This is a genomic window from Streptomyces sp. NPDC002623 (assembly GCF_053592635.1).
The window spans coordinates 53,728-109,194 of sequence record NZ_JBSFWB010000007.1 but is presented as its reverse complement, the minus strand read 5'-3'; the positions used below and the strand labels follow the sequence as shown (position 1 = coordinate 109,194).

Annotated in this window: 55 protein-coding genes and 2 tRNA genes (2 of these 57 cut by a window edge); 31 read left to right on the top strand and 26 right to left on the bottom strand. The window is 70.7% G+C overall.

All coding sequences use genetic code 11. From position 1 onward, the window contains the following. Positions 1–207: the 5' end (the start) of a M1 family metallopeptidase gene (locus ACWD4O_RS14830; RefSeq protein WP_451280083.1), read on the bottom strand. Its footprint begins 1,251 nt before the window's first position; only the first 207 of its 1,458 coding nucleotides appear in the window; it begins with the start codon at positions 205–207; the stop codon falls past the left edge of the window. Between the two features lie 6 nt (positions 208–213). On the opposite strand from ACWD4O_RS14830, the gene ACWD4O_RS14825 reads away from it, so the two are divergent. Next, positions 214–714, top strand: a complete 501-nt coding sequence (locus tag ACWD4O_RS14825; protein WP_363173346.1) for a hypothetical protein — start codon at positions 214–216, stop codon at positions 712–714. Between the two features lie 15 nt (positions 715–729). Here ACWD4O_RS14825 and ACWD4O_RS14820 read toward each other — a convergent pair whose 3' ends face one another. Beyond that, positions 730–1,437: a pentapeptide repeat-containing protein gene (locus ACWD4O_RS14820; protein WP_451280082.1), complete on the bottom strand. Its 708-nt coding sequence runs from the start codon at positions 1,435–1,437 to the stop codon at positions 730–732. 89 nt (positions 1,438–1,526) lie between these two features. Here ACWD4O_RS14820 and ACWD4O_RS14815 point away from each other — a divergent pair, with 89 nt between their 5' ends. After that, positions 1,527–2,513 carry a zinc-binding dehydrogenase gene (locus ACWD4O_RS14815; RefSeq protein ID WP_451280081.1) on the top strand — a complete coding sequence of 329 codons (987 nt, stop codon included), beginning with the start codon at positions 1,527–1,529 and terminating at the stop codon, positions 2,511–2,513. Positions 2,514–2,571: 58 nt separating this feature from the next. Here ACWD4O_RS14815 and ACWD4O_RS14810 read toward each other — a convergent pair whose 3' ends face one another. From ACWD4O_RS14810 to ACWD4O_RS14760, 11 genes are all read right to left on the bottom strand, one after another. Continuing rightward, a complete protein-coding gene (locus tag ACWD4O_RS14810) occupies positions 2,572–5,811 on the bottom strand; it encodes a Tat pathway signal protein (RefSeq protein WP_451280080.1) in 3,240 nt (1,079 codons plus the stop codon). 166 nt (positions 5,812–5,977) lie between these two features. After that, positions 5,978–7,372, bottom strand: a complete 1,395-nt coding sequence (locus tag ACWD4O_RS14805) for an NAD(P)/FAD-dependent oxidoreductase (RefSeq protein WP_451280079.1) — start codon at positions 7,370–7,372, stop codon at positions 5,978–5,980. After that, the gene (locus ACWD4O_RS14800; RefSeq protein WP_451280078.1) at positions 7,369–8,013 is read right to left on the bottom strand and encodes a rhomboid-like protein; all 645 of its coding nucleotides are present in this window, start codon (positions 8,011–8,013) and stop codon (positions 7,369–7,371) included. The genes ACWD4O_RS14805 and ACWD4O_RS14800 overlap by 4 nt, the downstream gene beginning before the upstream one ends. Before the next feature lie 97 nt (positions 8,014–8,110). Beyond that, positions 8,111–8,467, bottom strand: coding sequence for a putative quinol monooxygenase (locus tag ACWD4O_RS14795; protein ID WP_451280077.1), 357 nt, complete (start codon positions 8,465–8,467; stop codon positions 8,111–8,113). Further along, complete coding sequence (locus ACWD4O_RS14790) at positions 8,464–9,642, bottom strand: ferritin-like domain-containing protein (protein WP_451280076.1); 1,179 nt, start codon at positions 9,640–9,642, stop codon at positions 8,464–8,466. Before ACWD4O_RS14790 ends, ACWD4O_RS14795 begins: the two co-directional genes overlap by 4 nt. Then, entirely contained in the window at positions 9,639–11,639 is a 2,001-nt protein-coding gene (locus ACWD4O_RS14785) for a GMC family oxidoreductase (protein ID WP_451280075.1), read from the bottom strand. The genes ACWD4O_RS14790 and ACWD4O_RS14785 overlap by 4 nt, the downstream gene beginning before the upstream one ends. A gap of 16 nt (positions 11,640–11,655) precedes the next feature. After that, positions 11,656–12,138 (bottom strand): hypothetical protein, encoded by a 483-nt coding sequence (locus ACWD4O_RS14780; protein ID WP_351904373.1) that lies wholly within the window; start codon positions 12,136–12,138, stop codon positions 11,656–11,658. Between the two features lie 14 nt (positions 12,139–12,152). Further along, positions 12,153–13,622 (bottom strand): FAD-binding oxidoreductase, encoded by a 1,470-nt coding sequence (locus ACWD4O_RS14775; protein WP_451280074.1) that lies wholly within the window; start codon positions 13,620–13,622, stop codon positions 12,153–12,155. Between the two features lie 2 nt (positions 13,623–13,624). Beyond that, positions 13,625–15,223, bottom strand: coding sequence for a Dyp-type peroxidase (locus tag ACWD4O_RS14770; protein WP_451280073.1), 1,599 nt, complete (start codon positions 15,221–15,223; stop codon positions 13,625–13,627). Between the two features lie 264 nt (positions 15,224–15,487). Beyond that, a tRNA-OTHER gene (locus ACWD4O_RS14765) sits at positions 15,488–15,576 on the bottom strand. A 54-nt stretch (positions 15,577–15,630) separates the two neighbouring features. Next, positions 15,631–16,464 carry a class I SAM-dependent methyltransferase gene (locus ACWD4O_RS14760; protein WP_451280072.1) on the bottom strand — a complete coding sequence of 278 codons (834 nt, stop codon included), beginning with the start codon at positions 16,462–16,464 and terminating at the stop codon, positions 15,631–15,633. 63 nt (positions 16,465–16,527) lie between these two features. Between ACWD4O_RS14760 and ACWD4O_RS14755 the strand changes: the two genes are divergently transcribed. The 14 genes from ACWD4O_RS14755 (at position 16,528) to ACWD4O_RS14690 (ending at position 28,185) form a co-directional block, all read left to right on the top strand. After that, a complete protein-coding gene (locus tag ACWD4O_RS14755) occupies positions 16,528–17,244 on the top strand; it encodes a GntR family transcriptional regulator (RefSeq protein ID WP_451280071.1) in 717 nt (238 codons plus the stop codon). A 648-nt stretch (positions 17,245–17,892) separates the two neighbouring features. After that, entirely contained in the window at positions 17,893–18,189 is a 297-nt protein-coding gene (locus ACWD4O_RS14750; protein WP_451280070.1) for a DUF6284 family protein, read from the top strand. Then, positions 18,186–18,632 (top strand): Pycsar system effector family protein, encoded by a 447-nt coding sequence (locus ACWD4O_RS14745; RefSeq protein WP_451280069.1) that lies wholly within the window; start codon positions 18,186–18,188, stop codon positions 18,630–18,632. The genes ACWD4O_RS14750 and ACWD4O_RS14745 overlap by 4 nt, the downstream gene beginning before the upstream one ends. Continuing rightward, the gene (locus ACWD4O_RS14740) at positions 18,629–19,483 is read left to right on the top strand and encodes a protein spdB (protein WP_451280068.1); all 855 of its coding nucleotides are present in this window, start codon (positions 18,629–18,631) and stop codon (positions 19,481–19,483) included. The genes ACWD4O_RS14745 and ACWD4O_RS14740 overlap by 4 nt, the downstream gene beginning before the upstream one ends. A gap of 303 nt (positions 19,484–19,786) precedes the next feature. Then, positions 19,787–20,104 (top strand): hypothetical protein, encoded by a 318-nt coding sequence (locus ACWD4O_RS14735; protein ID WP_451280067.1) that lies wholly within the window; start codon positions 19,787–19,789, stop codon positions 20,102–20,104. Positions 20,105–20,106: 2 nt separating this feature from the next. After that, on the top strand, positions 20,107–20,277 hold the full coding sequence (locus ACWD4O_RS14730; RefSeq protein WP_451280066.1) for a pRL2-8: 171 nt from the start codon (positions 20,107–20,109) through the stop codon (positions 20,275–20,277). Between the two features lie 117 nt (positions 20,278–20,394). Beyond that, positions 20,395–22,527 (top strand): ATP-binding protein, encoded by a 2,133-nt coding sequence (locus tag ACWD4O_RS14725; protein ID WP_451280065.1) that lies wholly within the window; start codon positions 20,395–20,397, stop codon positions 22,525–22,527. Between the two features lie 204 nt (positions 22,528–22,731). Continuing rightward, positions 22,732–23,199: a hypothetical protein gene (locus ACWD4O_RS14720; protein WP_451280064.1), complete on the top strand. Its 468-nt coding sequence runs from the start codon at positions 22,732–22,734 to the stop codon at positions 23,197–23,199. A gap of 17 nt (positions 23,200–23,216) precedes the next feature. Further along, entirely contained in the window at positions 23,217–23,504 is a 288-nt protein-coding gene (locus ACWD4O_RS14715) for a hypothetical protein (RefSeq protein ID WP_451280063.1), read from the top strand. Between the two features lie 17 nt (positions 23,505–23,521). Then, a complete protein-coding gene (locus ACWD4O_RS14710; protein WP_451280062.1) occupies positions 23,522–23,971 on the top strand; it encodes a hypothetical protein in 450 nt (149 codons plus the stop codon). A 91-nt stretch (positions 23,972–24,062) separates the two neighbouring features. Beyond that, the gene (locus ACWD4O_RS14705) at positions 24,063–24,941 is read left to right on the top strand and encodes a bifunctional DNA primase/polymerase (RefSeq protein ID WP_451280061.1); all 879 of its coding nucleotides are present in this window, start codon (positions 24,063–24,065) and stop codon (positions 24,939–24,941) included. A 2-nt stretch (positions 24,942–24,943) separates the two neighbouring features. Next, positions 24,944–26,416 (top strand): ATP-binding protein, encoded by a 1,473-nt coding sequence (locus ACWD4O_RS14700; RefSeq protein ID WP_451280313.1) that lies wholly within the window; start codon positions 24,944–24,946, stop codon positions 26,414–26,416. A gap of 429 nt (positions 26,417–26,845) precedes the next feature. Then, on the top strand, positions 26,846–27,046 hold the full coding sequence (locus ACWD4O_RS14695; protein WP_451280060.1) for a helix-turn-helix domain-containing protein: 201 nt from the start codon (positions 26,846–26,848) through the stop codon (positions 27,044–27,046). After that, the gene (locus tag ACWD4O_RS14690; RefSeq protein ID WP_451280059.1) at positions 27,046–28,185 is read left to right on the top strand and encodes a site-specific integrase; all 1,140 of its coding nucleotides are present in this window, start codon (positions 27,046–27,048) and stop codon (positions 28,183–28,185) included. The genes ACWD4O_RS14695 and ACWD4O_RS14690 overlap by 1 nt, the downstream gene beginning before the upstream one ends. A gap of 78 nt (positions 28,186–28,263) precedes the next feature. Here the strand turns inward: ACWD4O_RS14690 and ACWD4O_RS14685 are convergent. Next, positions 28,264–28,336, bottom strand: a tRNA-Thr gene (locus ACWD4O_RS14685). 219 nt (positions 28,337–28,555) lie between these two features. Between ACWD4O_RS14685 and ACWD4O_RS14680 the strand changes: the two genes are divergently transcribed. From ACWD4O_RS14680 to ACWD4O_RS14670, 3 genes are all read left to right on the top strand, one after another. Then, the gene (locus ACWD4O_RS14680) at positions 28,556–29,641 is read left to right on the top strand and encodes an ABC transporter ATP-binding protein (protein WP_451280058.1); all 1,086 of its coding nucleotides are present in this window, start codon (positions 28,556–28,558) and stop codon (positions 29,639–29,641) included. A gap of 245 nt (positions 29,642–29,886) precedes the next feature. Next, on the top strand, positions 29,887–30,357 hold the full coding sequence (locus ACWD4O_RS14675; RefSeq protein WP_451280057.1) for a hypothetical protein: 471 nt from the start codon (positions 29,887–29,889) through the stop codon (positions 30,355–30,357). A 234-nt stretch (positions 30,358–30,591) separates the two neighbouring features. Beyond that, on the top strand, positions 30,592–31,323 hold the full coding sequence (locus ACWD4O_RS14670; RefSeq protein WP_358803652.1) for a nucleotidyltransferase family protein: 732 nt from the start codon (positions 30,592–30,594) through the stop codon (positions 31,321–31,323). 98 nt (positions 31,324–31,421) lie between these two features. On the opposite strand, the gene ACWD4O_RS14665 is transcribed toward ACWD4O_RS14670, so the two are convergent. From ACWD4O_RS14665 to ACWD4O_RS14640, 6 genes are all read right to left on the bottom strand, one after another. Next, the gene (locus ACWD4O_RS14665) at positions 31,422–33,125 is read right to left on the bottom strand and encodes a DoxX family membrane protein (protein ID WP_451280056.1); all 1,704 of its coding nucleotides are present in this window, start codon (positions 33,123–33,125) and stop codon (positions 31,422–31,424) included. Between the two features lie 165 nt (positions 33,126–33,290). Continuing rightward, a complete protein-coding gene (gene rlmB / locus ACWD4O_RS14660; protein WP_451280055.1) occupies positions 33,291–34,232 on the bottom strand; it encodes a 23S rRNA (guanosine(2251)-2'-O)-methyltransferase RlmB in 942 nt (313 codons plus the stop codon). Positions 34,233–34,356: 124 nt separating this feature from the next. Next, positions 34,357–35,757, bottom strand: coding sequence for a cysteine--tRNA ligase (gene cysS / locus ACWD4O_RS14655; protein ID WP_358803654.1), 1,401 nt, complete (start codon positions 35,755–35,757; stop codon positions 34,357–34,359). Positions 35,758–35,897: 140 nt separating this feature from the next. Beyond that, positions 35,898–36,389 (bottom strand): 2-C-methyl-D-erythritol 2,4-cyclodiphosphate synthase, encoded by a 492-nt coding sequence (gene ispF / locus ACWD4O_RS14650; protein ID WP_451280054.1) that lies wholly within the window; start codon positions 36,387–36,389, stop codon positions 35,898–35,900. After that, the gene (ispD, locus tag ACWD4O_RS14645; RefSeq protein ID WP_451280053.1) at positions 36,379–37,131 is read right to left on the bottom strand and encodes a 2-C-methyl-D-erythritol 4-phosphate cytidylyltransferase; all 753 of its coding nucleotides are present in this window, start codon (positions 37,129–37,131) and stop codon (positions 36,379–36,381) included. Before ispD ends, ispF begins: the two co-directional genes overlap by 11 nt. Positions 37,132–37,475: 344 nt before the next feature. Next, the gene (locus ACWD4O_RS14640; protein ID WP_003953493.1) at positions 37,476–37,958 is read right to left on the bottom strand and encodes a CarD family transcriptional regulator; all 483 of its coding nucleotides are present in this window, start codon (positions 37,956–37,958) and stop codon (positions 37,476–37,478) included. Positions 37,959–38,610: 652 nt separating this feature from the next. Here ACWD4O_RS14640 and ACWD4O_RS14635 point away from each other — a divergent pair. After that, on the top strand, positions 38,611–39,279 hold the full coding sequence (locus tag ACWD4O_RS14635) for a DUF461 domain-containing protein (RefSeq protein ID WP_451280052.1): 669 nt from the start codon (positions 38,611–38,613) through the stop codon (positions 39,277–39,279). Between the two features lie 94 nt (positions 39,280–39,373). Here the strand turns inward: ACWD4O_RS14635 and ACWD4O_RS14630 are convergent, their stop codons facing one another. Beyond that, on the bottom strand, positions 39,374–40,054 hold the full coding sequence (locus ACWD4O_RS14630; RefSeq protein WP_009340348.1) for a response regulator transcription factor: 681 nt from the start codon (positions 40,052–40,054) through the stop codon (positions 39,374–39,376). After that, positions 40,051–41,376 carry a sensor histidine kinase gene (locus tag ACWD4O_RS14625; RefSeq protein WP_451280051.1) on the bottom strand — a complete coding sequence of 442 codons (1,326 nt, stop codon included), beginning with the start codon at positions 41,374–41,376 and terminating at the stop codon, positions 40,051–40,053. Before ACWD4O_RS14625 ends, ACWD4O_RS14630 begins: the two co-directional genes overlap by 4 nt. 303 nt (positions 41,377–41,679) lie before the next feature. Here ACWD4O_RS14625 and phoU point away from each other — a divergent pair, with 303 nt between their 5' ends. The 6 genes from phoU (at position 41,680) to ACWD4O_RS14595 (ending at position 47,245) form a co-directional block, all read left to right on the top strand. Next, positions 41,680–42,393 carry a phosphate signaling complex protein PhoU gene (phoU, locus tag ACWD4O_RS14620; RefSeq protein WP_451280050.1) on the top strand — a complete coding sequence of 238 codons (714 nt, stop codon included), beginning with the start codon at positions 41,680–41,682 and terminating at the stop codon, positions 42,391–42,393. Between the two features lie 100 nt (positions 42,394–42,493). After that, positions 42,494–42,652 carry a hypothetical protein gene (locus tag ACWD4O_RS14615; protein WP_450948406.1) on the top strand — a complete coding sequence of 53 codons (159 nt, stop codon included), beginning with the start codon at positions 42,494–42,496 and terminating at the stop codon, positions 42,650–42,652. Between the two features lie 172 nt (positions 42,653–42,824). Next, positions 42,825–43,676 carry a hypothetical protein gene (locus ACWD4O_RS14610; protein ID WP_451280049.1) on the top strand — a complete coding sequence of 284 codons (852 nt, stop codon included), beginning with the start codon at positions 42,825–42,827 and terminating at the stop codon, positions 43,674–43,676. Further along, entirely contained in the window at positions 43,673–44,020 is a 348-nt protein-coding gene (locus ACWD4O_RS14605) for a winged helix-turn-helix domain-containing protein (protein WP_451280048.1), read from the top strand. The genes ACWD4O_RS14610 and ACWD4O_RS14605 overlap by 4 nt, the downstream gene beginning before the upstream one ends. Before the next feature lie 110 nt (positions 44,021–44,130). Further along, a complete protein-coding gene (locus ACWD4O_RS14600; RefSeq protein WP_451280047.1) occupies positions 44,131–45,822 on the top strand; it encodes an FAD-dependent monooxygenase in 1,692 nt (563 codons plus the stop codon). 136 nt (positions 45,823–45,958) lie between these two features. Beyond that, on the top strand, positions 45,959–47,245 hold the full coding sequence (locus ACWD4O_RS14595; RefSeq protein WP_451280046.1) for a hypothetical protein: 1,287 nt from the start codon (positions 45,959–45,961) through the stop codon (positions 47,243–47,245). Between the two features lie 126 nt (positions 47,246–47,371). On the opposite strand, the gene ACWD4O_RS14590 is transcribed toward ACWD4O_RS14595, so the two are convergent. Next, a complete protein-coding gene (locus ACWD4O_RS14590; protein WP_451280045.1) occupies positions 47,372–48,133 on the bottom strand; it encodes a phosphoglyceromutase in 762 nt (253 codons plus the stop codon). Between the two features lie 175 nt (positions 48,134–48,308). Between ACWD4O_RS14590 and ACWD4O_RS14585 the strand changes: the two genes are divergently transcribed. Next, positions 48,309–49,646, top strand: coding sequence for an MDR family MFS transporter (locus ACWD4O_RS14585; protein WP_451280044.1), 1,338 nt, complete (start codon positions 48,309–48,311; stop codon positions 49,644–49,646). 36 nt (positions 49,647–49,682) lie between these two features. Here the strand turns inward: ACWD4O_RS14585 and ACWD4O_RS14580 are convergent, their stop codons facing one another. Next, the gene (locus ACWD4O_RS14580; RefSeq protein WP_451280043.1) at positions 49,683–50,114 is read right to left on the bottom strand and encodes a DUF2000 family protein; all 432 of its coding nucleotides are present in this window, start codon (positions 50,112–50,114) and stop codon (positions 49,683–49,685) included. A gap of 49 nt (positions 50,115–50,163) precedes the next feature. Between ACWD4O_RS14580 and ACWD4O_RS14575 the strand changes: the two genes are divergently transcribed. Together ACWD4O_RS14575 and ACWD4O_RS14570 are read left to right on the top strand one after the other, a co-directional pair. Next, on the top strand, positions 50,164–50,997 hold the full coding sequence (locus tag ACWD4O_RS14575; RefSeq protein WP_451280042.1) for an AraC family transcriptional regulator: 834 nt from the start codon (positions 50,164–50,166) through the stop codon (positions 50,995–50,997). A 24-nt stretch (positions 50,998–51,021) separates the two neighbouring features. Further along, on the top strand, positions 51,022–51,522 hold the full coding sequence (locus ACWD4O_RS14570; protein WP_451280041.1) for a hypothetical protein: 501 nt from the start codon (positions 51,022–51,024) through the stop codon (positions 51,520–51,522). A 126-nt stretch (positions 51,523–51,648) separates the two neighbouring features. On the opposite strand, the gene ACWD4O_RS14565 is transcribed toward ACWD4O_RS14570, so the two are convergent. Beyond that, positions 51,649–52,152 carry a YbjN domain-containing protein gene (locus ACWD4O_RS14565; protein ID WP_451280040.1) on the bottom strand — a complete coding sequence of 168 codons (504 nt, stop codon included), beginning with the start codon at positions 52,150–52,152 and terminating at the stop codon, positions 51,649–51,651. Next, positions 52,145–53,482: a D-inositol-3-phosphate glycosyltransferase gene (gene mshA, locus ACWD4O_RS14560; RefSeq protein ID WP_451280039.1), complete on the bottom strand. Its 1,338-nt coding sequence runs from the start codon at positions 53,480–53,482 to the stop codon at positions 52,145–52,147. Before mshA ends, ACWD4O_RS14565 begins: the two co-directional genes overlap by 8 nt. 242 nt (positions 53,483–53,724) lie before the next feature. Here mshA and ACWD4O_RS14555 point away from each other — a divergent pair, with 242 nt between their 5' ends. Next, a complete protein-coding gene (locus ACWD4O_RS14555; protein WP_451280038.1) occupies positions 53,725–54,555 on the top strand; it encodes a class I SAM-dependent methyltransferase in 831 nt (276 codons plus the stop codon). Between the two features lie 220 nt (positions 54,556–54,775). Continuing rightward, positions 54,776–55,467 carry the 5' portion of an NlpC/P60 family protein gene (locus ACWD4O_RS14550; RefSeq protein WP_451280037.1) on the top strand. 406 nt of this gene lie beyond the right edge of the window, so the window shows 692 of its 1,098 coding nt (coding positions 1–692); its start codon is at positions 54,776–54,778; the stop codon falls past the right edge of the window.

Sequence of the window (55,467 nt, the reverse complement as noted above, 5' to 3'; positions counted from 1 at the left end):
GGCGAGGGTGAGGCCGTAGTGGGAGACGTCATAGCCGCCGTTGCCGGACTTCGGGAAGTAAGGGTCGCCGACGCCCGATGCCCCTCCGGTCGCGTGATCGCCACCCCCCGAGCAGGCCGTGAGGAGAAGGGCCAGACAGACGGCGGCGGCCGGGACGGAGCGCACGGATCGGGACACATCAGCGATCCTACGAGGGCATGACACCATCACCTCGTGCTCGACATCGGCTACGCCCTCTCCAACCGTTTCCCGGACCCGCCGCAGATGGACTACCGGCGCGCGGACGTCCACACCCTGCGTCACGACCTGTTCTGCGGCGACGTCTATCTCGCCGACACCAAGGCGGACCGTGAGGTGTCCACAGCCTGGGGATGGGTGCCGGTGCTGGACTTCGCGTGGGCGCTGTGCGACATCGTGGAGCAGGTCGACCAGGATCCCGCGGGCTCCCGCGCCTCCCGCCCGCAGCACGCGGAGCTGGACTTCACCGAGTCCACCGACCGCATGCTCTTCGAGCGCCGCTTCGGCTGGGTGGACATCGAGGCCGACTGGATGCCGCCGGAGGAGCCCCCGCTCACCTTCTCCCACGCCGAACTCCGCCGCGAGGCCCGCGACTTCCTCCACGACCTCCTCGCCGACCTGACCGACCTCCACGAGGACCTGGCCGAGAACCCGGCGATCTGGACCCTCCAGGCCCGCTTCCCCCGAATCGGCTAGCCCCCCACCCTCACCTCACGCCTCCACCCTGATCCCCAGCTGACCCGCCAGCACCGGTGCCAGATCCAGCAGCTGAGCCGTGCTGATCACCGCCCCCGCCAGCCGGTCGACGCCGGCCGCGATGCCGAGTTCCACGGCTCCGCGCAGGTCGACGTCGGTCAGGGTCGCCGCGGTGAAGTCCGCCGCCTTCAGCGCGCAGTCCACGAACTCGACCCGCTCCAGCCGGGCCCCGCCGAAGTCCGGCTCGACGAGCACGCAGCCCTGGAACACGACGTCCCGCAGCCGCGCCTGCCGCAGGTTCAGGAAGTCGATCTTTCCGCCGCGGATCAGCACCCGCTCCAGCACGGCGCCGTACATCTGGGTGCCGCCCAGGCGGGCGTCCACGATCTCGACGTCCCGCAGGCTCGCGCCCGCCAGGTCCGTGCCGACGCCCCGGACGCCGGTGAGCACCGAGTCGAGGACGCGGGCGCTCTTGAGGCCCGTGCCGTCCAGCACGCACTCCGTCAGCGCGCAGTCCATGAAGCGGGCCCCCGCGCCGTCCTGCCCGGCGAGGTCCGTCTCGCCGAACTCCACCCCGTCGTAGTCCCCGTCCGGTTCCAGCACTCCGCCGTCATACGGCTCCAGTGTCGGCAGTCGCACTTCCGGCCGCCGCGCCCCCTTCACGCCCGACCCGCCGCCACTGCCCCGTTCGCCCGCCGCCCGCGCACTCGCTCGCCTCGCCATGCCCCCATCCTGCACCCCACCACTGACAATCCCGTGGCCTTGGCCACGACCTTGACCTCAAGCGAGCTTGAGGTTGAAGAGTGCTCCGCATGTACGCCATCCGCCTCCATGCCTTCGGACCCGCCGAGAACCTCAGCCACGAGGAGGTCGAGGACCCGCTCCCCGCCCCCGGCCAGGTCCGAGTCGCCGTCCGCGCCGCCGGGGTCCACCTCATGGACACCGCCCTGCGCGAGGGCTTCCAGGGTCCGGTCCCCACCCCGACGCGCCTGCCCACGATCCCCGGCCGCGAGGTCGCCGGGGTCGTCGAGGCGCTCGGCGAGGGCGTCCCGTCCTCCTGGCTCGGCAGGCGCGTCGTCGCCCACCTCGGTTTCGCGCCGGGCGGCTACGCCGAACTCGCCGTCACCGACCTCGAACGCGCGCACGAGATCCCGGCGGACCTGGACGACGCCCAGGCCGTCGCGATGATCGGCACCGGCCGTACGGCACTGGGGATCCTGCAGTTCGCCGAGCTCGGGCCGGACTCCGTCGCCGTGGTGCCCGCGGCCGCCGGCGGTATCGGCACGCTGCTCGTGCAGTACGCCAGAAACGCGGGCGCGACGGTCGTCGGGCTGGCCGGGGGACCCGCCAAGACGGCGCGGGTCCGGGCCGACGGCGCCGATCTCGCCGTCGACTACACGGACACCGGCTGGCCCGCGAAGGTCCGCGCCCACTTGGACGGCCGGGCCGCCACGGTCGTCTTCGACGGGGTGGGCGGGCAGGTCGCCCGTGAGGCCGTCGCTCTCCTCGGCCCGGGTGGGAGTCACCTCGTCTTCGGCTGGTCCGCGGAGGGCATCCGCGAGGGAAAGGGCTACTTCGTCGAGGGCGTCTCCCGGTCCGTCCTCGGCCCGGTGATGATCGAGAAGGCGGGCGGCCTCCGCGCCCTCGAACTGCGGGCCCTCGCCGAGGCCGCCGCGGGCCGGCTGACCCCGGCCGTGCAGACGTTCCCGCTCGCCGAGGCCGCCGCCGCGCACCGCGCGCTGGAGACGCGCGCAACGATCGGCAAGGTGGTGCTGACGACGGCTCCGCAGCCGGCCTGAACAGCACAGAGGGGACGGCACCCGGCCGCCCCCTCCGTACCTCGTCCGGTCGGGTCGGTCAGCGGGCGACCGCCTTCGTCGCCCTGCTCAGCGCCGACCCGTCCAGGTGACCGGTCCGGCGGGCCGTCACCTTCACGGTGATCTTCTTGCCCTTCTGCGCGGCCTTCAGCACGAGCGACGACTTCGTCGCCCCGCTGATCGCCCTGCCGTTCGCGTACCACTGATACGCGTACGAGGTCGCCGCCGGACTCCAGGTCCCGCTGGTCGTCTTCAGCGTCCGCCCGACCTTCGCGGTGCCGCTGATCAGCGGCGCCTTGGTCGCCCGGGGCGCGTCGCCCTTGACGACGGTCACGGCGGCCGAGGTCGCGGCCGCCCCCGTCCAGCCGCTTCTGCCCGCGGTGACGGTCACGGTGAGCTTCTTGCCGAGCAGCGCGGCGGGAAGCGTGTACGAGGACCCGGTCGCCCCGGCGATCGCCTTGCCGTCGGCCTTCCACTGGTACGTGTAGGAGGAGGGAGCCGCCGACCAACTGCCCGGGGCGGCGGTGACCTTGGCGGCCACCTTGGCGGCGCCGGTCACCTTGGGGACGACCGTGTTCCTCAGTTCCGGCTGGGTGACGGTGAAGGTGCCGCGCAGGTACTGGCAGCAGGCCGTGACGACGCTGACGTTCCAGACGCCGGCCGACTCGCCCGTCAGATCCAGGGTCGCGGTCAGGGTCCGGTGGTCGGCCGAGACCGAGTCCGCCGGGGCGGTGAGGGTCCGGCCGCCCTGGGTCAGCCGTACCGTCGCGTTCGCGGGCAGCGCGGTGCCGGTCACCGTGAGCGTGACCTTGCCGCCGGCGACCCCGGTCGAGGGGCTCACCGAGGCGATGCTCACCTTGTCCGGGCCGCAGAGGGCCGAGGAACAGCTCAGCCTGGCGCTGTAGGAGGTGCCGGACGCCTTCTCGGGCAGGCCGAGCAGGAACAGCGAAGGCGCGGAGCCGCTGGTGGAGCCGCCCGCCGCGCACTGGGCGCCGGAGGTCGACAGCAGGCAGCCGTTGCTCCACTTCGCGTTGTAGAGCGCGGGCACCGCCGTGGTCGTCGCGCCGGTGGTGTCCGTGACCGCCACGTCGAAGCGGTCGTACCCGGCCGTGGGCAGTACCGCGCACACCGCGCTGTGCGTCTCGTCGAGGGCGCCGGTGATCGGCCCGTAGCCGTAGGAGACCGACGGGACCCGGGTGCACTCGGGCGACGGACCGTCCGCGGTCGCCACCCGCAGCGCGTCCAGCCGGTACTCGGGCGCGGCCTTCAGCGTGACCGGGGTCCCCACGAGCACCTGGTGGCTGGTGGAGCCGGTGACCGCGCAGGAGACGTTGCGCCAGGCGCACTCCACGACTCCGTCGCCGTCGACGACGGCGGAGTTGGCGGTGCCCAGCGCGTCGCGCACATTGACGTGCAGCACGTCGGTGGCCGCGGCGGTGGTGACCTGATGGCAGGTCAGGGTGCCCGGGGCGCCTGCGACGCCCTTCACGGAGGCGCCGCCGACCTCGGCCGCCGCGGTCCGCGCGCAACCCGCCGAGGAGGCGGTGGCGGTGACGTCGCGCCGGGTGAGGGTGTACGTGCCCGCCTGGTCGCGGCCGGTCACCAGCACGGTGTGGGCCTTGCCCGGGGTCAGCGGGCAGATCGTCCAGCCGTTGGTGGTGGCGGCACGTTCGCAGACCTTCCGGCCGGTGGAGTCCAGCACCGAGAACGTGGCGCTCGCGGTCCCGGAGGCGGCGACCAGCTGGACGACCTCGGCGGCCGAGTGGGCGTCCGCCGGGATGCTCAGGCACTGCGAGAAGACGCCGTCGCCCGTGCCGAACTCGGCCTTCGCGCCGTCGGCGGTGAAGCTGCCGGCGGGCAGCACGGGGCAGTCGTCGGCGATGTCGGTGCGGTGGAAGGCCACGGCGTACCTGCCCGTCGCCTCGTCGAGGCCGTCCTCGGTGTGCACCAGCGCCCGGTAGGGGGCGGTGCCGGTGAGCGCGCAGTCGCCGCCGGCGAGCCGACCCGAGCCGCACTGCCAGTTGCCGTCCCGATCGACGACCTCCAGCTCGGCGTCCACGCCGGGCGCGGAGAGCGGGGTGAGGGCGGCGATCCGCGCGCCCTGCGGATACGGCAGCGTCAGGCAGTCGTACTGCCCCGCCGCGGTCAGCTCGCCCTGGTGCAGGCTCGTCGACAGGGCCACGCAACCGGCGTCCGAGCCGCGGTCGAGGACGACGAGGCCGTCCCGGAGGTCACGGAAGGGGTAGGAGCCGTCGAGCACGGCCGTGTAGGCGCCCGCGGCCGGGAGGACGCAGGGTTCGATGCCGGCCCGGCACACCGTCAGCCCGGCGGAGTCGTACACGCGGACCGGGCCGGTGTACTGGTGCTCGTCCACATAGTCGACGGTGTGCGTGCCGGCCCGGTCGGCGGTGAAGACGAAGCAGGGGTTGACGGTGGCCTCCTGCGCGGCCAGCGGCCCGAAGGGGCGGACCGGCGCGGGGGTGCAGCCCTGCGGGTCGTCGAGCCGACGGACCTTCACCCCGTACTCGGCGGGGAAGCCGTTCTCCGTGTAGGAGACACGGGAGACGACCCGGTAGGGGCCGTCGCCGGGCAGCGCGCAGCTGTTCTCGTCGTTCTCCGGGAAGTGCGGGCAGATCCGGGCGCCGGACTCGTCGGTGATCCACGCGATGGAATCGCCGGACACCCTGGAGCCGTCGGTGAGCCTGATCCGCTCGCCGGGCTCCGCCTCGAAGGGCTGGCAGTCGACCTCCACGGGGCTGACCGTCGTACGGGCCAGGTCGGGCAGGTCCCAGCGGGTGCCCACCGGGTCCGCGCAGCCCTCGGCGGAGGCGAGCGACACGAAGGTGACAGCGGTGTCGCGGGGGTCCCAGCCGTCGTTGTGGACGCGCAGCGTGTAGGCGCCCGCGGCGGGGACCGTGCACATCTCCCACGTGGTCCAGAGGTCGCCGTCGCAGTCCACCGGGGTGCCGTCGGCGGCTTGGAGGGTCGTGAACCCCGGATAGCTGCTGTCGTTCAGCGACAGCTGGTAGAGGCCCGGCGCGTCGGCCGTGACGGTGTAGCAGGTGTTCGCGTTGCCCGCGACGGTCGCCTTCCCCACGGCGTCCCCCGGGTCGCCGAAGGGAGCGGTCGCGAGCGGCGCGCACGCCGGGTCGGCGGGGTCGTCGGCCTGCGCTGTGCCCGCCGCCGTGAGGCTCAGCAGCGAGGCGAGCAACGGGACGGCGGCGAGTAGTGCCCCTGCCCGCCGCCGTCTCGCAGGCGGACAGGAATCCGCGTCGGTCATCTGAATCCCCCCTGGGTCCATGCTCGTCGAGCCGATGGTCGCACACAGGTACGACACAGGACCCGCGGGTTTCCAGGGCCGGGCGTCGAGGACCGGAACGGGCCCGGCAGCGCCTCAGAGTCGTGGGAGTCGCCGGCGCCTCAGAGTCGCGGGGGCAGGCAGCGCCTCAGTGCCGTCCCGCCACCCGGTCCGCCGCCCGCGCCAGTCGCGACGACCCCGTCGCGTGGCGTTCCGTCTCCCGTCGGTCCGCCGCCCGATAGGTCGCGTACATGCCCTGCACGCCGAGCCACCGGAACGGCTCGGGCTCCCACCGCCGCACCTTGTGCCCGACCCACGGCAGTTCGGTCAGTTCGGTCCGCCCGCCCTCCCCGGCGTCCTGCCGGACCAGGTCCCGCAGGGTGCGCGCCGCCAGGTTCGCCGTGGCCACGCCCGAGCCGACGTAGCCGCCCGCCCAGCCGAGCCCCGTGGCCCGGTCCAGCGTGACCGTCGCGCACCAGTCGCGCGGCACGCCCAGCACACCCGACCAGGCGTGTTCGACCCGCACCCCGGCCAAGGCCGGGAAGAAGCCGACCAGGATCTCCCGCAACGCCCGCACGGTCGCCGCCTGCGTCCGCCCGTCGTTGTCCGTGCGCGAGCCGAAGCGGTACGGCACCCCGCGGCCGCCGAGCGCGATCCGGCCGTCGGCCGTGCGCTGCGCGTACATATAGGCGTGCGCCATGTCGCCGAGCGCCTCGCGCCCCGTCCACCCCACGGCCGCCCACTGCTCCTCGGTCAGCGGCTCGGTGGCGATCATCGAGGAGTTCATGGGCAGCCAGGTCCGCTTCTCGCCCTTCAGCGCGGCCGTGAACCCCTCCGTGCAGCGCAGCAGGTAGCGCGCCCGCACGGTCCCGTACGGCGTCACGGCGCGCCCCGGGAGGATCTCGGTCACCGGCGTCGACTCGTACACTTCGACCCCCAGCGCCTCGACCGCCGCCGCCAGCCCCTTCACCAGCTTCACCGGATGCACCCGCGCCCCGTGCGGGGTCCAGCTCGACCCCACGGCCCCCGCGACCCGCACCCGCTCGGCGGTCTCCCGGGCGCCGTACAGCTCACGGTCGTCCTCCCCGTACGACAGCTCGTGCGCGTGGAACTCCTTCAGCCGGGCCAGCTGCGCGGGCGTCCGGGCCACCTCCAGCACACCGCCCCGGTGGACGTCCGCGTCGAAGCCCTCCGCCGCCACCGCCCGGACGATTTCGTCCACCGTCTCGTTCATCGCCCGCTGGAGGCGTACGGCGGCCTCCCGCCCGTGCAGCCTCGCGTAGCGGTCGCGGCCCGCGATGCCGTTGTAGAGCCAGCCCCCGTTGCGCCCGGAGGCGCCGTATCCGCAGAACCGCTGCTCCAGGACGACGATCCGCAGCGCGGGATCCGCCTGCTTCAGGTAGTACGCCGTCCACAGCCCCGTGTACCCGCCGCCGACGATCACCACGTCGGCGGACGCGTCACCGCCCAGCGGCTCCCGCGCCGCGGGCAGACCGTCGTCCGCGTACCAGAAGGAGACCCCGCCGTTCACGAAACCGTTCATGGACGGACGGTAACCCGCTCTCTGACCAGGGGACAGCAGCCCAGCCCGATGAGGACGGCGACGAAGTGCCCGAAGTCGGTGAAGGTCGGCCCGACCGCCAGCGGGACGGTGTAGACGGCGAGGACGACCGCGAGATACGCGTACCGCCAGGGCGGGCGGATCTGGTACACGAGCACCGCCACCACGCCCGCCAGGGCGTAACTCACGCCCACGTCCAGGGTGTTGACCGAGGACTTCGGCGCGAGTCCGTCGTGGACGGCCCGCGCCAGCGCGCCCTCGCTGATCAGCGTCGCCAGCACATGCGCGGCGGCGCAGACCGCCAGCCACCGCGCGGTCCCCAGCCGGCGCTCGACCTGGGCGTGGAAGACGGAGTACAGCGCCACGTACGGCAGCCAGTGGCCGCCGTCGATCCACATCGCGCTCGCGACCAGCACCCGCACCGGATGCCGGGAGAGCTCATGGATGTTGGTGGACCGCTGCCGCAGGAACTCCTGTTCGAACTCCGGTGACATGTGGTGCAGGGCGACCGTGGTGAAGAACAGGATCGTCAGCCACACATACGTGCCGGGCGCGCTGCGGACGTAAGCCCCCACCGCCCGCACCGCCCGCCGGACCCCGGAAACTCCCCTGAGCCGTCTCACGCAGCCCAGTATCGTCCGGAAGATCGAGGACGGCCGCCGGAGGCGGAGCGACCGGAGTCGCCCGCCTCCCGCGCATCCCCGAGGCCGTCAGCCGCCGTCAGCCGCCGATGGCCTCCTGCCGCACGAAGCCGGCGAAGCGGTCGGCGAACTCCGCGCTGACGTAGAGCTTGCCGCCGTTCAGCACGAAGAGGTCGAGGTGCTGCGCCAGCCAGTTCGTGAAGACCGGCCCGACGCGGTGGTCGTCGAAGGCCTGACGGTCCTTCCACGCGCCGAGGAAGATGATCTCGTTCTCGGAGGGCGGCGGCAGCGAGCCCTCCACGATCGAGGTGTGCAGGCAGTACATGTAGGTGTCGGGCTCGTACTTCTCGGTCTGCAGGACGAGTTCCTTCAGCGCGGTGATGGCCTCCTCCCGCCTGCCCTCGACATGCCACCACTTCGTGACGATGGAGATCACCGGCTCTGCTCCCTCAGCTCCTGGGCGTGCTCGCGCAGCTTCTGCCGTTCGTCGATCGGCACATAGGAGAACCGGGGGCACAGCGTGTACCCCGGCTTGGCCGGGTTCGGGGTCCGCATCAGGGCGACGGCGCTGCGCTTCAGCTCGAACATGGTGTGGACGGCCAGCGGCAGCGCGGGTTTGGACGCAGACGCGTCGGCGCCGTCGCCGAGCCCGCCCCGGACCTTCTTCGGCCGCCCCGAGAAGGCCAGGTAGAGGTCGTCGACCAGCTCCGAGTACGACAGGTCGAACTCGATCAGCGCCCTGTCCTCGGCGTCGCCCGCGCTGTCGCCGTTGCGCGGAACGTGCAGCGCCGGGTGGACGGCGTCGTAGTCGACGAGCAGCAACGCGCCCTCGGGCTCGGCGGCGGCCTTCTGGGTGCTGCGGAAGCGGCGCCCGGTCTGGAGCTCACGGAAGCGGGCGTAGTGGGAGTACATCTCCCAGCCGTTGATGAGCTTGTCCTTGTCGGTGACCGTCTTGGCCTGCTCCCCCAGCCGCTTCTCGGGGAGCCCCTCGCCCTCGTCGACGATCTTCTGGATCGCCGCCACCGCGGACGCGCGGTCCGTCACCTCGACGACCGAGCCGGCGCCCCCGTAGTACTGGTCGGCCGACACCTGGTCGCCGTGCTTGAAGGCGTGGTCGTCCTCGCAGATCCTCGGGTCCTCCAGCGCCTTCTTGATCGCTTCGTAGAACTCGCCGATGGTCCGGTAGCTGCACTCGCCGACGTCGATCGCCTGCAGGCTGGCCGCGCCGTGCAGCGGGTGCTCGATCTTGACGAAGCTCGCGACGGCCTGCGGGGTGAGCGGCAGCAGGTCCAGCGTCCCGATCTTCGAGATCAGCGGACTCATGAACGGGTAGCCGGGGATCGGGCTGAGGTTCTTGCGCTTCTGGAAATCGACGGGGTCGATGCTCGGCGTCTCCCCGATGGCGTTGAGGACGTTCGCCGCGAGGGTCATGTGGAGCATCTCCTCCATGACCACGCTGCGGATCGTCTGCGCCGCGTCGGTGTTGGTGCCCTCCTTGATGGAGTAGAGCGCGGTGAGATAGACCGGGATGGTGCTGAGCTCCAGGCCGATGGCCAGCTGCAGGGCGGCCTGCAGGTCCTTGAGGTTGTCGATCGCCTTCGGTCGGCTCACGTGTGCTTCACCTTCTTCAGCTCCTCGGCGATCCGGTCGCCCGTGCGGATGGCCAGCGCGGTCATGGTGAGCGTCGGGTTGGACGTGCCGAGCGTCGGCATGCTGCCGCAGCCGACGATGTAGAGGTTCGCCAGGTCGTGGCTGCGCTGGTCGCGGTCGACGACCGACTTCGCCGGGTCGACGCCCATCCGGTGCGTGCCCACGACATGCCCGGCGCCGCGCACCCAGTAGGTCTCGCCGGCGTACTCCACCGCCATGGCGTCGCTCGGGTCGTAGTGGGTGTAGTCGCCGGGCTCGTAGTCGGGACGCCTGGCGTGGTTGGCGATGCCCAGCTGCGCGAACAGCTGCCTGCTCGCGTCCGCCGCCCAGGGCAGCGCGGCCTTCACATAGTCCGAGAGGTCGTAGTGGATGACCGGACGGTGCTGCCCCAGCGGGCCCTTGTAGCGGTCGTCCACGGTGACGCGGTTGGTCGCCTCGGGGTCCTGCTCCAGCTCCCAGGCGATCCGGAACTGGCGGGGCAGGATCTCGCCGAGCCTCTCGCGCAGTTTCGTGCCGTAGAGCAGCACGTCCCCGTCCTTGCCGCCGCCGACCAGGTCGTGGACGGTGTCGTACGGGGCGTTCTCCGGGAAGTTCCAGCCCCAGTTGCCGATCTCGACCCGGAAGGCGGTGCGCTCCTTGCGGAAGTCGCCGTCCCGGAAGGCGGGGATGCCCGAGGTGGACCCGGGTCCCCGGTAGGCGCCGACGCTGTCCCTGAACATGCCCCAGGTGAGCAGCAGCGGATGGTCCATCAGGTTCCGGCCGACCTGGCCGCTGTTGTTGGCGGCCTTGGAGCCGAGCAGCAGGGTGGCGTTCTCGATGGCGTTGGCGGCCAGGACGTAGACGTCGGCGGTCACCTTCTTCTCGACCGGCGGGCTGCCGTCCTCGAAGTACGTCTTGTAGGTGAGGCCGGTGACCGTCCCCTGTCCGCCCTTCGCCTGGTTGTGCTCGACCCGCACGACGACGGACTGGCTGCGGACGGCGACCCGCGCCTTGGCCGGCTGCCCGCTCTCCGCGGGCCGGTCGGGGTAGCTGACGATCAGTTCGTACAGGGTCTTGAGCGCGTTGTACTTGGCCTGGGCCGGGCAGATCGGGATGCAGCTGGAGTTGCCCTCGCAGCGGGTTCCCTGGTCGACGTTCCCGACGGCGCCGACGACCTGGTACGCCTTGCCGGCCGTCGGCTTCGCGGGCGTGGAGTTACGGGCCACGGGGGTGTTGCTGATCTTGATCGGGAAGGAGTGGAACGTGCCGCTGTCGTCGCTCAGCTCGACCGTCAGACCGGCGCACATCTTGGCCAGGTAGTCGTCGAGGTAGCTGGACGGGATGCGCTCCATCGGGAAGTGGTAGGCGCCGTCCGGGAACTTCGCGGTGTTCGCGCTCTTGAAGTACTCCTCGGGCTTGCCGCCGATCCCGGGGTAGTGCTGGTCCGCCACGTTCGCCGAGACGCCGATGATGTTCCACTCGGCCCGCTCGTAGTACGGCTTCAGGTCCTCGTACGTCATCGGCCAGTCGACCGCGCGGCCGTACTTCGAGCGCAGCTTGAAGTCGTTGGGGAGCATCCGCAGACAGGTGCCGAGCCAGTGCAGGGTGGTGCCGCCGAGCGAGCGGGCGTAGTCGCTGCCGAAGGGCAGCGGGCCCTGCTGGACGAACCACCCCTTGTCGCTGGGCGTGTGGGCGATGTCCAGCACGTCCGGCTGCGGCGCCGAAGCGCTCGCCGGGTAGGGGGCGTTGGGCACCTTGATCAGCGCCTCGTGGTACGCCTCCACATAGGTGTCGTACTTGTCGGCGCTCATGGCCGTGGCCCGGCCGGCCTCCAGGATGAGGATGCGGGGGTGCCGGGGCGGCTGCTGGGCCGCGGCCTGTTCGATGACCGTCTTGGCGACGGTCGCCGCGGAGATGCCGCCGCCGACGAGCACGATGTCGTAGTCGGGGGTCCCGGCTGCTGTGGGGGTGTCGCTCATGACGTCTTCCTCGGGCTCAGGAGATCAGGGTCGGGGGCTCGGCCCAGGAGCCGAAGCCCGGCGGCTTGGCGCCCATCGGATGGGTCCCGGCCGCGGCCCAGACCAGTCCCTCGCGGTAGCCCTGGGCGGAGACGACATGCTCGACGTCGTCCGCGGTCGAGCCGTTCTCGTCCCGGTAGTCACCGGCCAGCGGATACCAACTGCCCAGGTACCAGAGCTTGATCAGGCTGACGACGACCGGCGCGAAGCGCTTGTCGTCGATCACGTTCGCCTCGACGGAGTCGTGGTTGCCGTGCCTCTCGTCCTCCTCGAGTGCCTCGGCCGCGTACCGGAACAGCTGTCCCGCCTCGCGCTCGCCGATGATCCGCAGCAGCGTGTCGTAATACGTGTCGATCATTCCGGTGCCGGCCAGCTCCACCCGGTCGAAACCGGTGAGGACGGCGGACAGGTCGGTGAAGATCTGTTTCGGGGTGGAACGGGTGGAGATGCCGTCGGACATACGGGTGCTCCAGGTCAGGAGGGGACGATGGTGCGGTTGAGCGGGCTGAGGTCCAGGGGGCGGGTGACGTCCGGCTCGAAGTCGGAGTCGACGGACTGCTGGAAGTGGAAGAAGCCGTCCGGGTCGGCGTCCTTCTTGATCGCCTTCAGCCGGTCCAGGTTCGCGCCGTAGTAGGCCGTGGCCCAGTCCTTCTGGAGCGGGTCGATGTAGTTGACGTACGCGCCGTCGAACTCGTCGCTGAGCGCCTCGCCCACGTCGTAGGCCCACTCCACGTTGGCCCGGGTGTCGGCCGGGTCGTTCCAGATCGCCTTGAGCTCGAAGACATAGCGTTTGTCGCGGTGCGGGTACGGACCGGCGTCCTCGCCGGCCAGGTCGAGGACCTTGCCGCGGCCGTGCGTCCAGACGACGAAGCTGTCCTTCGAGGGAGCGACGGCCATCTGCTCCGTCAGGGCCGTGATCATCTCCTGGTCCCAGCCCGTGTCGTCGTCGATCATCCCGGACCGGATGTAGGCCTGCCGGTCGCCCACCAGCGTGGACCGGCCGATGGTCGACTCCAGCGTCGGCAGGGGCATCGAGTACAGCCGCACGTCGAAGGGGTCCATCCGGAGCATCGGCCGGAGAAGGTCGACGCCGTCGGCGTACGCGCCGTTGTAGACCGGCGTGATCCGGAACGCGGGGATCTTCCGGGTGGGCTCGGCCGGGTCGACCTCGTGCCCGACATAGCCGTAGGCGGCCATCTCGGGAGGCAGCCCGGCGGCCCAGTCGTCGTAGGCCTCGATCACCTCCATGGCCCGCTCCAGCGGGAAGGAGAGCTGCCCGCCGAGGACGGTGGCGGCGGGCGGCTCGTGCAGCTGGAGGGTCATCTCGACGGCGACCCCGAAGTTGCCGCCGCCTCCGCCCCGGCACGCCCAGAACAGGTCCCGGTCCTCCTCGGCGTCGGCGTCGGCGCTCAGCGTGCGCAGCGTGCCGGCGGCGTCGACGAGCTCGATCCCGGTGACGTTGTCGCTGCCGAGCCCGTAGGAGCGGGAGACGAAGCTGTAGCCGCCGCCCTGGAGGAACCCGGGCAGGCCCACGGTGAGACAGCCGCCGCCGACCGGGATCAGCGGCGCCGCCTCCCGGGCGCAGAACCCGTACACGTCGTTCCAGGTGGCGCCCATCTGCACGGTCAGCCGGTCGGTGTCCTCGTCCAGCTCCATGGCCTTCATCAGGCCCAGGTCCAGGACCACCCCGCCCCGGTTGAGGCAGTACCCGGCGGCGCTGTGGCCGCCGCCGCGCACGGTCATGGCCAGCCCGGTGCGCTGCGCGAACTCGACGGCCAACGCGATGTCGGCGGTCGCGTTGGCCCGCACCACGTACGCCGGGGGCGTACGGGTACGGCCGTTGTCGATGGCGACGACCTTGGCGTACTCGGCGCTGCCCGGCTCGCAGACATGGCCGCTGAGCCTGCGGGCGAGGTCACCGACGGCTGCACGGTGGTCGGCCACGGTCAGCTCTTCTCCCCGGCCGTGCCGAACGCCGTGAGCGTGCTGAGACTCGGGACGAAGAAGTACTCGCCGCCCTTCATCGTGACCCACTCGCCGACCTGCTCGGTGAACGTGTAGGGCATCGGCTCCGGCGGGTTCTTCGAGAAGTCGAGCTCGTTGCGGGAGCCGTACAGCTTGGGCCACTTGGCCGGGAACTTCTCCGGCGGGTCCACCCCGGGCTTGCGCTGGCCGATCACCGGGTCGAGGCCGCTGAACTCGCGCAGGAAGTTCTTGTTGTTCGCCCACTGGATCTGGATGAACTCGAACTGGTCGGCGATGCTGCTCTGCGCGCACAGGAACAGCAGCCCGACCGGCTGCCCCGGATCCGGCTTCAGGCTCACCTCGCCGTAGCTGATGCCCCGGCGGACGATCCGCTGGGTCCGCTCCTGGGTGAGGGACTGCCCGAACTGCCGCTGTTTGTCGCCGCGCGGGTTGGTCTTGCGGACGTGCGCCTGGAACGGACAGCGGACGCCGTCCGGGTCGCCGTCGAAGTCGAAGTTGTTCGGCAGCGCGCCCAGGCCCGCGACCTCGCGGTCCACCACCGGGGTGCCGTCCTGGAACCGACCGACCATGTACGCGCCGGCCAGGGCGACGTCCTCGGCCGTCGGCTGCTTCTGCTTCGGATGGGCGAACTCCGCGATCCTCTTGGCGAGGACCTGCTCACCCTGGCGGAAGCCCTCGACGTTCTGCTCCAGCTTGCGGTACACGAAGTACGAGCCGTAGGCGGTGTTCTTGTCGCCCCCCGGGTCCTTCACCAGCACCTGGTCGAGCGGGGCGCTCGGGTCGTACTCGTCGATGCCGCCCTGCCGGGTCCGGGCCTGCTCGATGTCGCGGGCGTAGAACAGCGGCTGGCTGATCCCGTCGACGAACCCGAAGTGCTCACGGACCGGGGCGTCGGCGTCGGGCCGGCCCTTGGCGTCCAGCCGCATCGCGGTGCCGGTCTCCTCGCCGACGACGGCGTCGAGAGCGGCGAGCTCGCCGCGCAGCTCCGTGACGATCCACTCCAGCCGGTCCGGGAAGTCGTCGGCGACGATGACGAGGGCGTGCAGCCTGCCCTTGAAGTTCTCCTCCCACTGCTGCACCGGCGGGTCGTCGAGGTCGCCGATGCGCTTCTTCGCCCCGAGGCGGAAGGACGGGTCGTCGGGCAGGAATTCCGGGTCGATCCGGAGATCGCGGTAGCCGTCCGCCGAGATCAGCACGCCGTAGAAGGCGTCGCTGGCGGACTTGAACAGCGCCTCGGCGTCCGCCGACGACACCGCGCCGTTGCGGTGGACCGTCTGCTGAGCCTCCCGGTAGGCCTTCGCCTCGTCCCACTGCTGGAGGGCGGAGGTGACCCGCCCGGTGGAGACCATGCCCGCCAGCCACTTCCGGGCCTTCTTCCGCTTCTCGGGGCTGTCGACCGGGAAGTCGATGAACAGATGCACGCTGTGGTCGCGCCCGTGACTCTTGAGGATGTTGCCCTGGAGGTCGCCCAGGGCCGCCTTCATCTCCTGCACGGTGTTGCGGGTGGGAGGCACCGCGACGTCCGGATCGATGGCCGTTTGTTTCAGGTCGATTGCCATAACACCCTCATTCGCCTAAAAGGGGCATGCGTAACCACGACGACCCGAATGCCCTCCGCATATGCGGAGGGCATGAAGGGGTCTCTACGTGCACAGATGTGCAGCAACGTGAGATTTGCGTATGCCAAAGGCATTCACCCCACCGGAGCAGGGACCCCCACGACAAACCCGTCGTACGGGTGAGATCCGGGGAACGCCCACCCGGACACGACACCGCCCGTCGCACAGAGGAGCGGACGGGCGGACGGGCGGAGTGACAGTCGGGGCCCCCTGTCGGATTCGAACCGACGACCTTCGCTTTACAAGTTCCCCCCAAGGACCCGCAGGCCAGGCGCTTGATCCCTCAGCCTGGCCTGCGCCGTACCTGACCGATCCTCAAGGGACGGCTACGTCCACCGGTGTTGCCGTCAAAGACTGCCGTCAACCCCAGGCGAGCCGGCGGGGGCCCGCCCGACGGCAAGCAGGTGCGAGCTGGCCGCAAGCAGTTCCGGGTACGGCTCAGCCATTCGCGCGGCCGCCATGGCGGAAGCGATCAGATCTTCCGAGGGAACCGTGCCTGACTGCTGCTCAACAGCCTTGACGAGTGACCAAGCAGGCCCCTCGATCCCGAAGACCTCAACATCGGTGAGCCCCGACTCCCGGAGTTCATCAGCGAGTTCCTCCGCACGATGGAAGTACGCCAGGGTGAAGTGATCGCCGTCATGCACGGCCGTGCGGAGAATCTTGGACACCGGCCCTTGCATCCGCTCGGTGTGTAGGTGGGCGTACGTGACGTGCTCGAACAGCGAGGCATAGCGGTTGATCGCTGCCGCCGCTACGAGCCCACCCGGCTTCACCACGCGCCGAGCCTCCGAGAGCGCCCTACGCCGGTCGGCGGCATCGGGCAGGTGATAGAGCGGGCCAAGCAGCTGCACGACGTCGTAACTGCCGTCGGACGCCTCCAACGACCGCGCGTCTCCGACCGACGCCGGGCAGATAGCGGACGCCTGCTCAACGTGACGGGGGACGGGGTCCACCAGAGTGACCGCGTACCCGTCCTTGACCAGCCACTCCGCATGCACTCCGGGCCCGCCCCCGACGTCCAGCACGCTCGCGGGTGCCGACGGCAGGAAGCGGCGCATGAGTTCCTTGGTTCGGGCCAGCTCAAGGCGACCGTCCGCCGAACGGTGCAGGCGCTGGCTTTCATCCACGGTCTCCCCGTAGAAGCGCAGAACGGAAGGAGCCAATCCCAAATTCGACATAGCGGCAGTATGCTGTGTACCGGTGGACCAGTCCAGCAACAGGAGACGGCGCAAGGGGCACACATGGCACTACTGAAGTACGAGGAGATCGCGGAGTCACTACGCGCCCGCATCGCCGCCGGCGAGTTCCCACCGGGCGAGACCCTGCCGTCAGGCCGTGACCTGGCCGAACAGTGGTCGGTGTCCCGCGCGACAACGGTCAAGGCAATGGATGTCCTGCGGAACGACGGTGTCGTCGTGGCCAAGCAGGGGACCGGCTTCGTGGTGAGCGAAACGCCCATCGCACGGCCGGCGGGTGCCCGGCGAGCAGGGTCCGCCCGCATCACGGGCGGGATGCCGTTCGTGCGTGTTGGCGAGCCGGATTGGGCAGAGCCACCCGCGCAGGTGGCTACGGCACTCGGCATGGATCCCGGCGTGGTCACACTTCGCCGCATCCGCATCCACCAGCTTCCGGACGGGAGTCCGCACAGCTACGCGGAAGCCTGGTTCCCGCCGGAGATTGCAGAAGCCTCGCCGCGTCTCGCACAGACGGCCCCCATCCCGGAGGGCACGACTCGATACGTGCGCCGGCAGACCGACCGCTTCCCGGCGGAGGGGGTGGACGTGACCACTGTCCGCCTCGCAACCGAGACGGAAGCGCTCCATTTGGGCCTGTCGGAACCCACGGCGGTCGCCGTGGTCCTGCACACCGCCTACGACCAAGAGGGTCGGCCACTCGTGTGCGAGGAAGGCGTCACGCCCTCCCCTCACTACGAACGAGAAGACAGCTATGCGATGTAGGAGCGAGTGACCCGTAAGGGGGCTGGACCGGTCCGCCGGTCCAGCTTTTTTTGCGCCCGCTTACCTGCATTGACCTGCACCAACGCTCAACACCCCATCAGGGACGGGGACTTAGAGCTTGACTGGACCGGTCCACCGGTCCAGTCTAGGGATGTGCCGAAGAGGCCGCCCCCAAAGCAAGTCGGGGTGGCGCTGTCACGGCTGCTTGACCTGCACGAATGCATAGGGCGGGGACGCTGCAATCCCGCTAAAGGCCAGGGGATCAATCAGGGCTTCGGCCCGGTCTGGCGAGGTGGCCCGGTGACCGCGAGCAACGGCCGGCGTGTGGGGACGTGATCCCCCTTGCAGTGCTGTTTCCGTGCCCCTTCGACCGAGGAGTTCCGATGAGCCAACGACATCTTCGGGCGTCGCCGTGATGGACCGGCCGGCGTCGCCTGCGCAGTAGCTCGGTCCACTCTCTTCAGCTTTCGCGGCGGCTGACGCTGCGCCGGTTGCCTCCCCCGTCCGTCCGGTCCCGCGCCTCGCGGAGTCCGTACGGCCGGGGTTGAGGGGAGCCGGACATTCCGACCCCAACGGCAAGCGCCCCCAGTGTTCGAGCACTGGGGGCGCGGTTCGGGCCGTTGCCACCTTGCAGGGAGAACACGACCCATGGAATCCATCGTCACTGTTCAGGGCATTGTTACGGCGTCCGATGACTGGACACCGTTCGCCGACTTCACCCGCTGGATCGAGCCGACGGCTGCGGAGCTGGACGCGATCGAGCTGGAGTCTCCGCTGATCCTGGCTGAGGTCGACCTGCTCGACGCGCAGATCAAGGCCATGGACCACCCCGAGAACGAGGTCGACACCCGCCGGATCCGCCGGGCCCGTAACCGGGTGCTGGCCGCCCGTCGGGACCTGACCAACCGCACCGCCTCCGCGATGCTGCCGGGCGGTGCCGCGTGAGCGCCTCGCAGAGCCTGACGGCCGCGCACGCTGAGGTGAAGGCGGAGATCACGCGGACGGACACCAAGACCGGGCTGTTGCTGGCGTTCGTCGGCGCGGTGCTGGCCGGTGTGTGGTCGGTGGCCCGTGACCTGCCCTTGAACGTCGGTGCCTACGTGGTGGGCGGTCTGGGGTTGATGCTGCTGGTCGCGGCGGTCGGTCTGCTGCTGCGGTCGACCCGCCCGAGTCTGGGCGGCCGGCACGGTTTCCCGCTGTGGGCCACCCTCGCCCCCGACGAGATCACCGCCACGGTGAACGGCGGGGACGTCGCGGCGGACGTCGCCGGACTGTCGCGGATCGCGGTCGCCAAGTTCACCTGCCTGCGCCGTGCGGTCGACCTGACCACGGCCGGCGGTGCGCTGCTCCTGCTGGCCGTGCTGATCGCGGCGGGGGGTGCGCTGTGAAGGCGCGGACCGTACTGCCGGCCGTCGCGATGACGGCGGTGTCCATGGTGCTCACCCTCGCCGTGGTGGTGATGTGGCTGGGCGGTGCGATGCCGTGGCCCGTCGCCCTGGTCGTGGGTCTGGGCATCGACGGTGGATGGCTCGCCACCCTCGCCTACGAGCGCAGGTTGGCCGCGCAGGGCGACCACAGCCGTGCGGTGACCGCCGTCGGCTGGACGTTCGGCGCGATCGCGACCGGCGTCCTGGTCGCGCACGCGCTGACGTCCGATCACTCGCGCGGTGCGTGGCTGGCCGTGGCGTGGCTCCCGGTCGCGGCCAAGGCCCTGTGGCTGGTGCACGGCATGTGGGAGCGCACCGCGCTCACCCCGGCCGCGCTGGACGCCATCACGGGCATCCAGCAGGAGGCCCGTGACGAAGCGGCCGTGGCCCGTGCCCGGCTGCGGGCCGAAGCGGCCACCGAGGAGACCCGGCTGACGGCCGTGACGGCCGCCGGGTCACGCGTCGCACGCGTCCAGGCCAAGACCGCCGCCGCCCTCGCCGACGCGTGGTCGACGCTGGAGACGGCGCGGCGCGGCGAGGACACCGGCAGGGCGCTGACCAGCGTGACGACCCGCGTCACACCCGACGTCACACCCACGTGGGAACTGCCCGTGTGGGGCCCGCCGGAGCCGGTTCCCGCGCTGGAAGCAGGACCCGCGCTCACCGACGCGCAGCTTGACGCGTTGGTCGACGAGATCCGGCACAGCGAGACCCCGGCCCTGTCCTACCGCGAGATGGCCGTGCGCTTCCGCGCGGCCGGCCACTCCGCATCAGAGGTCCGGCTGCGGCAGGCATGGAAGCGCGTCGCCTGACGTCCGCTACAGGCTGTCCAGGAAGTTCACGACCGCCTCAAGGACGCGGTTTCTGCGGCGGTGTGACTTGCTGCAGAACCGCCGTCTGCGCCACCGGCTGCGCGGCTGCTGCACCGGTATCCCGCACCACTTGCACGGCCGCGTTCTGACTGCTGGCTCCCCGTTCATGCCGCACACCGTAGCGGCCCACGGACGGGACGCCGCCGGACCTCCCTCGGCATGTGCCCGCTGTGCGCCTACCCCTGCATTCTCTGCCGGCTGAGCTGCGGCTTTCCCCTTCAATCGCTGAGGAGTCCTCACATCATGGGCAAGCCCGACACCCGTCGTATCGACCGCGAGATCAGCAAGACGAACCGCAAGCTGGAGGCCGTCCGCCGGGGCGAGACGTGGCCCCTGACGAGTGCCGAACGGCGCGCCGTGATCGGCGCGCTGGCCGGAGGCTCGTACCGGGTCCTGCGCGGCAGGAGCGCCGCCCGCCAGGAGAACCGGCTGGACTCCCTGGCCAGTTCCGTGGAGACCCGCCTGACCGCCGAACTGACGGCACTGCACGTCGAGCGGCAGCGGATCGTGAACGAGGCCGCCGCAGCCAAGGCCGCGAAGAAGTCGTCGGGGTGGTGGTGAGCATGGATGCCACGCAGACGCCTCCGGGCGAGTGCCCGCAGTGCTGGCAGCACGCCCACGACCGCAGCGCACACCGCCGCCTCGGCCCGCGCGAGGACTGCCCGCAGTGCGTGGACCACATGATCAACGGCTGCCCCAACATCGTGCCCAAGAAGAAGTCGAGCTGGTGGTGACACCCGCCCCCGCCACGTGAACCACCCGCCGGGACGGCCCTCGCCCGTCCCGGCCCCCTCACCCTTCCCGCATGCCCTAACCCGCCCCCGCCATTGGGGTGTTGAGGAGACTTCCGCATGTCCGAGAACGTCGTTCACCTGCACAAGAACACCGACCCGCCCGCCGAACCGGCCCCCGCCACCGTGACCACGCTGACCGTGGTCCCCGCCCCGGCACCGCCCGCGCCCGCACCGCTGTGGGTGCGCTCCGGGCGCGCCGTCCAGCACGCGGTCACGCACGAGACCACCAAGACCGCCGCCCGCACCGTCGCCCGCCACAGCCTCTACGTCGTGGGCGGGGCACGGCTCGTGGGCCGCCGCGCGTGGGACGGCCGCACCGCCGCCCGCTACGAGCGCTACATGCGCACGGCGGAAGCCGCGGGGAACATGGAGCTGGCCGCTGAGTGGGAGGAGCGCGGGCAGCACTTCCGCGACGCCCGGCACCGCCGCCGCATGGACCTGCTCCACTCCCCGCTGGACGCGGCCAAGGGCGTGGCCGTGGGCACCGGGATGGGCATCGGCGCGCTGGTCGCCCTCGGGATCGTCATGGCCATCGCGAACAAGGACGTCAAAGACGTCGTCACCCCGATCCAGGCCGTCATCGAGTTCATCAACCTGCTGATCACCATCGTTCAGGTCGTGTGGGGCCCCGCCGTCACCCTGGGCCCGTTCCTCGCCCTGCTCGCGCTGTGGGCCGTCGGCAGCAAGCAGCAGGCCGCACCGCAGTGGGCTCTTCCCGCGACCGTCCGCAACGGCGAGGGTGAGCCGATCACCCCGTCCATCGTGGTCAAGGCCCTGCGCGACCTGGGGGTGCCGGCGCTGCGCAACGCCATCAAGGAAATGGGCGATGCCGGCGCGTCCATGCTCGGTCCGATCCGGATCGCCGGATGCGGGGTCGAGGTCGACGTCACGCTGCCCTCGGGGGTGTCGACGATCGAGGTGCAGAACCGTCGGCGCAAGCTCGCTGAGAACCTGACCCGGCACGAGCACGAGGTGTTCATCACGATCCCGCAGGCTGCGCGCACGGTGCGGCTGTGGATCGCCGATTCGGGTGCGCTGGACGAGCCGATCGGCCCGTCTCCGCTGGTCACGGACAAGGCCATCACCGCCGACTACGCCAAGGGTCGCGCGCCGTGGGGTCAGGACCTGCGCGGCGACACGGCGGCGCTGAGCCTGTATCAGCGCCACCTGCTCATCACGGGACTGTCCAACCAGGGCAAGACCGCCGCCCTGCGCTCGCTGGCGCTGTGGGCGTCGCTGGATCGGCGGGTTGAGTTCCGGATCGCCGACCTCAAGGGCGCGGGCGACTGGGCCATGTTCGACGGTCTGGCCACCGTGCTGATCCAGGGGCCGACCGATGAGCACGTGATCGAGGCGACTGAGATGGTCGAGGGGCTGGTCGAGGAGATGAACCGCCGGATAGCGGAGCGTCAGGCCGACCCGACCGTGGTGTTCGACCCGCTGATCGGCATCGTCGACGAAGCGCAGGTGGCGTTCATGTGCCCGGCCGTGGACGACGAGAAGCGCCCGTACGGCGGGTCCAAGGCCACGTCCCGCTACTACATGGCCGTGCGCAAGGTTCACAACCAGGGCCGTGTGGTCGACGTGCTCATGTACGAGGGGACGCAGGACCCCACCGACCAGAACCTTCCCAAGCTGGTCCGCGAGGGCGCGCACACCCGCGCCTCGCTCGCCCTGGGCACCGAGGCGCAGGCCGTCATGGCGCTGGGGGAGAAGGCGGTCAACGGCGGTGCGGCCCCGCACCTGCTGAGGCAGGGGCTCGACAAGGGGACCCTGGTGGTCGCGTCCGACGGCATCGAGATTCCGGCTGGGCAGGCGTCCATCACCGTGCGCACGCACTTCATCGGCGACGACGACGCCAAGGCCATCACCGCCCGCGCCAAGGCCCTGCGCGACGGCGTCACGACCCTGCACGCGGTGAAGCGGGGCGAGGAGCGCGACCCGCTCGCCGACATCGCCGCCGCCATCGGCAACGTCGAGCGTCCCTTCACCCAGGACGTCCTCAAGCGGCTCAGCACGCTGAACGAGGACGCCTACGGCGGGTGGACCAACGGCGACCTCAAGCGCGTGCTGGAGGCCAACGGAGTCGAGCCGTACAAGTCCCACGGCCGCATGGTCGTGCGCCGCGAAGACGTCACCCGCGCCCTCGCCGACCGCGACGCCGAAGGTTCCGCTTCCGCCTCCCGGTAGCGGGGAGGCAAGCCCTCCCGCCCCGGGGAGGCGGGGAGAACTCCCCAACCCCCTCCCCGGGCCACCTCCCCCACGGTGATCAGCGAAAACACCGTTTCGGGGAGGCGGGGAGGCACCCCAGGCCAGACCCCGAAAACCCCTCTCAGAGCGCCCCCGGCAGGGGGTGTCCCTGCCTCCCCAACCGAGCATCGGAAGGGATTCCGCATGTATCCCGAGCACATCCCCAACACGCCCGCCTTACGGGCCCCGGAAGTCCACCAGCCCACCCCTCTCACCCCCACCGCGCCGTACGCGGCACCGCTCGTTCCCGTCCAGCCGCACGGCGTGCCGACGGTCGCGAGCGTGGTCCTCCCGGACGGCCGCGTCGTCACCGGCTACGCCGTCAGCCCCACGCAGCCCGAACCGGTCGCCTCCCGGCCGGCCGTGTCCCGGACGGCGGTGAACGTCGCCCTCGGAGGCGTCGGATTCCTCGCCGTGTGCGGCGGACTGCTGCTGCTCACCGCGTTCATCACCGCGCTGACCGCGCTGGTCACCCAGCTCGTCATCCTCGCCGCCGTCGTCTTCGGCGGATGGATCGCCGTGCAGATCTTCAGCGGACGCGGCCACGGCGAGGGCGGGACGACGGTCAACATCCGCAAGGCCGTCATCAAGCGCAACAAGTTCTACGGCTGACAGGGAGACCAACACCCGTGCTCCGACTGCGAATCCGGCTGATCGGCTGGCCGCGCCGCGCGCTGGTCCTGACCGACACGCCCCGCCCCGACTGCCCGCACTGCGAGGGCGAGGGCGGCACCGCGTACGACTACGGCCACCCCGAGACCGGCGAGTACGAGGGGACCGAGTGGGACCCCTGTACCTGCTGGAACGAGGAGCGCCGCCTCACGCTGCTGCCCCTGCCCGGTCGGCCCCGGTGGCTGCGCTGGCGCGTCCTCAACTCGTGGGGCCCCAGCCGCTACAGCGACGAACCGCCCTTCTGACCCCGAGAGGAACCCCTGTGTTCGAGATCAGGATCATCTGCGACCCCGCCGACTCCGACCGCATCACCGACGTCCTGGAGACCGCGTTCAAAGCCGGACGGGTCACCGTCTTCGCCACCGCCGACGGCAAGCGCCAGCGCCTCTACCTCGACGCCGATCACGCTGACGTGTGGCCCGACCCCGAGCAGGCCTACGCCAACGCCCCGAGCATCCACAGCGAACTGGACTGGGTCGCCCGCACCCTCGGCACTGCCGAGTGCTACACCGCGCTGAAGCGGGAGTACTACCTCCGCAAGGCCGCCGTCCTCGACCGCATCGCGCTCACGGACGGGGCCGACCACCGGGACGACGACACCGCCCATGTGGCCGCGAAGTTCCTGGTCGAGCTGGACGACGCGCACGCGGACTGCGAGCCGCGCGCCTACGTCCGTCAGCAGTACGCCCTCTGGGCCACGAACAGCCAGTAGCTATGCCAAGGGCGGCCCCCGCCTCTCGCCAAAGAATCCGGGGCCGCCCTTGCCAACCAGCCAGCAACTGACCTGTTGGAGGTCATCAAGCATGCAGCAACCCACCCTCTTGCGACGAGTGCGCGACCGACGGCCGCGCCTGCTGGACACCGCGCTCATGCTGGCCGGGCACGGCATCCCGCCCTTGCCCCTGCGCGCGGGGAAGCTGCCGTTCGGCAACTGCCCGGCCTGCACCGGCAACGCGTGCGGCGGCCGGCCGAACATGAAGACCCCCGGCACCTGCGCCTGCCCGCACCCGTGCCACGGCTGGGCCGCCGCCACCACCGACCCCCACACCCTCACCTCCCCGCCGTGGGCGTCCGCATGGCACAGGGCCGCCGCCGTCGCCTACCACCCGGGCGGTGCCGGCGTCACCGTCGTCGACCTCGACAACGAGACGGCCGTCGCCTGGGCCCGCGCGACGCTGCCCGCCACTCGTACGGTGCCGACGACCCGGGGCGAACACTGGATCTACCAGGGCGTCGTGCGGTCCGTGAACGCCGTCCGTGACGGCGTCGACATCAAGTCGACGATGGCCTATGCCCGGTGGCTGGGTCCCGGCACCGGCACCATGACCGCGCTGCCGGACGTCGTGCGCGCGCTGGCCGTGAAGGAACCGCCCATGGTCCGGTCGGCACCGCAGGTCGTCACCGTGTCCGCCCTGGCCGGGGGCGGGGAGTGCCGGCACCGCACACCGGCCTATCTGGACCGGGGGATCGCCATGGCAGAGCAGCGGATCACCGCCGCGTCCAGCGCGGTGCACGCCACGGTCTATCGGACGTTCCTCGCCGTGCTGTCCGCTCATGGCCGGTGCGGTTGCCTCACCGACGCCCACACCGCGCGGCTGTTCACCGCCGCGCAGGCCAAGGGCGAATCGCCCCGGCACTGCGCCGACGCGTGGACCAACGCCCGCACCACGTTGGGACTGTGACCATGTCCGAGGACGAGAAGAACCCCGCCCGCGAAATCATCGTCGACTACGCGCAGGCGCACTTCCGGTACTTCCGCACCGCCGACGGGACCGTGTACGCGCAGCGCAACGGCCACCCCGTGGCACGCCCGATGCGCTCACAGGGCACGACGGGCAGCCACCGCCAGGAACTCATCGTCGGCATGTACAGGGACGGGGTCGGCGTGTTCAACGGGACCGCGCTCAAGGAGGCGCTGGACTTGATCGAAGCGCTCGCACTGTACGAGGACACGCACGCCGTGAACATCCGCGTGGCCCCCGGATTCGACGGGGCGACATGGCTGGACCTGGGACGCGACGACGGACAGTCCGTCCGCATCCACCCTTCCGGCTGGGACATCCTCACCCCCGACCCGCGCGAAGTCTGCTGGCGACGCACTCAACTCACCGGGGAACTGCCCCTGCCCGTCAAGGACACCGACGGCAAGGGCATCGACCTCCTGCTCAGGCTCTGCAACTTCGCCAACGCCGAAACGGAGTGCCTGGCCATCGCGTGGCTCATCGGCTGCCTCGGGCCGTCCGCGCCGGTCCCCGCGCCATTCCTCACCGGCCCGCAGGGCGCGGGCAAGTCCACCGGCGGACGCATGCTCTTGCGGATCATCGAAGGCATGAGCGGCGACCTGCGCCGCGCCCCCAAGGACGAAGAGAACCTCATCGCGGCCGTGGCCGCCGGATGGGTCACCGCGCTGGACAACCTCTCCCACATGACGCCGGACCTGTCCGACGCCATGTGCTGCATCGTCACCGGAGCCGAGAGCGTCAAGCGCGCCCTGTTCACCGACGGGGACGTCTTCCGCGTCGGCTACCGCCGCCCCCTGCTCCTGACCGGCATCGACGTCGGCGTCATCCGGCCCGACCTCGCCGAGCGTCTCCTGCCGCTGCGGTTGGAACGGCCCCGCGTCCGGCGCACCGAGGCCGAACTGTGGGCGGACTACGCGGAGGTTCTGCCCATCGTCCTCGGATCGCTCCTGGACCTCACAGTCAAGGTCCGCGCGGTTGAGGCAGAGACACCCACCGACCTGCGGATGGCCGACTTCGCCCACCTGTGCGCGCAGCTCGACGCGGCAACCGGTCTGGGAGCTCTCGCCGCCTACCGGGCGAGTCTGGACGACCTGAACGACGACGTCATCGAGGGCGACTTGCTGGCACAGGCCGTCCTCAGGCACGCCGCAGACATCGAACCGGGCGCAGGGCAGCAGATGACCTCCACCGAGTGGCTGCACTGCCTCAGCCGCCTCTACAGCGGCGAGGACTTCCGCCCCCTGCCCAAAGGGTGGCCGACCACCGGCAAAGTCCTCTCCGACCGCCTCAAGCGCCTCCAGCCGACCCTGGCCGCCCGGGGCGTCCTCATCGACTCCGGCCGCACCAGAGAGGGCCGCTACATCGAGATGACCCGCTCGCCCGCTCTGCCCCCGCACGAGCAGCAGGCGTTCTGACCGGCACCGCCCCCGACCGCACAAGCAAGAGGAGCACCAGCACGCCGGGCGTGCTCCTCTTGCTGTTCGGCGGCAGCGCCGCCCTGCGATGAACGCGCCGCGAGCGGCTCCTTCTTCACGCTCTGAGGCGCACTGCACCACCACAGACACCCCCCTTTTTTTTCCTAAGTAGGAAGCGCTGCGTCACCTGCGTCACGAGGGCCCGGCAAACGGCGGGTGACCTGGGCATACGGCCGTGACGCAGACGACCGTCGGCTGCGTCACGCCGCGTCACCTGCGTCACGGGTGACGGACGGCCTGCGTCACCGGTGACGCACCCCCAACGCTCTGCGTCACCCAAAACCCGCAGGTCAGAAGCCTGAATGACGCAGATGACGCGGTGACGCAGAAATCCGCACCTCGGACAGACCGCCCCCGGAGGAGCCCCGCATGACCACCGCCATGCCCCCGAGCCCGCAGGCGCTCAAGGTCCCCGAGGTCATGACCGCCCTGCGCCTCAGCCGCAGCAAGGTCTACGACCTGATCCGCTCCAAGGAACTCCCGAGCTACACGTCTGGCCGCGCCCGCCGCATCCCGGTGGAGGCCGTCAGCGAGTACATGCAGGACCGACTTGAGGAGAACGCCGCCTGATGGCACCCCGCAAGAAGAACCCCAACGGTGCCGGCAGCATCTGGCAGCGCAAGGACGGACGCTTCGAAGCACGCGCCTACGTCCCGCAGCCCGACGGCACCCGCAAGCGCAAGGCGGTTTATGGCTCCACCTGGGAGGAGTGCGACGAGAAGCGGCAGGAACTCGTGCGGCGCGACCGCCAGGGGATACCGACGCCGTCCCGGTCCGCCAAGCTCTCCGAGTGGCTGCCGTACTGGCTGGAGGAGTACGTCCGGCCCAACCGGAAGCGGACGACGTACGTGAAGTACGAGATGCACGCGCGGCTCTACCTCGTACCGCTGCTGGGCAGTCGGCGGCTGGAGTCGCTCACCACGGCGAACGTGCGGCAGATGATCACGAAGGTAACCGCGCAGTCTTCGGCCGCGACCGCGAAGGAAGCGCACCGGGTCCTGCGCACGGCCATCACCGCCGCGTGCCGTGACGAACTGATCAGCCGCAACGTCGTCCAACTCGTCCCCGCGCCCCGGGTCGAGCGGCGCGAGCTGCACCCCTGGTCGCTGGACGAGACGCTGACGTTCCTGGAGGCCGCCCGGACCGATCCGCTCTACACGGCGTTCGTCCTCGCGATCGCCCTCGGTCTGCGGCGCGGCGAGATCCTCGGCTTGCAGTGGAGGGACGTCGACCTTGACCGGCGCACCCTCACGGTCCGGACCACGCTCAACCGGGGCGGCAAGGAGCTCTATCTCGACACGACCAAGAACCGGCGGTCGCGCGTGATCCCCATTCCGCTGATGTGCGTGGCACCCATCCGGTGGCAGCGCCTACGGCAAGCCCACCGTCGGACGACGGCCGGCGCGGACTGGCACGAGAGCGATCACGTGTTCACGACCCGCAGCGGTCGGCCGATCGAACCCCGGAACCTCTACCGGTCGTTCCTCAGGATCTCTGAGTGCGCAGATCTGCCGAAGGTGCGCCTGCACGACACCCGCCACGGCTGCGCGTCCCTGCTCTTCGCGGCCGGCGTCCCGCCCCGCACCGTCATGGAGATCCTCGGGCACTCGCAGATCGCGGTGACCATGAACGTCTACACGCACGTGAGCGACGACCACCGGCGGGAGGCCATGGGCCATATGGATCGTCTGCTCAAACGGCGTCGCTGAGCGGGACTGCCGTCAAGTACTGCCGTCAACGCCCTCACCGTTGATCATGGTGAGGGCGTTGACGCTGGTAGATCGCAGGGCCCCCTGTCGGATTCGAACCGACGACCTTCGCTTTACAAGAGCGGTGCTCTACCAGCTGAGCTAAGGAGGCGTGCGCGCGCGTGGTTCACGTACGTGCCCGTGCAGTGTACCCAGGTCACCGGAGCGCCCTGTCGAAAATTTCCGCGAAGTTCACATGCCTCCAGGTACTGACAGATCCCGCGAACGCGAGGTAGCGTCCTGAGCCAGTTCACTCGTGTGGACTACACCACCACCTTCCTACAACGGATCGTCCGGCACGTTCCTGCCGGTAGAAGGGGGCCTCAGAGCCATGGCCACTGTCACTTTCGACAAGGCGACCCGGATCTACCCGGGTTCCACCAAGCCCGCCGTCGACGCACTCGAGATCGACATCGCGGACGGCGAGTTCCTCGTCCTGGTCGGCCCGTCCGGTTGCGGCAAGTCCACCTCGCTCCGCATGCTCGCGGGGCTCGAGGACGTCAACGGCGGCGCCATCCGCATCGGCGACCGCGACGTCACGCACCTGCCGCCGAAGGACCGGGACATCGCCATGGTGTTCCAGAACTACGCGCTCTACCCGCACATGTCGGTCGCCGACAACATGGGCTTCGCGCTCAAGATCGCCGGCGTCAACAAGGCGGAGATCCGGCAGAAGGTCGAGGAGGCCGCGAAGATCCTCGACCTCACCGAGTACCTCGACCGCAAGCCGAAGGCCCTCTCGGGCGGTCAGCGCCAGCGTGTCGCGATGGGCCGCGCCATCGTGCGTGAGCCGCAGGTCTTCCTCATGGACGAGCCGCTGTCCAACCTGGACGCCAAGCTCCGTGTGTCGACCCGTACGCAGATCGCCTCGCTGCAGCGCCGTCTCGGCATCACCACCGTGTACGTGACCCACGACCAGGTCGAGGCCCTGACCATGGGCGACCGGGTGGCGGTCCTCAAGGACGGTCTGCTCCAGCAGGTCGACACCCCGCGCAACATGTACGACCGGCCCGCCAACCTCTTCGTGGCCGGCTTCATCGGCTCCCCGGCGATGAACCTCGTCGAGGTGCCGATCGCCGACGGCGGCGTGAAGTTCGGCAACTCGGTGGTGCCGGTGCAGCGTGACGCGCTCTCCGCCGCCACCGACAAGACGGTCACGGTCGGTGTCCGCCCCGAGCACTTCGACGTGGCCACCGAGGAGGAGAAGGGCCTCGCGGTCGTCGTGAACGTGGTCGAGGAGCTCGGCTCCGACGCCTTCGTCTACGGCACCGCCCAGGTCGGCAGCGAGACCAAGGACCTCGTGGTCCGCGTCGGCGGCCGTGACGTCCCGGAGAAGGGCAGCACGCTGCACGTCGTCCCGCGCGCGGGCGAGACCCACGTGTTCTCGACGTCGACGGGCGAGCGCCTCTCCGACTGACGTCGTCGCCGAAGACGTCGCCGAAGACGTCAGCGACGCAGGATTGAACCCGGGTGATTCACCCAGGTTGACGAAAAGGGCCCCGCAGCCTGCTGCGAGGCCCTTTTCCGTACCCGCAGAATCCCCGCACAGCGGACATTTCGACAGGCACCCGTCAACCCCTTACCCAAAAAGGAGCACTCCTTCATCCCCCGTCCGGGTGACTAAATGTCGCCAAATCATTACTGCACGCTACCCTCTCACGCGTGAAGCACTCCGCGAACCACTCCACCACCCAGCGCACGCGCCGCGGCCAGGGCGGCCCAGCCCGCCGGATCGGCCGCTCGCTCGCCCTCGTCCTGCCCGTCGTCATGGTGCTCTCCGGGACCCTCGCGGTCACCCGGGTCAACTGGTCGGGGGACCCCTCGGATTCGGTGCTCACCGCCTCCGACGTCTCCGCCGCGCACCAGTCCTCGCACAGCGCCGCCAAGGCCCCGCAGGACGTGCTGCGCGACCAGCTGCTGACCGAGCTCCAGGAGAAGGACCCGGGCGTCGCCCTGACCCACCTCCAGGCCGCGGTCAACGGCAAGCCGTCGCTGGCCAGGCACTGCTCCTCCATCGCCCGCGCCCTCGGCCGTGCGGCGGTCCGCGCGTACGGCCCCTCACGCGCCCAGTCCTTCTCCCGCCCGGTCTGCGACACAGCCTTCGCCTCCGGCGTCCTGGCGGCCCAGGGCTGAACAACCCGGCCCCCACGGGCCACACAGCCCACGCGGCCCCCTCCCCGGGGGGCCGCTCACCGGGGCCTCCGCGCAGCGCGACAGCCGCCCGCCAGGGCAGCAGTCCGCCGGGGCAGCAGACCGCCGGGGCAGCAGACCGTCGGGACGGCCGTCCCGTCGGGCGGTCGGCCCGTCCGGGATCCCCTCGTCGGGGGACCCGCGCGGCCCGGAACCCGTGCCCCGTACAGTGCGGGCATGACCGATCCGCGTGCCGCGTCCCGCCCCACTCAAGCCGTCATCCTGGCCGGTGGCCAGGGGTCACGGCTGCGTCCGTACACCGACGACCGGCCCAAGCCGATGGTCGAGATCCCCGGTACGGGGACGCCGATCATCGGCCATCAGCTCGGCTGGCTCGCCGAGGAGGGCGTCACCGACGTCGTCGTCTCCTGCGGCCATCTCGCCGAGGTCCTGCAGGACTGGCTGAAGTCGGCCGAGCTGCCCCTCGAGGTCACCACCGTCGTGGAGACCGAGCCCCTGGGCCGCGGCGGCGGCCTGAAGTACGCCGCCGCCCATCTGCCCCACCCCGACCGGCCCTGGTACGCCACCAACGGCGACATCTGGACCCGCTTCTCGCTGCGCGAGATGGCCGACTTCCACACCGAGCGCGACGCCATAGCGACCCTCGCGCTGGCGCGTCCGCGCATTCCGTGGGGGGCCGTGCAGACCGACGGGTTCGGTCACATCACGGACTTCATCGAGGCCCCGCCCACCACCTACGAGATCAACGCGGGCGTGTACGTCTTCTCGCCCGAGTTCGCGGGGCTGCTGCCCGCCCGCGGCGACCACGAGCGGACGACGTTCCCGCATCTGGCCCGTGAGCTGCGACTGGCCGGCTATCCGCTCCCGCAGGGGGCGTACTGGCGCGCCATCGACACCGCGAAGGACCTCACCGAGGCCGCGAAGGAGCTGGCGGCCCTGGGCCGCTGACGACACCACGACCCGACGGACGGGCACGACACGACAGACGGGGGTGCCGCGCGGACCAGCCGCGCGGCACCCCCGTCTGCTCGGAGACGTGCTGCGCCCTACCCGAGCAACCCGCCCACCAGCCCCGGCCGGCCCGGGGACGACGATCCGCCGCCGTCCGAACCACTGGTCGAGCCGCCGCCACCGGAGCTGCTCGTCGAGCCGCCCGACGCGGGGCCGGAACTGGTCGCCGGGGCCTCCTCCACCGGAGCGGACTGCTCGGGCGGGGCCTGGCCCGCGGTGCCCTGGGTCTGGCTGGGCGCGCCGGCGTCCTCCGTCTCGGCCGAGTCCCGCTCCTCGGCGGGCTCGCTGTCCGCGCCGGCCGTCGGGGCCGCCGAGGTGGCGCCCTGGGTCGGCGAGGTGGCGGCGTCCGGCGTCCGGGACGCCGTGTGCGTGCCGGACTTCTCCGGGAGCGGCGAGCCGGGCAGTTCGTTGCGCGGAGGCTCGCCCGGGCCGGGCACGACCACCCGGTCCGCGTCGCGCACGGCGCCGCCGAGCAGCGAGCCGACCAGCAGCGTCAGACCGACGACGATCGCGGTGACGAGCGCGCCGCGGCGCAGGACGTAACGGCGCAGCTCCCACAGGTCGGAGCGCGGTCCGAGTCGGCGCCAGGCGCCGGCGGCGAGACGGCCGTCGACCGAGTAGACGGGGGCGCCGGCGATGATCAGCGGCGACCAGGCGGCGAGGTAGATGATGTCGGGGGTGTCGTAGACCGGGACGGTCTTCCAGCTGACGGTGACGATGAGCGCGGCCGAGAGCCCGGCGCCGACCACCGCGGCGACCCGCTGCCAGCAGCCCAGGACCGTGAGCACGCCCACGACGACCTGCAGGAAGGCGATGACGAGGCCGGAGCCGACGGGGTGGTGCAGGGCGAACTGGCGCAGCGGCTCGGCGACTTCCCACGGGTGCAGGGTGTTCAGCCACTTCACCATGGAGCCGCGCTTGCCGCCGTCGAAGTAGACGGGGTCGCACAGCTTGCCCATGCCGGCGTAGATGGAGATGAAGCCGAGGAAGATGCGCAGCGGGAGCAGGACCACGCCGAGGTTCATCCGGCGGCCCGGATAGTAGGCGTGCCGGGCGGGGTCCTCGCTCTGCCGGCGGCTGCGCGGGGCTTCGTCCGCGCCGCTGTGCGGACCGCCGTCCGCCTCGCCGAAGTCCTCGAACTGGGCGTCGTCGTAGGCGGGTTCGTCGTAGGCGCTGCCGACGGTGCGCATGTTCGGCAGCAGGCGGTTCTCGCCGGCGGCGGGGGCGCGCTGCGCGCCGACGATGGGGGTTTCGAGGGTCTGCGCGGCGAGGCCGCCGTCGTAACCCCTGTCGTCGACGTCGACGCGGGGGATGACCTGGGTGGCTCCGGCGTCGGCCACGGGCGGTTCGCCGTGGCCGACACTGCCTGCCCGCACGGCCTGCAGCAGCCGGTGGGCGCCGGTGTCGTCCGGGGCGGACTTGCCGCTCCAGACGACGGCCCGCCGACGGCCCCCCGGAGCGGCGCCCGCTGCGCCCCCTCTGCCCGCCGCCCCGACGACGGGGATGCGCGTGGTGTCATCGATGGCGCTCACGTGCCGGGCGATCCGCGGGGATTGGTTACGCCGCGCCGACGCGTTCAACTGCACGCGGAAGCTCGCGTGACTGACGATGATCTGCGCCGGATCGCTCGGCACCTTCACCATGCTCAGCGCGGGAGCGTCATCGAATCCGGATCCGGCATCGAATCCCGACGAGCGGCCCCCCGTGGGTGTGCGGGGTGTTCTGGTGTCCACACTCATCTAACCGAGTGACGTGTGTTTAGGACACTGCTTTGACCCGCCAGATCTGTCCGGACTCCGTCAAGGTTGCCCTACCCGCCCGGATTAGCCCATTCGGGTGAGCTTCCGCATGCGTGTTCAGGCCGTTCAGGCTGTTCAGACCCCGAGCCGAGCCGCCGACCGGCCTCAGACCCGCCGACGAGCCGCCTCGTACAGCACGATCCCCGCCGCCACACCGGCGTTGAGCGATTCCGCCCCGCCCGGCATCGGGATCCGCACCCGGTGGTCGCAGGTCTCGCCCACCAGTCGCGACAGGCCCTTGCCCTCGCTGCCCACGACGATGACCACCGGGCCGTCCAGCGCCGCCAGTTCACCGACCTCGGACTCGCCGTCGGCGGCCAGGCCGACGACCACGATGCCGGCCTTCTTGTAGGCCTCCAGGGCCCGGGTCAGGTTGGTCGCGCGGGCGACCGGGGTGCGGGCGGCCGTACCGGCGGACGTCTTCCACGCGCCGGCCGTCATACCGGCCGCACGACGCTCGGGGACGACGACGCCGTGGCCGCCGAACGCGGAGACGGAGCGGACGACGGCGCCCAGGTTGCGCGGGTCGGTCACCCCGTCGAGGGCCACGATCAGCGGGTCCTCGCCGTTGTCGTAGGCCGCTGCGGCCAGGTCCTCGGGGTGCGCGTACTCGTACGGCGGGACCTGAAGGACCAGGCCCTGGTGGTTGAGGCCGTTGGTCATCCGGTCCAGCTCGGGACGCGGGGCCTCCATGAGGTGGATGCCGCCGCGCTCACCGGCGAGCTGGAGCGCCTCGCGCACCCGCTCGTCGTTGTCGATGAACTGCTGGACGTAGAGCATCGTCGCGGGGACGCCGCCGCGCAGCGCCTCGACGACCGGGTTGCGGCCGACGACCATCTCGGACGTGCCCTTGCCGCCCCGCCCGCGCGGCGCGGGCCGACGCACGGCCTGCTTCGCCTTCGAGGTGGCGAGGCGGTTCTTCTTGTGACCCTTGCGCATCTCGGCGGGCGGGGTCGGTCCCTTGCCCTCCAGGCCTCGGCGCCGCTGGCCGCCACTGCCGACCTGCGCGCCCTTCTTGCCGGACATGCGGCGGTTGTTGGCTGCCATGAGTGACTCGTCTCCGTGAGCTTCGTACGTACGTGTGTGGTGCAGTCGTCTGCTGTCGTCTGCCGTCGTCTTATGCAGTGTGCCGCCCGGACGGCCGGGCGGCACAGTCGATCAAGGTCGGGACCTAACGCGGACCCAGCGTCCAGCGCGGGCCCTGCGGGCCGTCCTCGATGGTCAGGCCGGACTGGGTGAGCTGGTCGCGGATGGCGTCCGCGGTCGCCCAGTCCTTGCGCCCGCGGGCCGACTCGCGCTGGTCGAGAACGAGCCGTACGAGGCTGTCGACCACGCCGTGCAGGTCCTCGCCCCGGCTCTCCTCGCCGGCCCAGTGCGCGTCGAGCGGGTCCAGACCGAGGACGCCGAGCATGGCGCGGACCTCGGCGAGCCGGGCCACGGCGGCTTCCTTGTCGTCGGCGGCGAGGGCCGAGTTCCCCTGCCGGACCGTCGTGTGCACGATGGCCAGCGCCTGCGGGACGCCCAGGTCGTCGTCCATCGCCTCGGCGAAGGCCGGCGGCACCTCGGCGGCCGGCTCGACGACTCCCCCGGCCTTCTCGACGACGCGCTGCACGAAGCCCTCGATCCGCGCGAACGCCGACTCGGCCTCGCGCAGCGACTCCTCGCTGTACTCGATCATCGAGCGGTAGTGCGGGGTGCCCAGGTAGTAGCGGAGCACGATCGGACGCCACTGCTTGACCATCTCGGAGACCAGGACGGAGTTCCCGAGGGACTTCGACATCTTCTCGCCGCTCATGGTGACCCAGGCGTTGTGCACCCAGTACCGCGCGAACTCGTCGCCGTAGGCCTTGGCCTGGGCGATCTCGTTCTCGTGGTGCGGGAAGATCAGGTCGAGGCCGCCGCCGTGGATGTCGAAGGCGGAGCCCAGGTACTTGTGCGCCATCGCCGAGCACTCCAGGTGCCAGCCCGGACGCCCACGGCCCCACGGCGTCTCCCAGTCGGGCTCGCCCGGCTTGGTCGCCTTCCACATCGCGAAGTCACGCGGGTCGCGCTTGCCGGTGATGCCCTCCTCGGGCGGCTGGCGCAGGTCGTCCAGGTCCTGGTTGGACAGTTCGAGATAGCCCGGGAAGGAGCGCACGTCGAAGTAGACGCTGCCGTCGGCCTCGTAGGCGTGACCGCGCTCGATCAGACCGCGCATCATCTCGATCATCTCGGGGACGTGCCCGGTGGCGCGCGGCTCGTAGGTCGGCGGGAGGCAACCGAGGGCCTGGTAGCCGTCGTTGAACGCCCGCTCGTTGTCGTAGCCGATGGACCACCAGGGGCGGCCCTGGTCGTGCGACTTGGCGATGATCTTGTCGTCGATGTCGGTGACGTTGCGGATGAACGTGACGTCGTAGCCGCGGTAGGCGAACCAGCGGCGCATGATGTCGAAGTTCAGCCCCGACCGGATGTGCCCGATGTGCGGGGCCGCCTGCACGGTGGCGCCACAGAGGTAGATCGAGACACAACCCGGCAGCAGCGGGGCGAAGTCACGGATCTGCCGGGCACTGGTGTCGTACAGGCGAATAGTCACCACTCCAGGGTAGTGGGCGTCGGACAGTGCCCCGAGCCCCTTCCCCCCACGGCCACACATTCGTGACATGCCCCCGCACGGGCGGGACGGGGGCACGGGTCGCACGGCTCGCACGGCTCGCGTCGGTGGAGCACCCGGGTTCAGCCCGTGCGGGCCACCAACGCCGTGGCGATCGCCATGAGTCCCTCGTCCCGGCCCGGGAAACCCAGCCCGTCCGTCGTCGCGCCCGAGACCGACACCGGGGCGCCCGCCGCCTCCGACAGGATCCGCTGCGCCTCGTCGCGGCGCTTGCCGATCTTGGGGCGGGGGCCGACGACCTGCACGGCGATGTTGCCGATGACGAAACCGGCCGCGCGGACGATCCGGGCCGCCTCCGTGAGCAGCGTGACGCCCGACGCACCGGACCACTCGGGGCGCCCGGTGCCGAAGTGCTGCCCCAGGTCACCGAGTCCGGCGGCGGAGAAGAGCGCGTTGCAGGCGGCGTGCGCGACGACGTCCGCGTCGGAGTGCCCGGCCAGACCGGGGCCCTGCCCTTCCCACTTCAGGCCCGCGCACCACAGCTCGCGGCCCTCCTCGAAGGCGTGGATGTCGGTGCCGATGCCGACCCTCGGCAACATGGGCTCAGAAGCCATCGTTGAGCCTCCTGCGCGCCAGGACCGCCTCCGCGAGGACCAGGTCGAGGGGGCGGGTGACCTTGAAGGCCTCCTCGTGACCGGGGACGACGACGACCGTCAGGCCGAGCTGCTCCACCATGCTGGCGTCGTCGGTGACGTTGTCCGTGACCGTCTCATGGGCGCGGATCAGCGTGGCCCGGTCGAAACCCTGCGGGGTCTGCACGGCACGCAGCCGGGCCCGCTCGGGGGTGGCCACGACCGGCTCGGGGTCGCCGGCGGTCGCGGCCGGTTCGACCTCCTTGACGGTGTCCGCGAGCGGCAGCGCCGGGACGACGGCCGGGGCGCCGTCGCGGACGGCCTCGATGACGGCGTCCACCGTGTCCACGGGGACCAGCGGCCGGGCCGCGTCGTGCACCAGCACGATGTCGTGGCCGGGCGGCAGCGCGTCCAGGCCCAGCTTCACGGACTCCTGGCGGGTGTCGCCGCCGGGGACGACCAGGAAGTCGGTGCGCTCGGGCAGCGCGTGCGCGTCCAGCAGCGACTTCACCTCGGCCGTGCCGTCCGGCGGGGCCACGACGACCACCAGGGACACGGCACGGGAGGCCGCGAGGGCGCGCACCGCGTGGATCAGCATGGGCGTGCCGCTCAGCGCGCGGAGCGCTTTGGGGGCGCCCGGACCGAGGCGGACACCCCGGCCGGCGGCCGGAATCACCGCGGCCGTGCGGGCGGACGCCGGGGAAGGACGTGAATCGTCAGACATCGGTTCCTGTCAGGTTTGTGTGCTCGGCCTACGTGGGTATGGCCTGGGAAGTGCCGGGCGCGACGCCTTGACCGGACCCTTCCGTGACGCACCGGTCGAGGCAGCAGCCCGGGCCCGGCACAGCAGTACAGGGACCAGTATCGCCAGTATCGGGATCACCGGTTATCGCGGGATCACCGGTATCGGGCGGGATCACCGGTATCGGGGGAGCACCTTCGCCGCAGCAGGGCGCACGGCGGTGAGCGAGCACGAACATGCCGCAGCGCCCGGCGACGGGAAATACGTCATCGGGCACCGCGGCATTCAGTGTTCTTCGGTGTGCTGAGGCCGGTCTCGGGCCGACTTCAGGACGCGAGAACCTCGTCGAGCAGGGCTTCTGCCTTGTCCTCGTTGGTGTTCTCCGCGAGAGCGAGCTCGCTCACCAGGATCTGGCGGGCCTTGGCGAGCATGCGCTTCTCACCGGCGGAGAGTCCGCGCTCGCGCTCACGACGCCACAGGTCACGCACGACTTCCGCGACTTTGATGACATCGCCGGAGGCGAGCTTCTCCAGATTTGCCTTGTAACGACGCGACCAGTTCGTGGGCTCCTCGGCGTACGGCGCACGCAGCACCTCGAAGACCCGGTCCAGCCCGTCCTGACCGACCACATCACGCACGCCGACGAACTCCGCATTGTCCGCTGGCACACGTACCGTCAGGTCGCCCTGGGCGACCTTCAGCACCAAGTAGGTCTTGTCCACGCCTTTGATCTGGCGAGTTTCGATGGCCTCGATCAGCGCGGCCCCGTGATGGGGATAGACCACGGTGTCGCCAACCTTGAACGTCATGTGACAGGTACCCCTTCCGTGGCTATCCAGGGTAACACGGAAACTGCGGGTTCTGAATGGCGTTTTCGCAGGTCAGGGCATATCTCGGGGCTTGACAACTCTAACAGGAACGTGCTGCGCAGGGTCCGTGGAAGCAGGTATTCGCAGGTCGGAGCGGCTCTCCGAGGGGGGTGAAACGCGTACGTTACACACATCCGGAGCCCCGCCCGAACGGCCGAACGTCCGCATATGTCCACTTCCAGGTGTGCGACTTCCGGTACTCCGTTCGGTGCGCATGGCCGGATACGAGTCGTTTCCGGAATTGATCATCGACTGTTCGACCAGGCCCGTGATCAATTCCGTGGGTGATCTCGTATTCCTTCACGGAAAATCCGTGAGCGGACGTCGAGCGCGCTTATGTGAATGGCGTACCGGAGGGAAGAGGGACGGAAGACGACAGGTGAAGCCGATGTGACTCGTGGGTCACTTGTGGTGGTCGGGGCGGGGGGTGCCGAAGAGCGGCCGACGCGTCCGTCGGGGCCCGGGATCCCTCTAGAGGCGGGTCGGGTGCGGCGGCGCGCGAACGGCTCGGTAACCTGAGGCCGCTGACAGACCCTTAGAGCGGCTTTATCAACAGAAAAGCCGCCCGTGCGTTCAAGGAGTTGCCGCCGCCGTGAGCAGCAGCCTTCGACGCGGCGCCTTCGCCGCTTCCGCCATCGCGTTCTCGATCGCCTCGCTCGCCGGCTGCGCGGCCGGCAACGACTCCCAGACCCTGGAGATCAAGCCGGACAACGCCGCTACCAGTGTCGGCGACATCAAGCTGCAGAACGTCCTCGTCATCACCCAGCCCGACATGGAGTCGACCGGGCCCGCCGCGATCTCGGCGACCGTCTTCAACACCGGCGACCACGCCCAGACGCTGGAGTCCATCAGCGTCGACGGCGTCGACAAGTCCGCCGAGCTCAAGCCCGCCACGGGCAACGGCAAGCTGACCGTCCCGGCCGGCGGCTCGGTCGTCATCGGCGGCGCGGACAACGCCTCCGCGGTCCTGGAGAGCAGCAGCGAGGCCGTCCAGGACGGCAATGCGCAGAAGGTCACCTTCACCTTCAGCGACACCGGCGAGGTCAGCCTGCGCGCCTTCGTCGTCCCCGCCGAGAGCTACTTCTCCAAGTGGGGTCCGACCGCGATTCCGACCGCGTCGCAGAGCGCTGCGGAGGGCACCTCCGAATCGCCGTCCGCGACCACGTCGGAGTCCCCGGCGGCAGGCGGCGAGGGCGACTCGGCCTCCCCGTCCGACACGGCCTCCCCCAGCTCCTCGGACACGGCGGCGGCCGGCCACTGAGCCGTATGACCGCATGACCGTATGCGTGAGGGGCGGCACCCTGCCCACAGGGTGCCGCCCCTCACGCACGTTCTCCGACCGATCCGGTCACGGCTTACGGCTCGAACTTGTAGCCCAGGCCGCGGACCGTCACCAGGTAGCGGGGCGCTCCAGGGTCAGGCTCGATCTTGGCGCGGAGGCGCTTGACGTGGACGTCCAGGGTCTTGGTGTCGCCCACGTAGTCGGCGCCCCAGACCCGGTCGATGAGCTGCATGCGGGTCAGGACGCGGCCCGCGTTGCGCAGCAGCATCTCCAGGAGGTCGAACTCCTTGAGGGGGAGGTCGACCTTGGAGCCGGAGACGGTGACGACGTGACGGTCGACGTCCATGCGGACGGGGCCGGCCTCCAGGGCCGCCGGGGTCACCTCCTCCGGCTCGCCGCGGCGGCGCAGGACGGCCCGGATGCGGGCGACCAGCTCGCGGGAGGAGAAGGGCTTGGTGACGTAGTCGTCGGCTCCTATCTCCAGCCCGACGACCTTGTCGATCTCGCTGTCCTTGGCGGTCACCATGATCACGGGAACATTGGAGCGGCCGCGCAGCTGACGGCACACCTCCGTGCCGGGCAGACCCGGCAGCATCAGGTCGAGGAGGACGAGATCGGCGCCGTTGCGCTCGAACTCGTCCAGTCCGTCGGGCCCCGTGGTCGCGATGGCGACCTCGAAGCCCTCCTTGCGGAGCATGTACGACAGGGCGTCGGAGAAGGACTCCTCGTCCTCGACGACGAGCACTCGGGTCACGGATGGACCTCCGGGGCGGAAAGCGTCTGGTACGCGGTCGGATCGGGGGAAGAGGCGCGGGGTGATGCCTGGGATGAGGGATGAGGAGAGGAGTGGGTGACCTCGTCGATGTCGCCGGCGTCCTCGACGTCGACCTCGTCCGGGTCCGGATGCTGCTGCGCGCGGTCGCGGGCCGGGGCCGCCTCCGGCAGTCGCAGGGTGAATGTGGAGCCCTGGTTCTCGGCGCTCCACACCGTGACCTCCCCGCCGTGCGAGGCGGCCACGTGCTTGACGATCGCCAGCCCGAGGCCGGTGCCTCCGGTGGCCCGGGAGCGGGCGGGGTCGACGCGGTAGAAGCGCTCGAAGATGCGCTCCTTGTCCTTGTCGGAGATGCCGATGCCCTGGTCGGTCACGGCGATCTCGATCAGATCCCCGCCCGGTGCGCCGATCCTGCGTGCGGCTATGCCGACGCGGGTGCGGGCGGGCGAGTAGTTGACGGCGTTCTCGACCAGGTTGCCGAGGGCCGCGGCCAGCTGGCCCCGGTTGCCCCAGACGCGCAGGTCGGCGGTGCCGGCGGCGGCCATGGTGATCTGTTTGGTCCCCGCCTGGTGCCGGCAGCGGTCGACGGCCTCGGCGACGAGTTCGTCGATGCCGACCGGTTCGGCGTCCTCGAGGGGATCGTCGTTCTGGACCCTCGACAGGTCGATGAGCTCCTGGACCAGGCTGGTCAGCCGGGTGGCCTCGATCTGCATACGGCCGGCGAACCGCTCCACCGCCTCCGGATCGTCCGAGGCGTCCATGACGGCCTCGGAGAGGAGGGAGAGCGCGCCGACCGGCGTCTTCAGCTCATGGCTGACGTTCGCCACGAAGTCCCGCCGGACCGCCTCGATACGCCGGGCCTCGGTGAGGTCCTCGACCAGGAGCAGCACGAGCCGGGAGCCCAGCGGGGCCACTCTGGCGGACACGGCGAGGGCCTCGCCGCGCCCGGTTCCGCGCCGGGGAAGGTCCAGCTCTACCTGGCGTATCTCGCCGTCCCGCCTGGTGTCCCGGGCCATCTTGAGCATGGGCTCGACGCTGAGCCGGCCGCCGCGCACCAGCCCGAGGGCGTACGCGGCTGAGCTGGCCTTGACGACGGCGTCTGCCTCGTCGAGCACGACGGCGGAGGAGCGAAGCACGGAGAGGACGGTGTCCACACCCGGCGGAAGCACCGGGTCCGTGTGCAGGGAGGTGCGCGTGGGGCGCTTCTGCTCCCGCTCGCTCCAGCGGAACGCCAGCATGGCGATGACACCGGTGAGCACCCCGGCGATCGCTGCCGCTGCGGCGACCGCCGCGTTCACGTCCATGCACCCAGGTTAGGCATGGCATCCGTCTTGGCCACAGCCATCGAGGTGCGAGCTCGAACACTCGTCGCCCAGAGTTCACCTTGGAGCCAGTGGTGGTTCATTTGAGGTGCCGGAAATCGACGCGTACGGGGCGGAGCGTGGGACCGTGGGGTTCGCAGCACCGGTGACAAGGCCGGTCAGCACCGGTCCGACGGCTGGTTCCGACCTGGTTCCGCGGCTGGTTCCGGCCCCCGGAAGCGAACCCGAAGCCGAACCCGAAGCCGATAGCCGAACCCCAAGAACGACGTACGAGAGGGAACCCTGATGCGGGACGCGTACCACGAGGAACTGGACTCGATCGGCGACAGCCTGGTGGAGATGGCCCGGTTGGTCGGGTCGGCCATCGGACGCGCCACGACGGCCATTCTCGACGCCGATCTGAAGCTGGCCGAGAGCGTCATCGAGGCCGACAAGAAGGTCGACGAGCTGCAGCACGACCTGGAGGCCCGCGCGATAGCGCTGCTCGCGCGGCAGCAGCCGGTGGCGACCGACCTGCGGATAGTCGTCACATCGCTGCGGATGTCGGCGGACCTGGAGCGCTCGGGCGACCTCGCCCAGCATGTGGCGAAGCTGGCGCGGCTGCGCTTCCCGAACCGCACGATCCCCCACGACCTGCACGCCACGATCCTGGAGATGGGCCAGCTCGCGCAGCGCCTGATGGCGAAGGCCGCGGAGTGCATCATCACCAAGGACGTCGACCTGGCGCTCCAGCTGGAGGCCGACGACGACGCCATGGACCTGCTGCACCGCACGCTCTTCCAGCACCTGATCGACGACCGCTGGAAGCACGGCATCGAGACGGCCGTCGACGTCACCCTGCTGGGCCGCTACTACGAGCGGTTCGCCGACCACGCGGTGGCCGTCGCCAAGCGCGTGGTCTTCCTGGTCACGGGCGAGCACGCGGACGAGCTCCAGCCCGACATCCAGCCGGACATCCAGGCTCCGGCGGGGACGGGGACGGCGGCCGAGGGGGCCTGAACCCTCTTCGGGGGGTGTGCGCGAGCCACTGTGCGCCGTTGATGCGCCCAGCGGAACGGGCATGGAATGGGCACAGGCCCTACGCCTCCGGGAGGAACCCATGGCCGAGTCCCCCATCGCTCCCACCCCCGACCCCACGCAGGAACGCCCGACCGAGCAGCCCGCCGAGATCAGGAACCTGACCCTGATCGCCGCGTGCGGCTGTGGATCCGGGTGCGGCTGCGGATGTCAGTCGGGCGGCCCCTGCCAGTGCGGCTGAGGCCGCACGAAGCGAACGTACGAGGCTGAAAGGGCCCCGGTGCCGATCACGGCACCGGGGCCTTCGTCATGCCTGGTCGCCATGCCAGTTCACTCTTGACCGCAATGTACTTTGCGTTGCAGAGTTAATGCGGCCGAGGCGATCAACAGGGGCGATCAACAGGGGGCACAGCATGGGCGAACCGGCGACATCCGCAGCCGCAGCCGCAGCCGCAGCCGGATCCGCAACCACAACCGCAACCGCAACCGCAACCGCCGCAGGACTGCTGGCGACCGCGGAAGGTCTGCGGGCCAGAACCCGTACGCAGCTGAACGGCGCATGGGTACCCCTCCTCGGCTTCGGCCTCCTGGCGCTCGCGGCCGCTCCGGTCGCCCGGTACGCCTTCAACTTCGGGGCACACGGGCGCAACGTCGCCTCCTACCCGGACTTCGCCTACGCCGAGCTGACCGGCCTGTGCGTGGTCCACGAACCGGGAACCCCCTGTCTGGAGGGCGAGTTCGACGGCGCGGCGCTGCGGTTCACGGCCTGGGGCGTGTGGTTCGCGCTGCTCCCGCTGGCCTGGTTCGTCTTCGCCCGCTGGTACCGCCTGCGCGGCGAGAGTCGCGGCATCGTCCCGCGCCGCCGCGGCTGGACCGGCGTCACCGCCGTGGCCACGGCGGGTGTCCTGGCGGCCTTGCTGCTGTTCCTGTTCGGCAGGAACCGACCGTTGCAGGTCGACCTGCTGAGCAACAGCTACGCCTCCCCCTGGTATCTGGTCGGCGTCGGACTCCTCGCCCTCGGCGTGGCCGAACGCAGCTGGGTCGCCACGACCGCCGGCGCCGTCCACGCCCTCCTGCTCACCGGTTACCTCGGCGCGTCCTGGGGCAGCGGATGGCTGCCCTGGCTGCACCCGGCCGACCCCGGCTGGACCGACGGACCGCAGGCCAAGGCACTCCTGCTGGCCGCCGTCCTGCTGGTGGCCGGCCTGGCCGAGTGGACGCTCGTCCGCCGTCGGACGGCGCCGGCGGGTACGGTCACCGCATGAGCGTCGAGGAGCCGATCGCCGTGCGGGACGGCCATGAGGAGCCCCACCCGACCCAGGCGCTGGACGACACCGTCCACCAGCGCGTACGGCTCGGCATCCTCACCGTCGCCCGCGAGGCCGACCGGGTCGAGTTCGGCTTCCTGAAACAGCAGCTGGCCGTCACCGACGGAAACCTCTCCCGGCACCTGAAGGTCCTGGAGGAGTCCGGCCTCGTCACGATCGAGAAGGGCTACGCCGGCCGCCGCCCCCGCACCTGGATCTCCCTCACCCGCGAGGGCGCCCAGGCCCTGGAAGCGGAGCTGCGGGCCCTGCGTGCGCTGGTGCAACGGCTGGAAGGTCGCTGAGCTGGCGCCGCGGTGACGGGCCCGGGTCGCAGGCCCTGCCCCTGGGGGCGACCATGGGGGTGACCATGGACGTCGGGCTACGCGCACCGCACCGGCATCGGGAGGCACCCGTGGCACACACCGGCGCAACCGCCGTGACCGACGTGCTGATCGCGGGGGCCGGACCCGTCGGACTGAGTGCGGCCGCCGAACTGCGTCGGCACGGGGTGCGCTGCCGGCTCGTCGACCGCCTGCCGGCCCGGCTTCCGTACGCGAAGGCCGTCGGCATCCAGCCGCGCACCCTGGAGATCTGGGACCGGATGGGCCTGGCCCGGCCGGTCCTGGAGGCGGCCTCGGTGTTGCGCGGCCAGCTGATCTACGTCAACGGCCGGGAGCAGGCGCGCATCGACCTCACGCTGCCGCCCGAAGTGCCCTACGAGTTCGCCGCGCTGCCGCAGTACGAGACCGAGCGCCTGCTGGAGGAGTACGTCGCCGGCTTCGGCACCTTCATCGAACGCGGCACGGAACTCCTGTCGTTCACCCAGGACGACGATGGCGTCACCGCGCGCCTGCGCACCGCCTCCGGCGCGGAGGAGGAATTCCGGACCGGCTATCTGATCGGCTGCGACGGGGCACACAGCACCGTGCGCAAGGGGCTGGGCCTCAGCTACGAGGGGGCGGCCTTCGCCGAGGAGTACATGCTGGGCGACGTCGAGGCCGACTGGGACATGCCCCACGGCTACGGCCTGCGCTCCCTGCACCGCACCGCCGACGGCGCCACCGACGACGTCCTGGTCTGCATCCCACTGCCCGGCACCGGCCGCTACCGCATGTCGATGCTGGTCCCACCGGAACTCTCCACGGAGAAGACAGGTATCGGCGGCGGCGATGGCAACGGCGATGGGGGCGATGGGGGCGATGGAGATGACGTGGCCCACGGTCTGGAGGCCGACCGCGCCCCGGAGCTCCACCACCTCCAGGCGGTCGTCGATCGCCTTGCCCCCAGGCCGGCAACCCTCTCCCGCCTCCGCTGGTCCTCCGTCTTCCGCATCAGCCACCGCATCGTCGACCGCTACGGCGACGGACGCGTCTTCGTCGCGGGCGACGCCGCCCACATCCACCCGCCCACCGGAGCCCAGGGCATGAACACCGGCATCCAGGACGCGTGCAACCTGGCCTGGAAACTCGCCCTCGTGCTCCGGGGAGAGGCCGGTCCCGCCCTCCTCACCACCTACGACGCGGAGCGCCGTCCCGTCGGCGAGGAGGTCGTCGGCCGTACCGTCCGCCACGCCACCCAGGGCATCGAAACCGACCCCGACGACCCGCGCACGCTGCTGCTCCGTGAGGCCCAACTCCTCGTCGACTACCGGAACGGCCCCCTGGCCACCGCCTCCCACGGCCCGCCCGACGCCCCCCGACCCGGCGACCGCGCCCCCGACTGCCCCGGCCTGACCACCCCTGCGGCCGCCTACCCCTGGCGGCTGCTGGACATCCTGCGCGACCGCCCGGACCACGTACTCCTCCTCTACGCGACCGACCCCACCGAAGCGGCGAAGGCCGCGGCGACCGGCATGCAGACGATCGTCATCCTCGCCCGCGAATCCGCACCGACGCTCACCGCCCCGGACACCCTGCCGGTCCCCGCCTACCGGGACACCGCGGCCGAATTCGCCCGCCTCTACCACCCCGACGGCCCGACCGGCTACATCATCCGCCCCGACGGCTACCTGGCCGCCCGCTTCCCCCTCACCGCCACCACGACAGCCGTGGCCGACTACATGACCACGTGGTCCCGGCCGAAGACGGCGCAACACCACGGCTGAGGGTCCGTACGCTGCGGCCCGTCACCCAGGCAGAGTGAGGAGCCCCTCGTTGCGACGGCCGATCCTTTTGCGCACCGTCTCAGCTTGATGCAGATGGGCGAGCACAAGGAGCGTGCGCCACCCGACACCGGCTCTCATGGAAGACATGACGCCGAAAAGGGTACTGACCGCGGTTCTCATAGCGACCCTGTTCTTCACCGCCGCTGAATTCATCTGGCTCGGTTCCGAGGACGTCAATGGAGCCCTCACGTATGCAGGCCGCCTGAACGGAGCTCTCCTGCTGTTGGTGGCGTTGATCGAGTTGGCAGCGCTCGCCGCGTACTGTCACCACCTTGCCACCGGCACCAGACTCGCGGGGTACGCGGGAACCACGGTGGTAGTCGCCATAGCCATATCCATGCTTGTCAACTTCACGTTGCTCGCTCTGCAGGCTGAGAGCTGGAGTTACACGCCCTACCTGTGGGTCTGGCTGCTTCTGAGCATGGCGTCACTCTTGTCCCTCGCTTTTCTCTACACGCAGCATCAGCATCAGCAAATCGAGCTTCCGAGGCCCAAATCGCTGGCCATCGGAGCGCTCCTCACCACTTTGGCCGCAGCCGTCAATTTCGGGTACGCGCAGATCTACCAGCCGTACAGCACACCAGCATCCGTCTCCACCACAGTCGAGCTGGGGAAGGCCCACATCAAGAATGGAAGGGTGACGCTGCCGGTCCGCCTGCGATCGAAGAACACCGGATCCGTGACCGTCTACGCCCTGGGCTCTCTCTTCCAGGTGTCGGCCAGAGGCCCCATCGCCACCGACGTCCCCCGGACCAAGCAGGACTGGCTGCAGGACATCAGCGACGGCCAAGCCATTCTGCTTCGGTACGCGGACGAGCGGAAGAAGAAGTACAACCTACTCGCCCAGGGACGGTTCATGCGCGTGGGCCGCAAGCTCGACCCCGGGACGGAAGTCGCGACGGACAGCCTTGTGCAATTCCCTGAAAGCGCATCCTACGAAGCGATAAACGCTACCGCCGACATGGTTTACCTGCGGGCAGACAGAGTCGTACTGACCAGCGACGAGTACGCACGATCGGGACGGAATTCATGGCATACAGACGCGAGCCACCGTGACGTGGGATCGGCTCCGCCATGGGTCGCAAATCTCGGTACCGAGACATTGAGGTACCAGTCGCGCATTGTCCACAGCAACACATTTCTTGAACACACTCGCAAGGCCAGGTACGCCACCCTTTGGTGGGTCCTCGAAGAGCCGGACAAGACTTGGTTCGGGCCATACCTCGTGGCCAAAGTCAGCCCGGCAGACAGGGTCGACATCAAGCCCGATCCCGCTGAAACTCAACAGCTGACCGCCGCGTACGGCCTCGACCACTCCCCGAGTGGACGAACACAGAAAACGGTGCAACAACTCCTGAACTGAAGCCCGGACGCAGTCGTGACGGAGACCTACAAGTGGCGCCGGGCCTGCGACGCCTGACGGCCCGGTCCCACCAAAAAGCCCCCGCCCTGCGAGGAATCCGCAGGTAGGGGGCTTACCGGTGTCGCGTTACTTCTTCTTGCCCTGGTTCTTGACCGCCTCGATCGCCGCCGCTGCCGCGTCCGGGTCGAGGTAGGTGCCGCCTGGGGTGAGGGGCTTGAAGGCTGCGTCGAGTTCGTAGGCCAGGGGGATGCCCGTCGGGATGTTCAGGCCCGCGATGTCGGCGTCGGAGATGCCGTCGAGGTGCTTGACCAGGGCGCGGAGCGAGTTGCCGTGGGCGGCGACCAGGACCGTGCGGCCGGACAGGAGGTCCGGGACGATGCCGTCGTACCAGTACGGGAGCATGCGGACGACGACGTCCTTCAGGCACTCCGTGCGGGGGCGCAGCTCCGGGGGGATGGAGGCGTAGCGGGGGTCGGCGGACTGGGAGAACTCCGAGTCGTCCGCGAGCGGGGGCGGCGGGGTGTCGTAGGAGCGGCGCCAGAGCATGAACTGCTCCTCGCCGAACTCCGCGAGGGTCTGCGCCTTGTCCTTGCCCTGGAGGGCGCCGTAGTGGCGCTCGTTCAGGCGCCAGGAGCGGTGGACCGGGATCCAGTGGCGGTCCGCGGATTCGAGCGCGAGCTGCGCCGTGCGGATCGCGCGCTTCTGGAGAGACGTGTGGACCACGTCGGGGAGGAGGTCGGCGTCCTTCAGGAGTTCGCCACCGCGGACTGCCTCCTTCTCGCCCTTCTCGTTCAGGTTGACGTCCACCCAGCCGGTGAACAGGTTCTTCGCGTTCCACTCGCTCTCGCCGTGGCGGAGGAGGATCAGCTTGTACGGTGCGTCGGCCATGCGTATGAGCGTAATCCACCGCTCCGATCCGTTGTGCGCCCGCTCGTACTGCGGACGGCCGGCCCACGGTCCGCCGTCGATTGACCGGATCTGTTAAATGAGTGGCCCGGTCCTCTGCTCTCCTCGTAAGTTCTGGTCGCTGTCTGCGCCGCTTACATTTTCCGGGGGATCCGTCATGCCAGCCGCCGTCGCCGTCCTCAGACGCGCCGTCCGTGAGAGCCTCTCCGGGCTGCCCCGGGAGTTCTGGTGGCTGTGGACCAGCACCCTCGTCAACCGGCTCGGCGGGTTCGTCGCCACCTTCATGGCGCTGTACCTGACACTCGACCGCGGGTACTCCGCCTCCTACGCCGGGCTCGTCGCCTCGCTGCACGGGCTGGGCGGAGTCGTCTCATCGCTCGGCGGCGGAGTCATGGCGGACCGGCTCGGACGGCGGCCCACGCTGCTCATCGCGCAGACCTCCACCGCCGCCGCTGTGGCACTGCTCGGGTTCGTGGAGCATCCGGTCGCCATCGCCGGCGTCGCCTTCCTCGTCGGGATGGCCTCCAACGCGTCCCGGCCGGCCGTGCAGGCGATGATGGCCGACATCGTGCGGCCCGAGGACCGGGTCCGCGCCTTCTCGCTCAACTACTGGGCCATCAACCTCGGGTTCGCCGTCTCCTCCATGGCCGCCGGGTTCATCGCCGAGGTCAGCTACCGCGCCGGGTTCCTCCTGGAGGCCGGGATGACGCTCGCGTGCGCGGTCGTCGTCTTCCTCAAGCTGCCCGAGTCCCGGCCCGTGCGGACGGACAAGGCCGTGCCGGAGGACTCCGTGGGGCTCGGGACGGTGCTGCGCGACGGGCGGTTCATGGGCGTCGTCGGACTCTCCTTCCTCGTCGCGCTCGTCTTCCAGCAGGGTTCCGTGGGGCTGCCCGTGGCGATGGGCGCGGCCGGGTTCACACCGGCCGACTACGGCATGGCGATCGCCGTCAACGGCGTGCTGATCGTCGCGTTGCAGATCCCCGTCACCCGGTTCATCGAGCATCGGGATCCGCGACGGCTGCTGGTCGTCTCGTCGGTCCTCGCGGGGTACGGGTTCGGGCTCACCGCGTTCGCCGGGTCGGTCGGGGTCTTCGCGCTCACCGTCTGTGTGTGGACGCTCGCCGAGATCGTCAACGCGCCGACCCAGACCGGGCTCGTCGTCCGCCTCTCCCCCGCGCACGGTCGCGGCCGCTACCAGGGCATGTACACGCTCTCGTGGGCGGTGGCCTCGCTGGTCGCCCCGGTGATGTCCGGCTTCGTCATCGACCGGTTCGGCGCGGAGTGGCTGTGGGCGCTGTGCGCGGTCGTCGGGACGGCGGCGGGGATCGGGTACGGGGTGCTGATGCGACGCCTGCCGGACGAGGAGTCCGACGTCGCGGGCGACAGCAGCGACGATGACGTCCGCGACGTCAGCGACGTCAGCGACGTCCGCGACGGTCGTGCGGCTGCGGCTGCGGCTGCGGCTGCGGCCAAGTCACAGGTCGGCACCGGCTGATCTCCCCGCCCCCGCTCACGCCGCCGCCCCCCTCGCTCACGGGTGCATCCGCGCGCCCTTCAGCACCTTGTCCACCGCGTTCCTCGGGCCGTACACCGCCAGGCCGACCAGGTCCAGTTCGGACGTGCGCACCGCGCGTACCGCTGCCCGGTTGTCGTGGTCGTTGCCGGTGGTGAAGAGGTCGCCGGTGAACACCGCGCGCGGGAGGGCGCGGGAGAGCACGCGCGCGTGGGCTGCGGTCAGCGTCTCCTTGGTGCCCTCGAAGACCAGTACCGGCTGGCGGAACATCGGGAGGTAGCCGACGGCGTCCGCGTCCTCGTAGGGCTCCCCGATCACCTCGGGGACGGTCGTGCCGAGGCCGCTGACCAGGAACGCGGTGACGTTCAGGCGCTGCCAGGTCTCCAGGTCCTCGCGCAGCAGGACGGCGATCTTCGTGTCGAAGCGAAGGGGGTCGGTGCTTGTGCTCATGCCGTGAGACTGCCGTTCGTTCCGCGGTCCCGTCTTGTACGTTTTTTGCATGGCAGTCCGGCAGGAAGTATCCGCCTGGCGTCCGGCCGTCCGGGGCGTCGCGGAGGTCTTCCACGCCCACTTCACCGAGTACGCGTACCCGATGCACGTCCATGAGGCGTGGACGCTGCTCATCGTCGACGACGGCGCGGTGCGGTACGACCTCGACCGGCACGAGCACGGGACGCCGCACGACACGGTGACCCTGTTGCCGCCGCAGGTGCCGCACAACGGCTCACCGGCCACCTCGCAGGGCTTCCGCAAGCGGGTCCTGTACCTCGACTCCGACGTGCTCGGCGAGGAACTGATCGGGGCCGCCGTCGACGCGCCCGACCTGCGTGATCCCGTGCTGCGGCGGCGGGTCGGGCAGTTGCACTCCGCGCTCGCCCGGCCCGGCGACGAGTTGGAGGCCGGCAGCCGGCTGACGCTGATCGGCGAGCGGCTGCGGGACCATCTGCACTCCCATCGGCAGTCCCCGCCGCGGGCCCGGGAGCGCACCGGTCCCCCGCGCCCCGATCCCGTCCTCGCCCGCCGACTGCGGGAGCTGCTCGACGAACGCGTGGTCCAAGGACTCGCGTTGGAGGAGGCGGCCGCACTGGTGCAGGCTCATCCGGCCCATCTCGTACGGGCGTTCAGCTCGGCGTACGGCATCGCACCGCACCAGTACCTCACCGCGCGCCGCGTCGACCTCGCCCGCAGACTGCTGCTCGACGGCCGGCCGCCGGGTGCCGTCGCGGTGGCGGCCGGGTTCTACGACCAGGCTCATCTCACCCGGCATTTCCGGAGGTTGGTGGGGGTCACGCCGGGGCGGTACGGAGATCGTCGGAAGTCCTCCGTCCGGTGATCGACGGCCGCTAGCGTCGCCGCCATGGACATGAACACGGATGAGACGACTGGGATATCGAACAGATCGGGCCGTGGGGCGCTTCGCGTCGGACGGATCTCGGCCGCCGTCGCGGGGGCGGCGGCCCTGGTGGCTCTGAGCGTCGGAGTCGCCCTCGCGGCCGACTCGGCGGACGACGAGCCCGTCCCCGTGCCGACGGCCTCGGCGAGCGCGTCGGTCTCCGAGGTGCCGGCCGACCCCGGGGGCAGCGGGGGCACCGACGGCGGGACCAGTGTGGGCACCACCGACGGCTCCACCGGCGGCGAGGACCCGGACGCGAGCGAGACCCCGTCCACGCCCACCACCCCGCCGGTCGACCTGGACGAGATCAACCGGCGCATCACCGAGCTCGACGCGAAGGTGGACGAGCTGCCCACCAAGGAGGATCTGGCCGACGCCCTGCGGGCCTTCGCCGACCAGCTCGACCCGGCCGACCCGTCCGCCCCGCCCGCCACCGGCCCTGCCGACCCGGACAATCCGTCCTGACCCGTCCCGACCGGTCCTGACCGGTCCTGACCGGTTCACCACGAGGCGTGACCTGATCCCGGGCCGTCGGCCGGCCCGGGGTCAGTCCGTCGGGCGGTCCGGCGTCAGTCCGGGGTCGGCCGGGCGTCAGTCCGTCGGGCGCTGGGTCAGGTGGGCGAACGCGTCCAGGTTGCGGGTCGACTCGCCCCGGGAGACGCGCCACTCGTACTCCCGGCGGATGGCGGTCGCGAAACCGAGCTCCAGAAGGGTGTTGAACGCGCCGTCGGCGGCCTCCAGGACCTGGCCCATGAGCCGGTCGATCTCGTCGGCGGTGATCGCGGCGAGGGGGAGGCGGGCGGTGACGTAGACGTCGCCGAGCCGGTCGACGGCGTAACTCACGCCGTACAGCTTGAGGTTGCGTTCCAGGAGCCAGCGGTGGACGGCGGGCTCGTTCTCGTCCGGGTGGCGGACGACGAAGGCGTTCAGGGAGAGGGAGTGACGGCCGACGATGAGGGAGACGGTCGTCTTGAGTTTGCGGGTGCCGGGCAGCTGGACCACGTAGTTGCCGGGCGCTGGGCTCTCCCACTCCAGCTCCGCGTCCTTCAGGAAACCCTCGACGACCTGCGCGGTCGGCCTCTCCGCCTCACCCATGCTCGGAGCGTACGCGACGGCGGTGGGACTGGGCCGCGGCCGCGTAGACGTCGGCGGTGGCGGCGGCCGCGGTGTCCCAGCCGAAGGACTGGGCGTGCGCGGCGGCGGCCGCGCCCATGCGGGCGGGGAGTTCGGGGCCGTCGGCGAAACGCTCGAGCACGCGCGCGTAGCCGGCCGGTTCATGGCCCTGCACCAGGAAGCCCGTCTCGCCGTCCCGGACGGCCACCGGGAGCCCGCCGACGGCGGCGGCGAGCACCGGGGTGCCGGCCGCCTGCGCCTCTATGGCGACCAGGCCGAAGGACTCGCTGTAGGAGGGGACGACCAGCAGGGAGGCTGCCCGGAACCAGTCCGCGAGCTGGTCCTGGCCGACCGGCGGGCGGAACCGTACGACGTCGGCGATGCCGAGCCGCGCGGCCAGCTTCTGCAGCCCTTCCGGCTTGGCGAGGCCGCTGCCGCTGGGCCCGCCGACGATCGGCACGACGATGCGGGAGCGGAGCTCGGGGCGCTCGTCGAGCAGGACGGCGACCGCGCGCAGGAGGATGTCCGGCGCCTTCAGGGGCTGGATGCGGCCCGCGAAGAGGGGGATCAGGGCGTCCTGGGGGAGGTCGAGGCGGGCACGGGCGGCGGCCCGGCCGTCCGCGGGGCGGAAGCGGTCGAGGTTGACGCCGGGGTGCACCACGGCGACCTTGCCGGGCTCGGCGTGGTAGTGCCGGACGAGTTCGTCGGCCTCCTCCGCCGTGTTGGCGATGAGGCGGTCGGCGGCGACGACGATCTGGGTCTCGCCGATGACGCGGGCGGCGGGCTCGGGGGTGTCGCCCTCGGCGAGCGCCGCGTTCTTGACCTTGGCCATCGTGTGCATGGCGTGCACCAGGGGGGCGCCCCAGCGCTGGGCGGCCAGCCAGCCGACGTGGCCGGAGAGCCAGTAGTGCGAGTGGACGAGGTCGTAGTAGCCGGGGCGGTGGCCGGCCCACGCCTGCATCACGCCGTGGGTGAAGGCGCACAGCTGGGCGGGGAGGTCCTCCTTGGCGAGGCCCTCGTAGGGACCCGCGTCGATGTGCCGGACGAGGACTCCGGGGGCCAGCTCGACGGTCGGCGGGAGGCCGCCGGTGGTCGCGCGCGTGAAGATCTCCACCTCGATGTTGATCGCGGCGAGGCGCTGCGCGAGCTCGACGATGTAGACGTTCATGCCGCCGGCGTCGCCGGTGCCGGGCTGGTGGAGCGGAGAGGTGTGCACGGAGAGCATCGCGACGCGGCGGGGGCGGCGGTGGAGCCTCAGCCGCGAGGGGGCCGCCGTAGAGCGACGCCCGAGCCTGTTGACGTACTGGCTCACGTGGCGTTCCTCCTTGCTGCGGGCATGCCGGAAGGAGGGGGTGGGGCCCTCCAGGGGGGTGCAACGCCGGAGGAAGGCGTTCCCATTCCGGTCGGTTTCGAAAATGGACGGTTTTTGCTCAGCCGTTACCCAATTTCGCTCAACCGTTCGATGCGCTTCTGCGTTGCAACGCCTTACTGCAGTGCCATGCCTTGCGCGACGGCTTTGGGCTGGGGTCGCGGGCACCGCATACCCTCACAGGTATGACATCCCGCGCCCCCAACCGCCCCGTGGGCACGGTCACGCGCGGGACGACGAACCCCAACCGGCTGCGCCGCATGGACCGCTGGATCGCCGCAGTCCACGGCGGCGAGCTGCGCCGCGCCGCCGAGCCCGTCGCCGTCGACCTCGGATACGGGGCCGCGCCCTGGACGGCCGTCGAACTGCTCGAGCGGCTGCGGTCCGTCGCGCCACGCGCGTGTGTCGTGGGCGTGGAGATCGAACCGGCCAGGGTCGCGGCCGCCGAGCCGTACGCGCGCGAGGGGCTGGTCTTCCGGCACGGCGGGTTCGAGCTCCCGCTGCCCGGCCCGCTCCCCCGGCGACCGCACCTCGTCCGCGCCGCCAACGTGCTGCGGCAGTACGACGAGGACGAGGTCGCCGCCGTCTGGGAGCGGCTGTGCGCGCGGCTCGCGCCGGCCGATCCGGCCACGGGGTCGCGCGGCGGACTGCTCGTCGAGGGGACCTGCGACGAGATCGGGCGCCGGCACGTGTGGGTCGCGCTCGGGCCGGAGGGCCCGCGCACGGTCACCTTCGCGACCCGGCTGGGCTCCCTGGAGCGCCCCTCGGACCTGGCGGAGCGGCTGCCCAAGGCGCTGATCCACCGCAATGTCCCGGGCGAGCCGGTGCACGCCTTCCTGCGCGACTTCGACCGCGCCTGGGCGGCGGCCGCGCCCTACGCGTCGTACGGCGCCCGCCAGCGGTGGATCCGCGCGGTACGGGACCTGACGGCCGACTGGCCGGTGACGGACGGCCCGAGGCGCTGGCGGCAGGGGGAAGTGACGGTGCGGTGGGGGGCGTTGGCGCCCAGGAACTGAGTCACGGTTTCTCCGCGACCGCCGGGAACGATCCCCATGAGTCGTTCGTCACAATGGCGGGGAGATCGTCATGCCGGGGCGGGAGAGAGGGAAGAGCAGAACTGTTCCTGTCGTTCTGTTGTCACCTCTATCGGCACCTCTGTCGTTTTCGGCCGTGACATGACACGATCCCCCGTGCACCGTAAGTTACTGACGGTAAATCAGGGTTGGGGGACGGGGTATGGGAACGGGCAAGCGCGGCCTGCTCGTGGTGGCTGTGACCGTGGTCTGCGCGGTCACCGTATGGGGAGCGCCAGGCACGGCGTTCGCCAGCCCGAGCCCCAGCCCCACACCGTCGTCGACGGCGGGGTCCACCGCACCGGCGCTCCCCTCGACCGCGTCCAACAAGGACCTCGAGGCCGTGCGCACCCAGCTCGAAGCGCTCTACCACGACGCCGCGGTCGCCACCGACGCCTACAACGCGGCCGAGGAAGCGGCGAAGAAGCAGTCCGCGGAGATCGTCGAATCAGCCAAGAAGATCGTCGAGGGCCGGGAGAAGCTGGACGCCCTGAAGGACCGCGCGGGCGCCGCCGCCCGCTCCCAGTACCGCACCGGGGGCCTGCCGGACGAAGCGCAGCTGATGCTGAGCGACGACCCGACCGAGTTCCTGAACGGCGCCGGCCGGGTGCTCCAGGGCGAGCGCGCGACCAAGGGCCTGCTCAGCGAACTGACCCGCACCCAGGAGGACTTGGAGCAGTACTCCAAGGACGCCTCCGCGCAGTGGCAGCAGCTGGAGGCGGGCCGCAAGACGAAGGCGGCGGCCCAGAAGAAGATCGAGACGCAGATCGCGGCGGCCGAGAAGCTCGAGTCCCAGCTGGAGAAGGAGGACAAGAAGCGCCTCGAACAACTGGAGGCGCAGGCCGCGCAGCAGGC

What these genes read in the sequence shown, in the direction of transcription:
- ACWD4O_RS14605 (WP_451280048.1), top strand. Translation starts at nt 43,673, where the DNA reads ATGAGCGTCGAGGAGCCGATCGCCGTGCGGGACGGCCATGAGGAGCCC.
- ispF (WP_451280054.1), bottom strand. Translation starts at nt 36,389, where the DNA reads ATGGCTTCTGAGCCCATGTTGCCGAGGGTCGGCATCGGCACCGACATC.
- ACWD4O_RS14750 (WP_451280070.1), top strand. Translation starts at nt 17,893, where the DNA reads ATGGAATCCATCGTCACTGTTCAGGGCATTGTTACGGCGTCCGATGAC.
- ACWD4O_RS14610 (WP_451280049.1), top strand. Translation starts at nt 42,825, where the DNA reads ATGGGCGAACCGGCGACATCCGCAGCCGCAGCCGCAGCCGCAGCCGGA.
- ACWD4O_RS14680 (WP_451280058.1), top strand. Translation starts at nt 28,556, where the DNA reads ATGGCCACTGTCACTTTCGACAAGGCGACCCGGATCTACCCGGGTTCC.
- ACWD4O_RS14770 (WP_451280073.1), bottom strand. Translation starts at nt 15,223, where the DNA reads ATGGCAATCGACCTGAAACAAACGGCCATCGATCCGGACGTCGCGGTG.
- ACWD4O_RS14755 (WP_451280071.1), top strand. Translation starts at nt 16,528, where the DNA reads ATGGCACTACTGAAGTACGAGGAGATCGCGGAGTCACTACGCGCCCGC.
- ACWD4O_RS14640 (WP_003953493.1), bottom strand. Translation starts at nt 37,958, where the DNA reads ATGACGTTCAAGGTTGGCGACACCGTGGTCTATCCCCATCACGGGGCC.
- ACWD4O_RS14760 (WP_451280072.1), bottom strand. Translation starts at nt 16,464, where the DNA reads ATGTCGAATTTGGGATTGGCTCCTTCCGTTCTGCGCTTCTACGGGGAG.
- ACWD4O_RS14565 (WP_451280040.1), bottom strand. Translation starts at nt 52,152, where the DNA reads ATGGGTGAGGCGGAGAGGCCGACCGCGCAGGTCGTCGAGGGTTTCCTG.
- ACWD4O_RS14615 (WP_450948406.1), top strand. Translation starts at nt 42,494, where the DNA reads ATGGCCGAGTCCCCCATCGCTCCCACCCCCGACCCCACGCAGGAACGC.
- ACWD4O_RS14725 (WP_451280065.1), top strand. Translation starts at nt 20,395, where the DNA reads ATGTCCGAGAACGTCGTTCACCTGCACAAGAACACCGACCCGCCCGCC.
- ispD (WP_451280053.1), bottom strand. Translation starts at nt 37,131, where the DNA reads ATGTCTGACGATTCACGTCCTTCCCCGGCGTCCGCCCGCACGGCCGCG.
- ACWD4O_RS14570 (WP_451280041.1), top strand. Translation starts at nt 51,022, where the DNA reads ATGGACATGAACACGGATGAGACGACTGGGATATCGAACAGATCGGGC.
- ACWD4O_RS14690 (WP_451280059.1), top strand. Translation starts at nt 27,046, where the DNA reads ATGGCACCCCGCAAGAAGAACCCCAACGGTGCCGGCAGCATCTGGCAG.
- ACWD4O_RS14785 (WP_451280075.1), bottom strand. Translation starts at nt 11,639, where the DNA reads ATGAGCGACACCCCCACAGCAGCCGGGACCCCCGACTACGACATCGTG.
- ACWD4O_RS14780 (WP_351904373.1), bottom strand. Translation starts at nt 12,138, where the DNA reads ATGTCCGACGGCATCTCCACCCGTTCCACCCCGAAACAGATCTTCACC.
- ACWD4O_RS14730 (WP_451280066.1), top strand. Translation starts at nt 20,107, where the DNA reads ATGGATGCCACGCAGACGCCTCCGGGCGAGTGCCCGCAGTGCTGGCAG.
- rlmB (WP_451280055.1), bottom strand. Translation starts at nt 34,232, where the DNA reads ATGGCAGCCAACAACCGCCGCATGTCCGGCAAGAAGGGCGCGCAGGTC.
- ACWD4O_RS14575 (WP_451280042.1), top strand. Translation starts at nt 50,164, where the DNA reads ATGGCAGTCCGGCAGGAAGTATCCGCCTGGCGTCCGGCCGTCCGGGGC.
- ACWD4O_RS14595 (WP_451280046.1), top strand. Translation starts at nt 45,959, where the DNA reads ATGGAAGACATGACGCCGAAAAGGGTACTGACCGCGGTTCTCATAGCG.
- ACWD4O_RS14820 (WP_451280082.1), bottom strand. Translation starts at nt 1,437, where the DNA reads ATGGCGAGGCGAGCGAGTGCGCGGGCGGCGGGCGAACGGGGCAGTGGC.
- ACWD4O_RS14705 (WP_451280061.1), top strand. Translation starts at nt 24,063, where the DNA reads ATGCAGCAACCCACCCTCTTGCGACGAGTGCGCGACCGACGGCCGCGC.
- ACWD4O_RS14720 (WP_451280064.1), top strand. Translation starts at nt 22,732, where the DNA reads ATGTATCCCGAGCACATCCCCAACACGCCCGCCTTACGGGCCCCGGAA.
- ACWD4O_RS14555 (WP_451280038.1), top strand. Translation starts at nt 53,725, where the DNA reads ATGACATCCCGCGCCCCCAACCGCCCCGTGGGCACGGTCACGCGCGGG.
- ACWD4O_RS14735 (WP_451280067.1), top strand. Translation starts at nt 19,787, where the DNA reads ATGGGCAAGCCCGACACCCGTCGTATCGACCGCGAGATCAGCAAGACG.
- ACWD4O_RS14695 (WP_451280060.1), top strand. Translation starts at nt 26,846, where the DNA reads ATGACCACCGCCATGCCCCCGAGCCCGCAGGCGCTCAAGGTCCCCGAG.
- ACWD4O_RS14585 (WP_451280044.1), top strand. Translation starts at nt 48,309, where the DNA reads ATGCCAGCCGCCGTCGCCGTCCTCAGACGCGCCGTCCGTGAGAGCCTC.
- ACWD4O_RS14580 (WP_451280043.1), bottom strand. Translation starts at nt 50,114, where the DNA reads ATGAGCACAAGCACCGACCCCCTTCGCTTCGACACGAAGATCGCCGTC.
- ACWD4O_RS14625 (WP_451280051.1), bottom strand. Translation starts at nt 41,376, where the DNA reads ATGGACGTGAACGCGGCGGTCGCCGCAGCGGCAGCGATCGCCGGGGTG.
- ACWD4O_RS14805 (WP_451280079.1), bottom strand. Translation starts at nt 7,372, where the DNA reads ATGAACGGTTTCGTGAACGGCGGGGTCTCCTTCTGGTACGCGGACGAC.
- ACWD4O_RS14810 (WP_451280080.1), bottom strand. Translation starts at nt 5,811, where the DNA reads ATGACCGACGCGGATTCCTGTCCGCCTGCGAGACGGCGGCGGGCAGGG.
- ACWD4O_RS14700 (WP_451280313.1), top strand. Translation starts at nt 24,944, where the DNA reads ATGTCCGAGGACGAGAAGAACCCCGCCCGCGAAATCATCGTCGACTAC.
- ACWD4O_RS14665 (WP_451280056.1), bottom strand. Translation starts at nt 33,125, where the DNA reads ATGAGTGTGGACACCAGAACACCCCGCACACCCACGGGGGGCCGCTCG.
- phoU (WP_451280050.1), top strand. Translation starts at nt 41,680, where the DNA reads ATGCGGGACGCGTACCACGAGGAACTGGACTCGATCGGCGACAGCCTG.
- ACWD4O_RS14815 (WP_451280081.1), top strand. Translation starts at nt 1,527, where the DNA reads ATGTACGCCATCCGCCTCCATGCCTTCGGACCCGCCGAGAACCTCAGC.
- ACWD4O_RS14590 (WP_451280045.1), bottom strand. Translation starts at nt 48,133, where the DNA reads ATGGCCGACGCACCGTACAAGCTGATCCTCCTCCGCCACGGCGAGAGC.
- ACWD4O_RS14670 (WP_358803652.1), top strand. Translation starts at nt 30,592, where the DNA reads ATGACCGATCCGCGTGCCGCGTCCCGCCCCACTCAAGCCGTCATCCTG.